The 57,007-nt window shown below is 74.1% G+C and carries 44 protein-coding genes and 2 pseudogenes (1 of these 46 cut by a window edge); 23 read left to right on the forward strand and 23 right to left on the reverse strand.

Features of this window, described 5'->3' with window-relative positions; all coding sequences use genetic code 11:
* Positions 1 to 140, forward strand: a pseudogene (locus tag ACFV18_RS12930) (IS4 family transposase); the annotation flags it as partial.
* 359 nt (positions 141 to 499) lie between these two features.
* On the opposite strand, the gene ACFV18_RS12935 reads toward ACFV18_RS12930, so the two are convergent.
* Positions 500 to 1,216, reverse strand: a complete 717-nt coding sequence (locus ACFV18_RS12935) for a carbon-nitrogen hydrolase family protein (protein ID WP_380482358.1) — start codon at positions 1,214 to 1,216, stop codon at positions 500 to 502.
* Positions 1,217 to 1,749: 533 nt separating this feature from the next.
* Between ACFV18_RS12935 and ACFV18_RS12940 the strand changes: the two are divergent.
* Positions 1,750 to 1,872 (forward strand): annotated as a pseudogene (locus ACFV18_RS12940) (alcohol dehydrogenase); the annotation flags it as partial.
* Between the two features lie 310 nt (positions 1,873 to 2,182).
* Here ACFV18_RS12940 and ACFV18_RS12945 read toward each other — a convergent pair.
* The 10 genes from ACFV18_RS12945 to ACFV18_RS12990 all read right to left on the reverse strand — a co-directional run bounded on the left by ACFV18_RS12945 (position 2,183) and on the right by ACFV18_RS12990 (position 13,017).
* Positions 2,183 to 3,364 (reverse strand): GyrI-like domain-containing protein, encoded by a 1,182-nt coding sequence (locus ACFV18_RS12945; protein WP_380482360.1) that lies wholly within the window; start codon positions 3,362 to 3,364, stop codon positions 2,183 to 2,185.
* A gap of 48 nt (positions 3,365 to 3,412) precedes the next feature.
* Positions 3,413 to 4,444 (reverse strand): SDR family oxidoreductase, encoded by a 1,032-nt coding sequence (locus ACFV18_RS12950; protein WP_380482362.1) that lies wholly within the window; start codon positions 4,442 to 4,444, stop codon positions 3,413 to 3,415.
* Positions 4,445 to 4,476: 32 nt separating this feature from the next.
* Positions 4,477 to 5,724 (reverse strand): beta-ketoacyl-[acyl-carrier-protein] synthase family protein, encoded by a 1,248-nt coding sequence (locus ACFV18_RS12955; protein ID WP_380482364.1) that lies wholly within the window; start codon positions 5,722 to 5,724, stop codon positions 4,477 to 4,479.
* Positions 5,721 to 5,975, reverse strand: coding sequence for an acyl carrier protein (locus tag ACFV18_RS12960; RefSeq protein WP_380482366.1), 255 nt, complete (start codon positions 5,973 to 5,975; stop codon positions 5,721 to 5,723). The genes ACFV18_RS12955 and ACFV18_RS12960 overlap by 4 nt, the downstream gene beginning before the upstream one ends.
* 49 nt (positions 5,976 to 6,024) lie before the next feature.
* The gene (locus ACFV18_RS12965; protein WP_380482368.1) at positions 6,025 to 7,284 is read right to left on the reverse strand and encodes an aspartate aminotransferase family protein; all 1,260 of its coding nucleotides are present in this window, start codon (positions 7,282 to 7,284) and stop codon (positions 6,025 to 6,027) included.
* Positions 7,281 to 7,733, reverse strand: coding sequence for a type II toxin-antitoxin system RatA family toxin (locus tag ACFV18_RS12970; RefSeq protein ID WP_380482370.1), 453 nt, complete (start codon positions 7,731 to 7,733; stop codon positions 7,281 to 7,283). The genes ACFV18_RS12965 and ACFV18_RS12970 overlap by 4 nt, the downstream gene beginning before the upstream one ends.
* Positions 7,720 to 8,907, reverse strand: coding sequence for a GNAT family N-acetyltransferase (locus ACFV18_RS12975; RefSeq protein WP_380482372.1), 1,188 nt, complete (start codon positions 8,905 to 8,907; stop codon positions 7,720 to 7,722). The genes ACFV18_RS12970 and ACFV18_RS12975 overlap by 14 nt, the downstream gene beginning before the upstream one ends.
* 4 nt (positions 8,908 to 8,911) lie before the next feature.
* The gene (locus ACFV18_RS12980) at positions 8,912 to 10,042 is read right to left on the reverse strand and encodes an acyl-CoA dehydrogenase (protein ID WP_380482373.1); all 1,131 of its coding nucleotides are present in this window, start codon (positions 10,040 to 10,042) and stop codon (positions 8,912 to 8,914) included.
* 49 nt (positions 10,043 to 10,091) lie between these two features.
* Complete coding sequence (locus tag ACFV18_RS12985; protein WP_380482375.1) at positions 10,092 to 11,354, reverse strand: cytochrome P450; 1,263 nt, start codon at positions 11,352 to 11,354, stop codon at positions 10,092 to 10,094.
* A gap of 247 nt (positions 11,355 to 11,601) precedes the next feature.
* Positions 11,602 to 13,017 carry an MBL fold metallo-hydrolase RNA specificity domain-containing protein gene (locus ACFV18_RS12990; protein ID WP_380482377.1) on the reverse strand — a complete coding sequence of 472 codons (1,416 nt, stop codon included), beginning with the start codon at positions 13,015 to 13,017 and terminating at the stop codon, positions 11,602 to 11,604.
* 218 nt (positions 13,018 to 13,235) lie between these two features.
* On the opposite strand from ACFV18_RS12990, the gene ACFV18_RS12995 reads away from it, so the two are divergent.
* The 8 genes from ACFV18_RS12995 (at position 13,236) to ACFV18_RS13030 (ending at position 23,877) form a co-directional block, all read left to right on the forward strand.
* On the forward strand, positions 13,236 to 13,895 hold the full coding sequence (locus ACFV18_RS12995; RefSeq protein WP_380482379.1) for a hypothetical protein: 660 nt from the start codon (positions 13,236 to 13,238) through the stop codon (positions 13,893 to 13,895).
* A gap of 605 nt (positions 13,896 to 14,500) precedes the next feature.
* Entirely contained in the window at positions 14,501 to 15,532 is a 1,032-nt protein-coding gene (locus ACFV18_RS13000; protein WP_380482381.1) for a zinc-dependent alcohol dehydrogenase family protein, read from the forward strand.
* A gap of 133 nt (positions 15,533 to 15,665) precedes the next feature.
* On the forward strand, positions 15,666 to 16,718 hold the full coding sequence (locus ACFV18_RS13005) for an NAD(P)-dependent oxidoreductase (RefSeq protein WP_380482382.1): 1,053 nt from the start codon (positions 15,666 to 15,668) through the stop codon (positions 16,716 to 16,718).
* Positions 16,719 to 16,964: 246 nt separating this feature from the next.
* Positions 16,965 to 17,918: a hypothetical protein gene (locus ACFV18_RS13010; protein ID WP_380482384.1), complete on the forward strand. Its 954-nt coding sequence runs from the start codon at positions 16,965 to 16,967 to the stop codon at positions 17,916 to 17,918.
* The gene (locus ACFV18_RS13015) at positions 17,899 to 19,059 is read left to right on the forward strand and encodes a hypothetical protein (RefSeq protein ID WP_380482386.1); all 1,161 of its coding nucleotides are present in this window, start codon (positions 17,899 to 17,901) and stop codon (positions 19,057 to 19,059) included. Before ACFV18_RS13010 ends, ACFV18_RS13015 begins: the two co-directional genes overlap by 20 nt.
* Positions 19,047 to 21,467, forward strand: coding sequence for a lanthionine synthetase LanC family protein (locus ACFV18_RS13020; protein ID WP_380482388.1), 2,421 nt, complete (start codon positions 19,047 to 19,049; stop codon positions 21,465 to 21,467). The genes ACFV18_RS13015 and ACFV18_RS13020 overlap by 13 nt, the downstream gene beginning before the upstream one ends.
* Positions 21,464 to 22,423, forward strand: a complete 960-nt coding sequence (locus ACFV18_RS13025; protein WP_380482390.1) for an MsnO8 family LLM class oxidoreductase — start codon at positions 21,464 to 21,466, stop codon at positions 22,421 to 22,423. The genes ACFV18_RS13020 and ACFV18_RS13025 overlap by 4 nt, the downstream gene beginning before the upstream one ends.
* 299 nt (positions 22,424 to 22,722) lie before the next feature.
* Complete coding sequence (locus ACFV18_RS13030; protein ID WP_380482392.1) at positions 22,723 to 23,877, forward strand: Tim44-like domain-containing protein; 1,155 nt, start codon at positions 22,723 to 22,725, stop codon at positions 23,875 to 23,877.
* 69 nt (positions 23,878 to 23,946) lie between these two features.
* On the opposite strand, the gene ACFV18_RS13035 is transcribed toward ACFV18_RS13030, so the two are convergent.
* Entirely contained in the window at positions 23,947 to 25,140 is a 1,194-nt protein-coding gene (locus ACFV18_RS13035; protein ID WP_380482394.1) for an FAD-dependent oxidoreductase, read from the reverse strand.
* Positions 25,141 to 25,370: 230 nt separating this feature from the next.
* On the opposite strand from ACFV18_RS13035, the gene ACFV18_RS13040 reads away from it, so the two are divergent.
* Entirely contained in the window at positions 25,371 to 25,991 is a 621-nt protein-coding gene (locus ACFV18_RS13040) for a PadR family transcriptional regulator (protein WP_380482395.1), read from the forward strand.
* Positions 25,992 to 26,153: 162 nt separating this feature from the next.
* Here ACFV18_RS13040 and ACFV18_RS13045 read toward each other — a convergent pair whose 3' ends face one another.
* From ACFV18_RS13045 to ACFV18_RS13055, 3 genes are all read right to left on the reverse strand, one after another.
* The gene (locus tag ACFV18_RS13045) at positions 26,154 to 26,666 is read right to left on the reverse strand and encodes a SigE family RNA polymerase sigma factor (RefSeq protein ID WP_380482397.1); all 513 of its coding nucleotides are present in this window, start codon (positions 26,664 to 26,666) and stop codon (positions 26,154 to 26,156) included.
* A gap of 83 nt (positions 26,667 to 26,749) precedes the next feature.
* On the reverse strand, positions 26,750 to 27,556 hold the full coding sequence (locus tag ACFV18_RS13050; RefSeq protein WP_380482399.1) for a hypothetical protein: 807 nt from the start codon (positions 27,554 to 27,556) through the stop codon (positions 26,750 to 26,752).
* Positions 27,557 to 27,738: 182 nt separating this feature from the next.
* Positions 27,739 to 29,238 (reverse strand): MFS transporter, encoded by a 1,500-nt coding sequence (locus tag ACFV18_RS13055; RefSeq protein ID WP_380482401.1) that lies wholly within the window; start codon positions 29,236 to 29,238, stop codon positions 27,739 to 27,741.
* A gap of 202 nt (positions 29,239 to 29,440) precedes the next feature.
* Here ACFV18_RS13055 and ACFV18_RS13060 point away from each other — a divergent pair, with 202 nt between their 5' ends.
* The 5 genes from ACFV18_RS13060 (at position 29,441) to ACFV18_RS13080 (ending at position 33,005) form a co-directional block, all read left to right on the forward strand.
* Positions 29,441 to 29,812 (forward strand): YciI family protein, encoded by a 372-nt coding sequence (locus tag ACFV18_RS13060; protein WP_380482403.1) that lies wholly within the window; start codon positions 29,441 to 29,443, stop codon positions 29,810 to 29,812.
* Between the two features lie 404 nt (positions 29,813 to 30,216).
* Positions 30,217 to 30,399, forward strand: coding sequence for a hypothetical protein (locus ACFV18_RS13065; RefSeq protein WP_380482404.1), 183 nt, complete (start codon positions 30,217 to 30,219; stop codon positions 30,397 to 30,399).
* Positions 30,400 to 30,457: 58 nt separating this feature from the next.
* Positions 30,458 to 31,132 carry a hypothetical protein gene (locus ACFV18_RS13070; protein ID WP_380482405.1) on the forward strand — a complete coding sequence of 225 codons (675 nt, stop codon included), beginning with the start codon at positions 30,458 to 30,460 and terminating at the stop codon, positions 31,130 to 31,132.
* Complete coding sequence (locus ACFV18_RS13075; protein ID WP_380482407.1) at positions 31,129 to 32,040, forward strand: DUF6895 family protein; 912 nt, start codon at positions 31,129 to 31,131, stop codon at positions 32,038 to 32,040. The genes ACFV18_RS13070 and ACFV18_RS13075 overlap by 4 nt, the downstream gene beginning before the upstream one ends.
* Positions 32,037 to 33,005, forward strand: a complete 969-nt coding sequence (locus ACFV18_RS13080) for a serine hydrolase domain-containing protein (RefSeq protein WP_380482408.1) — start codon at positions 32,037 to 32,039, stop codon at positions 33,003 to 33,005. Before ACFV18_RS13075 ends, ACFV18_RS13080 begins: the two co-directional genes overlap by 4 nt.
* A 203-nt stretch (positions 33,006 to 33,208) precedes the next feature.
* Here the strand turns inward: ACFV18_RS13080 and ACFV18_RS13085 are convergent, their stop codons facing one another.
* Complete coding sequence (locus ACFV18_RS13085; protein ID WP_380482410.1) at positions 33,209 to 33,643, reverse strand: RidA family protein; 435 nt, start codon at positions 33,641 to 33,643, stop codon at positions 33,209 to 33,211.
* Between the two features lie 158 nt (positions 33,644 to 33,801).
* Here ACFV18_RS13085 and ACFV18_RS13090 point away from each other — a divergent pair, with 158 nt between their 5' ends.
* The 6 genes from ACFV18_RS13090 (at position 33,802) to ACFV18_RS13115 (ending at position 41,102) form a co-directional block, all read left to right on the forward strand.
* Positions 33,802 to 34,608: a fumarylacetoacetate hydrolase family protein gene (locus tag ACFV18_RS13090; RefSeq protein WP_380482412.1), complete on the forward strand. Its 807-nt coding sequence runs from the start codon at positions 33,802 to 33,804 to the stop codon at positions 34,606 to 34,608.
* Between the two features lie 103 nt (positions 34,609 to 34,711).
* Positions 34,712 to 35,215, forward strand: coding sequence for a cupin (locus ACFV18_RS13095; RefSeq protein WP_380482414.1), 504 nt, complete (start codon positions 34,712 to 34,714; stop codon positions 35,213 to 35,215).
* Positions 35,215 to 36,141 carry an acyl-CoA thioesterase gene (locus ACFV18_RS13100; protein WP_380482416.1) on the forward strand — a complete coding sequence of 309 codons (927 nt, stop codon included), beginning with the start codon at positions 35,215 to 35,217 and terminating at the stop codon, positions 36,139 to 36,141. Before ACFV18_RS13095 ends, ACFV18_RS13100 begins: the two co-directional genes overlap by 1 nt.
* Complete coding sequence (locus ACFV18_RS13105; RefSeq protein ID WP_380482418.1) at positions 36,138 to 37,778, forward strand: AMP-binding protein; 1,641 nt, start codon at positions 36,138 to 36,140, stop codon at positions 37,776 to 37,778. Before ACFV18_RS13100 ends, ACFV18_RS13105 begins: the two co-directional genes overlap by 4 nt.
* On the forward strand, positions 37,775 to 40,147 hold the full coding sequence (locus tag ACFV18_RS13110) for a bifunctional salicylyl-CoA 5-hydroxylase/oxidoreductase (RefSeq protein WP_380482420.1): 2,373 nt from the start codon (positions 37,775 to 37,777) through the stop codon (positions 40,145 to 40,147). Before ACFV18_RS13105 ends, ACFV18_RS13110 begins: the two co-directional genes overlap by 4 nt.
* Before the next feature lie 112 nt (positions 40,148 to 40,259).
* Positions 40,260 to 41,102 carry a PaaX family transcriptional regulator C-terminal domain-containing protein gene (locus tag ACFV18_RS13115; protein ID WP_380482422.1) on the forward strand — a complete coding sequence of 281 codons (843 nt, stop codon included), beginning with the start codon at positions 40,260 to 40,262 and terminating at the stop codon, positions 41,100 to 41,102.
* Here ACFV18_RS13115 and ACFV18_RS13120 read toward each other — a convergent pair.
* From ACFV18_RS13120 to ACFV18_RS13140, 5 genes are all read right to left on the reverse strand, one after another.
* Complete coding sequence (locus ACFV18_RS13120) at positions 41,087 to 42,970, reverse strand: hypothetical protein (protein ID WP_380482425.1); 1,884 nt, start codon at positions 42,968 to 42,970, stop codon at positions 41,087 to 41,089. The genes ACFV18_RS13115 and ACFV18_RS13120 overlap by 16 nt on opposite strands.
* A complete protein-coding gene (locus ACFV18_RS13125; protein ID WP_380482427.1) occupies positions 42,967 to 47,544 on the reverse strand; it encodes a DUF5682 family protein in 4,578 nt (1,525 codons plus the stop codon). The genes ACFV18_RS13120 and ACFV18_RS13125 overlap by 4 nt, the downstream gene beginning before the upstream one ends.
* A gap of 338 nt (positions 47,545 to 47,882) precedes the next feature.
* Positions 47,883 to 49,046, reverse strand: a complete 1,164-nt coding sequence (locus ACFV18_RS13130) for an AAA family ATPase (RefSeq protein ID WP_380482430.1) — start codon at positions 49,044 to 49,046, stop codon at positions 47,883 to 47,885.
* A 26-nt stretch (positions 49,047 to 49,072) separates the two neighbouring features.
* On the reverse strand, positions 49,073 to 54,091 hold the full coding sequence (locus tag ACFV18_RS13135; protein ID WP_380482432.1) for a hypothetical protein: 5,019 nt from the start codon (positions 54,089 to 54,091) through the stop codon (positions 49,073 to 49,075).
* Positions 54,088 to 54,942, reverse strand: coding sequence for a DUF4132 domain-containing protein (locus ACFV18_RS13140; protein WP_380482435.1), 855 nt, complete (start codon positions 54,940 to 54,942; stop codon positions 54,088 to 54,090). Before ACFV18_RS13140 ends, ACFV18_RS13135 begins: the two co-directional genes overlap by 4 nt.
* 180 nt (positions 54,943 to 55,122) lie before the next feature.
* Between ACFV18_RS13140 and ACFV18_RS13145 the strand changes: the two genes are divergently transcribed.
* Positions 55,123 to 55,497, forward strand: coding sequence for a nuclear transport factor 2 family protein (locus ACFV18_RS13145; protein ID WP_380482438.1), 375 nt, complete (start codon positions 55,123 to 55,125; stop codon positions 55,495 to 55,497).
* A gap of 56 nt (positions 55,498 to 55,553) precedes the next feature.
* On the opposite strand, the gene ACFV18_RS13150 is transcribed toward ACFV18_RS13145, so the two are convergent.
* Positions 55,554 to 56,216 carry a response regulator gene (locus ACFV18_RS13150; RefSeq protein WP_380482440.1) on the reverse strand — a complete coding sequence of 221 codons (663 nt, stop codon included), beginning with the start codon at positions 56,214 to 56,216 and terminating at the stop codon, positions 55,554 to 55,556.
* A protein-coding gene (locus tag ACFV18_RS13155; protein WP_380482442.1) for a sensor histidine kinase crosses the window boundary here: on the reverse strand, positions 56,213 to 57,007 show its 3' portion. 414 nt of this gene lie beyond the right edge of the window; only the last 795 of its 1,209 coding nucleotides appear in the window; the start codon falls outside the window, past its right edge; the stop codon is at positions 56,213 to 56,215. The genes ACFV18_RS13150 and ACFV18_RS13155 overlap by 4 nt, the downstream gene beginning before the upstream one ends.

Here is a 57,007-nt window from a genome sequence, read left to right on the forward strand (position 1 = left end):
ACCGCACCGGCTGCGATCCCGACCGGCTCTCCTTCGTCCGCACCCTGCGCATCGCCCGCCGCCATGTCACCGGACAGGCGGCACTTTCCCCCCTCACGACTCGCCCGGGCACTCACCCGGAGCCTGCGCGAGATCGGTGAACGGCTGCTGCCCGCACGGAGATTGCGCACCAACCCCCGCGTCATCAAACGCAAGATGTCCAACTGGGCACTCAAACGCCTGATGCACTTCGACCCGCCACGACCGGGCCGGCCCGGCGTCGTCCTGGTCGGACCGACCAAGACCACCCCGACTCGCCAAAAATCAACCTAAATCACCGGTATTGCTGCTAGGCCGCCGGTTCGCGCATGCCCCCGCTGGTCCCGGCCGCACGTGGCCCGGTCCGTCGGCGTGGCCGCGCTGCCCTCACCCGTCCTTCGACGAAACGGAAGAGTTCCGGGACCTGTAGCGGGATCCGGGCACGAACGGAACAACCCACCGCGCCCGGCGGCAGGGATGTTCAGGCCGGGGTGGGCAGCGTGAACGCCACGGCTTGGTCCGGGTCGGGGCCGGCCTGTGCGGCGATCTCTCCGGTCGGGGTCCAGACGCCCGAGCCGCCGGACGTTCGACCGAATGAACCGCTGAGGCCTGCCGCCGTGGCGAGGACGACCCAGACGCCGTGGGCGGTGGCACGTTCACGCATGTGGGAGTCGCGGCGGGCCTGGGAGTCCGGGCCGGGGCCGTAGAGGGTGCTGGCGACGTACGCGTCGATTCCGAGCGCTGCCGTGTCCGCCGCGTGCTGGGGCACCGCCGCGTCGTAGCAGATGGCCAGTCCCAGCCTCCAGCCGTCGATCGTGAGCACCGTCGGCTTCTCGCCGGGGGTGAAGCGGTCGAACTCGGCTCCGTGGAGCCACATCTTCCGGTAGGCCAAGGTCACGCTGTCGCCGGTCACTGCCAGCGTGGCGATGTACTCGCGGCCGTCCACGTCACGCACCGGGGCACCGACCAGGGCCATGGCGTCGGCCTCGCGACAGGCTTCCGCGATCGGCCGGAGGCGGCTGTCGTCCGGGGAGAGCGACGGTGCGTCGAGGTCGTATCCCGTGAGGGAGAGTTCGGGGAAGACAACCAGCCGGGCGTCGGCCCGCACGATCGCCTGCGCGTGCAGTTCCGCGTTGGCCAGGACGTCTGCTCCCACCCAACCGGGCTGCACTGCGGCCACTGCCAGTGAGGTTTCCACTCCCGGACTCCTGTCGTTCGACCATCCCCATGATCACCTACTGGCCGCAGCAGCCGTCAAGCCCTGACCCGATGACATGCGTCACTGCCCTGCCAGGACCTCGCGGCGAACACCGGGAGCAGGAACGGCCGGAGTTCACGCACCGGGGATCACCTCGCGCGGGCCGTCCGAGTCGGTGAGCATCGGCAGGTGGGGCGGAACCCGGAGGGAGAGCACCTCGGCTTTTTAGGGGAATCATGCGGACGGCCAGTCCTTCGTCGCCGGGCCGCAATTCGCTTCGGTCTCCGTCCCCGCCGGCGTGCAGGACGCGGGTGAGCGGGAGGCCGAGGTCGTGGTGCGGGTCGGGGAGCGTGCGCAGCCGGGTGTCCGCGTTGCGGGCGGGCTGCGGGCGGGGTGTCGTACTGGTGTACCGGACGCCGTGCAGAAGGGATCCGCCGGAAATGACCACCGTCGCCGCCTACCCCGCCCCCGCCGCCCGTGCCCCGCTGGCGCGCACCACCGTCGAGCGCCGGCCGGTCGGCGAACGCGACGTCGCCGAACACGGCGTGGCGGCCGAGATCGAGACGATCCGCGCTGACCAGGTCAACGAGGCGTACGACCGGGTGCTGGCCAGTGACGTCCGCTACCGGTTCGTCATTGACGCCTCGACGGTCTGACGGCGCGCCGGGCCGGCGAAGGGGGTCGGGTGTGCGACCGATTCTGGTGACCGGCGCCGCCGGCCGGGTGGGCACCGTCGGGCGGTCCGCGGTGGCGGAGCTGCGCGGGCGCGGCCTTGCGGTCGGTGCGCTGCTGCGGCGCGAGGACGAGCGGGCCGAGGTGCTGCGGGCGCCGGGCGCCGGGCGCCGGGCGCCAAGGTGGCGGTGGCGGACGGCGTCCGGCAGGTCACCGGGCGCCCCGCCATCGGGGTCGGCGAGTGGGTCCGCCGGCCCGCCGACCGGATCGCGGGGCGCTGAACACGCGTACCGGTCAGGCGGGCTCGACCGGCTGGCGCACCACGGTCCGGAGCTTCTCGGGGGCGCTTCGGCGGGGGTCGCCGAGGTAGATCTCGTGGTGCTTGGCGCCGGGCCGCAGGCCGTTGGCGGGGAGGTACTCGTGGTGCAGCTGGTGCAGGGCGGGTGCTTCGTCGTCGTAGGAGCCGATGTGGAGCAGTTGGGCGCTGGGGCCCTCGTGCAGGGTGAGCCGGCGGACCTGGGCGATGGCGGGACGTTTCTTCTTGGCGAGTGCGGTCTGCCGGGCCTCGTCGATCATCTGCTCGGTGATCCACCCGGGCAGGCTGATCATCATGGTCCAGTTCCAGCTGTCCTTGTCCCGGCTGGTGAAGGCCTCGAACTCGTCGGCCCACCACAGTCCTTCCAGCGGGCCGACCACGAAGTCCCGTCCCCCGGGGGCCTGCTTGGCGGCGAACTTCAGGGTGTAGGCGACGGCGTAGAGCGCCTCGACCGCGGCGGCGTGGGCGGGCGCGGTGTTGGGGTTGCCGCTGCCGTCAACCGCGAGGAACTGCTGTTCGGGGACGTCCACGACGGCCCAGGTGGTGTTCCTGGGGGCGTAGAACTCCTTCAGGTCCTTCTTGATGTCGTACGGTGCCATGCTCGGTTCCCCTCCTTGCGGGTGCGCACCGCCCAGCGATGCCCGGTAGCGGTCCAACCAGGCCTGTTCGGCGCGTAGTTGACCGAGGCTGTAGTCGAAGATCGCGTGCACGAACCCGGGCGCGGGCGGCCCGGCGGCCTCGGCGCGGGCCACCTGTTCGATCCGTTCGGCGAGCGCCCGGGACCGTCGCTCCAGGGCGTCGAGGAGCTGTTCGTGGCCGACGGCAGGCTGGTTGGCCAGGCCGACCAGGACGCGCGGGTAGAGCGGGTGGAGTTCGGCGATCGCCGCCTCGGCCGCCGCCGCGCAGGACCGCCGCCCCTCGGCGGTCGCGCCGAACACCTTGCGCCGCTTGTCGTCGGCGGCGGCCGATCCCTCGACCTGTTCGATCAGTCCGCGTTCCCGGAGCTTCGTCAGCAGGTAGTAGATCGAGCTGAATCCGACCTCGGTCCACTCCCGCATCCCGCGTTCGGCGATCACTCCTTCCAGCTCGTATCCGTGACGGGGTTTCTCCACCAGCAGCCCGAGCAGCGTCAGCTCGGCGGCGGTCAGGCCTGAGTCCATGGAAAGTATCCTAGCGCTAGAATAGTTGCCCGGACTGCCGGGGCGGCGTCAGGGGGTCAGCAGCGTCCAGGGTTCGGGGCGGGCCAGGGCGAGGCGGGGGCGGCGTTCGGCCCAGTGGTGGACGGAGGCGGCCATGGCGGCGGCGGGGTCGGTGATCTTCCAGGTGGGGTCGAAGGGGCGGCGCATGCTGGTGTAGCTCTGGAACATCGCGAGCAGTTTCACGGCCTGGCTCTGGATCGGCGAGAGCCACTGGTCGGCGAGCGGCAGGAAGAAGCGGTTCCAGCTGTCGACGGACACCAGCGGGGGGCGTGCGATCGGGGCGACGCCGTGCGCGGCGCGGAAGCGGTTGAGGGTGACGCAGATGACGTCGAGGAGTTCGTCGAGGTCGAGGCTGTCGGGGCCGGCGGCGATCACCTCGGTGCGGGGCTGCTCGGGCGGTGCGGCGAGGACGGCGGCGACCATCGCCGCCGCGACCTCGTCGACGGGGCTGATCTCGGCGTGGCCGGCCGGGTCGCCGACCACCACGGCGGCGGTGCCGGAGACCAGCGCCTGGAGGAGGGAGTAGGGGCCGCAGAAGCGGGCGATCTCGCCGGTGCCCCGGCGGCCCACCACCAGGGGCGGGCGGATCAGGGTGAGCGGGCCGGGGTGGGCCTGGCGGGCGATCGCCTCGCAGGTGGCCTTGGACCACTCGTAGCCGTTGCGGTAGCCCTCGAACTCGGTGCCGCGCAGGTCCTCGGGGTTGCGGACGCCGCCGACGTACGCGGTGGACACCTGGACGAGGTGGGTGTCGCGGTCGGCGAGGGCGAGGACGGCGCGCAGCGGCTCCAGGTTGGCGGCGACGGCCTCGTCGCGGGTCAGTGTCCAGCGGGTGCTGGCCGCGGCGTGCACGATGACGTCCCAGTGCCCGGCCAGTTCGGCGGGCGGCGGCTCGGCGCCGATGCGCCAGCGCACCACCGTCTCGTCCCGCCGGGCCACGGGGACGAGGGTGAGGGGCCGGCCGTGCGCCGCGGCGGCGGCCCGTAGCTGGTGCGCGAATTCGGTGCCGACCACTCCGGTGGCCCCGGTGAGAAGGACTCGCATGTTTGGCTCCGCTGGTAGAGCTGGTGGAGGGGTCAGCGCGGGGGCGCGAGCACCAGGCAGGCGTTCTGGCCGCCGAACCCGAAGGAGTTGGACAGCACGGGGGCGGGCGCGACGGCGCGTGGCGCGCCGCTCACCAGGTCCACCCAGTGGGCTTCGGGGCTGCTGCGCAGGTTGGCGACCGGCGGGACGGTGCCGCGGGCCGCGCAGAGCAGGGCGAGTGCGGCCTCCAGCGCGCCGGCGGCGCCGATCAGGTGGCCGGTGACGCCCTTGACGGCGGTGACCGGCGGTGACTGGCCGTCGAAGCAGCGGTCGACGGCCCGGGCCTCGGCGCGGTCGCCGGGCACCGTGGACGTCCCGTGGGCGCTGATGTGGCCGATGTCGGCGACGGACAGTCCGGCGTCGGCGACGGCCTGCCGCATGCACCGGCCGGCCACTTCGCCGGATTCGTGCGGGGCGGCGATGTGGAAGGCGTCGCAGGTCTCGGCCCAGCCGGCGATCTCGCCGTGGATGCGGGCGCCGCGGGCGCGGGCCGCCGCCCAGCGTTCGAGCACCAGGACGGCCGCGCCCTCCCCCATCACGAAGCCGTCGCGGTCGGCGTCGAACGGGCGGCTGGCCGCCGCCGGGTCCTCGTTGCGGGTGGACAGGGCCCGCATCCGGGCGAACGAGCCCATCACCACGGTGCTCACCGCCGCGTCCACGCCGCCGGCCACGGCCACGTCCAGTTCGCCGTGCCGGATCCGGCGGGCGGCCTCGGCGAGCGCGGTGCTGCCGCTGGCGCAGGCGCTGGAGTAGGTGGTGCAGACGCCCTGGAAGCCGTGGCGCAGCGCGATCCGGCAGGCGGGCGAGTTGTTCATGGTCCTGGGGACGGTGTGCACGGGCAGGTCGCGGGGCCGGTGGGCGAAGCCGGTGGTGGCGTTCTCCATGCTGGTCAGTCCGCCGATGCCGGTGCCGATCTGGACGCCGACGCGCTCGGGTGGCTGGCCGGCGGGCAGCTGGGCGTCGGCCAGCGCGTCGGCGGCCGCGCAGAGCAGCAGTTGGGCGGGGCGGTCGATCTGGCGTGCCTCGCGGGGGCTGAGGTAGGCGGTGACGTCGAACGGCGGTGTCAGGCAGGCGATGTGGACGGGCAGGCCGGATTCGATCAGGTGATCGACCCGGGTGGCGGCGGACCGGCCGGCCAGCACCGCGGCGTACACCTCCTCGATGCCGTTGCCCGCCGGGGATTTGACGCCGATTCCGGTGACGGCGACCCGGTGTCCGCCCGAGGGGTGGCGGCCGTTCATACGGCGGTGTCCAGCCGGGTGCGCAGCAGGTCGATGGCGTGGCCGACGTCCCGGGCGGAGATCAGGTCGCCGGGGTCGATGCGCAGCTGGAGGGCGCGTTCCAGCCGGGCGCCGATCTCCATGAGTTCCAGGCTGTCGATTCCGTAGTCCTCCAGCAGGCTGGTGCGGTCCTCCAGTTCGGCCGGGTCGGTGCCGAGGACGTCGGAGATGACCGTTCTGACGGTGACGGCCAGTTCTTCGCGGGTGGGCAAGTGCCTTCGCTCCTTCCGCCGCGGCGTGCGGCCTCGGTGCCGGCCGTGGTCAGCCGGCGGGTGTGCTGCGCAGGGTTCGTCCGGTCGCGGTGAGCGCGGCGTCGAGGAGGGTGGCCGCTTCGGCGATCTCGGCGGCGGTGCTGATCAGTGGGGGGAGCAGCCGGACGGTGGTGGGGCGGCTCAGGCAGGGGGAGACCAGCAGTCCGGTGCCGGCGAGTTCGACCAGGGTGGTGCCGGCGGCGTGCGGGGAGGCGCAGTCGATGCCGCGCAGCAGGCCGCGGCCGCGCACGGCCCGCACCACCTCGGGGTGCCGGTGGTGGAGTTCGCCGAGCACGTCGTCCAGTTGGGCGGCCAGCCGGTGTCCGTGGTCGGCGAGTTCCTCGATGGCGGTGAGGGCGGCGGGGACGGCGGCGCAGCTCAGTGGGTGGCCGCCGAAGGTGGCGGAGTGCAGGAAGGGGTCGGTGGCGAGGGGCGCGTACATCCGTTCGGTGCACAGCAGGGCGGAGAGCGGGACGACGCCGCCGCCGAGGGGTTTGCCCAGCAGGACGGCGTCGACGGGCAGACCGTCGGCGAGGGCGACGGAGCGTTCGCCGCAGCGGCGCAGGCCGCACTGGATCTCGTCGGCGATGACGAGGGTGCCGTGCCGGGCGGCGTCCTCGCACCACTGGCGCAGGACGTCGGTGGGCAGGGGCAGTGCGCCGTTCTCGCCCTGGACGGGTTCGAGGACGAGGGCGGCCACGTCGCCGCCGGCCACTTCGCGGGCGAGGGCGTGCGGGTCGGCGGCGTCGAGGTGGGCGACGTCGACGGCGCAGCCGAGCAGGCCGGTGCGGTAGAGCGGGCTGTGGGTGAGGGCGAGGGCGCCGAGTGATTTGCCGTGGAAGCCGCCGTGCACGGCGAGGATCCGGGTGCGGCCGGTGGCGAGGCGGGCGAGTTTGACGGCGACTTCGACGACGTCGGCGCCGTTCAGGCCGAAGTAGACCTTGGGGAGTGTGTCGCCGAGGTAGCCGCTGAGGTGGGCGGCGGCTTCGGCGGCGACGGGGTTGGCGAGGCTGCGGGTGGCGGTGGGCATGGCGTCGAGCTGGGCGCGGACGGCGGCGGTGACGGCGGGGTGGCGGTGGCCGAGCAGGGTGACGGCGTAGGAGCCGAAGTCGAGTGCGGTGCGGCCGTCGGAGAGGGTCACCCGGCAGCCTTCGGCGGCCACTTCGACGGCGCCGCGGCCGGCGAAGCCGCCGGACAGGGCGAGTTTCGGGGAGAAGTGGCGGCGCAGCCGGTCGAAGACGTCGGTGGGGGTGGCGGTCTGGGTGTTCATTGGCCTGCTCCTTGGAGCAGCCGCTGTTCGAGGGCGGCGAGCATCTGTGTGGCGCTCTCGCGCAGTGCGTCCGCCGCGACGGGGTTGAGCATGTCGGCGAGCAGTGGGATGCCGATGTCGAAGTCGACGTGCAGGGCGACGGTGCTGCCGCCGCCGGGTGCGGCTGTCACGGCCCAGTGTCCGGTGAACGCGCCGAGGTCGCCGCTGAGTTGTTCGAAGTCGAAGCGGCGCGCGGTGTGGTCGATCCGTTCGGTCTCGGTCCAGCGCAGGACGGAGCCTTTGAGGCGGACGGACCAGGCGGTGGTGCGGTGGCTCTCGTCGGGTTGTTCGAGGATCTCGACGGAGTCGACGCTGTCCATGCAGGCGGGGTAGCCGAGGACGTCGACCACGGTCGGCCAGGCGTCCTCGGGGGCCACGGCGATGGGCAGTTGCACGTCAACGCGCGGCATGGGACGGCCTCTTTTCGGTGCGGGTCGGTTCGGTGCGGTGCGGCCCGAGTGCCTGGGCGCGGGCGGTGGCCAGGGCGGGTGGGAGGAGGCGGCGGAGTACGGCGCGGGGCAGGGCGCGGAGGTGGGTCATGGCGTGCCACTGCTCGATGAGCGCGCAGCCCATCTCGACCTTGGGTTCGTAGGCGGTCTGGGCGAAGCGGATGTGCCGGCAGCCGTTGCCGATGGCCAGGCGGACGGCGGCGTAGTGCAGGTTGTGGTAGATCGCGGCGTCGTGGGCGAGGCGGTAGTCGAGGCCGATCCGGGCGCCGGTGGCGCCGTCTCCGGTGAACAGGCAGAGCAGGAAGCCGACGGCCTGTTCGCCCTCGAAGCAGACCACCAGGCGGCTGCGCGGGTCGTCCTGGCCGGTGAGGGCGGCCAGGAAGGCGTGGTCGAGGACGTCGAGGGTCTGGTCGGCGCGGTCCATCACCTGCCGGTAGAGGGCGAGCAGTTGGGGCAGCAGGTGCCGGTATTCGGCGAGGATCTCGATCCTGAGGCCGGGGTGGGCCTGGAAGCGGCGGATCTTGGCCCGGGCGTTGCGCCGCGGCTTGGCGGGGAGCCCGGTCAGGTACTCCTCGAAGGTGGCGGCGGTCAGGGCGAGTTCGGTGTCGGGCAGGCCGGGGGCGAGGAAGAAGCCGGCGGCGGTGAGCGGTGCGCGCAGCGGGGCGAGGTCGGGGGCGGCGAAGTCCTTGAAGACGACGGTGCCCAGGCGCTCGCGGCGCGCGAGGCCGAGCACCGCTTGCACCAGCAGCCGCCCGGCGTGGGCGTCGAGCGGGCGGGCCGTCAGCAGGTGGCCCTGGCCGAGCAGGTGGCCGCAGAACAGCATCGGCACGCGCAGCAGGCGGGGCGCGAGGCGGCGCAGCGGGGTGAGCAGGCGGCGTTCGTGGGGGCCGAGGATGCGGTCGAGCATCAGCTCGCGGAACAGGCACAGCGGCAGGACGGCGACCGGCTCTCCGGCCTGACGGAGTGTCAGGTAGCGGTAGCCGGTGGGTCCGACGCGGCTGCGTTCGAGTGCGGTGAACACGCCCCGGGACCACATGGGGTCATCGGGCGGGGCGAGCCGCTCCCAGGTGCCGGGTGGCAGTTCTTCGACGCTGCGCAGCACTTCGATCTGCCAGTCGCCGTCGGTCGGCCGCACCGGCTCAGCCGATCCGCAGGGCGCGGCCGTCGAGGAACTCCCGCAGTGGGCGGGCCATCCGTTGGCGGGCCGGTGGGTGGAAGGTCAGGCCGACGGCGGCGGAGGCGAGGTAGGAGCCGTCGGGCGAGCCGATGAACGCCATGCCGCCGAGGGCGGCGAGGCAGGCCCTGCTGGTGCGGGCGATGGCGTCCTGCGCGGCGTAGCGGGCGGTCAGCGCCTGGACGAGCAGGGTCTCGTTCCAGTCCTCCTCGGCCATGGCGCGGGCGACGGCCTCCACGGCGAGCATGGCGGCCTCGACGGGGACGAGGTAGGGCGTGGGGTCGTCCTCGCCGCCGCCCTGGCGGTGCAGGACGCGTTCGACCAGGGCGCTGGCCATGCCGAGGTAGCCGGCGGTCAGCAGGACTTCGAACCAGAGGAAGCCGGCGATGTTGAGCGTGTCGGGCACGGCGTCGGCGGTGACGTCGGTGGCCACCACCATGCCCGGGTCCAGCTCGACGTCGGTGAGCCGGACTTCGTCGCTCTCGGCGCCGGCCAGGATGGGGGTGCCCCAGAACGGGCGGACGGTGACGCCGGGGGTGGCGGCGGGGATCAGGGCGACGGCCAGCCGCTGGACGCCGTCCTCGCCGGTGAGGGCGACGGAGGCGGTCAGCAGGTCCATCGAGCGGGAGAGGCTGCAGGGCATCTTGCTGCCGTTGAGCACGATCCGGTCGCCGCGGCGTTCGGCGGTGATGTGCGGGGTGAGGATGTTCTGTCCGGGCCGGCCCTCGGCGAATCCGGACGCCACCAGCATCCGTTCCTTGGCGATCGTCTCCAGCAGCAGCCCTTCCAGGCCGTTGCCGTACTTGGCGGCCTCGACCAGGCCGGCGATGGAGAAGTGGTGCATGGTGGTGGCGACCGCGAGCGAGGGGCAGCGGGCGCCGACGGCGCGCTGCACCCGGACGGCCTGCAGGGCGCTGGCGCCGGCTCCGCAGTGGGCGCCGGGCACCAGCAGGCCGGGGCCGCCGGCGTTCTTGAACTCCTCGATGGCCGGGCTCGGTGCCTGCTCCAGTGCGGCGAGCGGGTGGCGGGCGAGTGCCTGGTCCAGCCCGGGCATGAGCGCTTCGAGTTCGGCGCGTTCGCGGTGCAGGAAGTTCACTGGCACGTCCTTCGGGAGGTGGGTACGACGACGCGTGCGGCGGTGGCGGTCAGCCGGTGGCGGCCAGTGGCAGCGCGTCGAAGGAGCGCAGGCAGGCGGACGCGCGCCGCACCGGTGGCCCGGCGAGGGCGAGCCGGGGGAAGCGGGCGAGCAGCCGGCCCAGCAGCGCCGCCCCTTCGAGGCGGGCCAGCGCCGCGCCGAAGCAGTAGTGCGGCCCGGCGCCGAAGCTCAGCACGTGCCGCTCGGGGCGGCGGACCAGGAACGCGTCGGGCTCGGGGTAGCGCCGGGGATCCCGGTTGGCGGCGCCGAGCACGGCGGTGACGCTGCCTCCGGCGGGGACGGGCAGGCCGCCGACCTCGATGGGCCGGGTGGCGAGCCGTTCGGTCATCAGGACCGGCCCGTCCCAGCGCAGGGACTCCTCGACCGCGCCGGGCAGCAGGGCCGCGTCGGCGCGCAGCAGGGCCGCCTGCTCGGGGTGGGTGAGCAGGGCGTGCACCGAGAGTCCGAGCAGCCCGGCGGTGGTCTCGAACCCGGCGACGAAGACCAGCACCAGGACGTCCACCAGCTCCCGTTCGGCGAGCCGGCCGTGGGCTTCGCAGGCCTGGGCGAGCAGCCCCGAGGTGAGGTCCTCCGCGGGCCGGGCCCGCCGCTCGCGCAGCAGCTCGGTGAAGTACTCGCGCAGCGCCGTCACCGCTTCGTCCGCGAGCCGCCAGTCCTCGGGCGAGCGCACCGGCTCCAGCAGGCGCGCGGCGTCGCGTCCGAGCCGGTGGAAGCGCTCCTGGTCGGCCGGGGGCACCCCGATCAGTTCGCCGACCACCGCGACCGGCAGGGGGTAGCCGACCAGTTCCTGGAAGTCGGCCGTGCCGCCGTCGGAGGTGGCGTCGGCGAAGTGGTCGAGCAGTTCGTCGACGGTCTTCTCGATCGCCGCCGACAGTGCGGCCGTCCGCCGTGGCCCGAAGGCCCGCACCAGGGGGCCGCGCAGGCGCTCGTGGGCGGCGCCGTTGGTGCCGAGCAGCGAGGCGTAGAACATGTCGGCGGCGGAGTGGGCGCGCCACTCGGGCCGTTCCTGCTCCATCCAGGCCCGGTCCGGCACCGCGAAGGCCGGGCCGGCCAGGGCGGCCTGGCATTCGGCGAACCCGGTGAGAAATCGGGTGTCCAATTCCTCGTGGTGCAGCACCGGGGCGATTTTGCGCAGCTCCGCGAGCGGGGCGTACGGATTCTCCCGGGCCTCCGGGGCGAAGACCGACCACAGGATCGCGCCAGCGTTCGCCGGGCCGCCCGTGTTCATCAGGTCAGCTGCCGAACTGTTCATGCGCTCACCCACTTTCGCCCGCCGCCACGCGCGCGGGCTCGTCGAATCGACCCGGAATTCCATTCCGGTTCGGACAGAGAGTACCCGAAGTCGAATCGCGCACAAACCAAGATTTTATCGAAATTCCTATCCTGCGATAGGAATTAATGGCCGTCGGAAGTAATGTCCTTCGGACAATGCCAGGCCGCGCCGAAGGTGCTCCTCACCAGCAGGAGGTGGGCGAGCCGGCACGGGCCGGTGACTCTCCTCAGCGGACCAGCACCCGCTCCCCCGACCGCGGCACCACGGCCGTCCAGCCGAGCTCACGGTCGATCCGGTCGCGCAGCACCTGCGAGCTCTCCGGCTCGCCGTGCACCAGGTACGTCGCGGACGGCGCGGGAGCCGGGCGCAGCCACTCGACGATCTCGGCGGCGTCCGCGTGCGCCGAGAACGCCGGAACGTTGACGACCTCCGCCCGGACCGGCACGTAGCCGCCGTACATCTTCAGCACCCGCGCACCGTCGACCAGATCCCGCGCGCGGGTACCGGCGGCTGCGTACCCGACCACGATCACGGTGTTGCGGGGGTCGGGCAGCAGCCGGTGCAGGTGGTGCACGACGCGTCCGCCGGTGGCCATGCCGGAGGCGGACACCAGGATCGCGGGCAGCGCGGAGTGCTCCAGCTCCAGCGATTCGGGCAGCGAGCGGACCGGCCGGAACGGCTCCGGACTGATCGCCGCCTCGCCCCGGGCCAGCACCTCCGCACGCAGTTCCGGGGCCCGCTCGGCGAACGCGTCCCGGTAGATCCGCAGCGCGGCGAGCGCCATCGGGCTGTCCACGTACACCGGGACGCCGCTCGGCAGCCGCCCGGCGCGGCGGAGTTCGGCGAGCTCGTGCAGCACCACCTCGGTGCGGTCCACGGCGAAGGACGGGATGACGACGCTGCCGCCACGGGCCAGCGTCCGGTCGATGGCGTTCGCGAACCATTCGCGGGCCGCGGCCTCCTCGTGCCGCCGGCTGCCGTAGGTGGACTCCATCAGCAGCACGTCGGCCCCCGTGAAGGGGTCGGGCGGGTTCAGCAGCGGGTGGACGGGCCGCCCGAGGTCGCCGCTGACGGCGAGGGTGTGGCCGTCCTCCAGCACGAGGTGCACCCAGGACGACCCGAGGATGTGCCCGGCGGGGTGCAGGCGCAGGGTGGTTCGGTCGGTGATCCCGATCTCGGCGTGGTGCGGGACGGGGTCGAACTGCTGGAGGGTGCGCTCCACGTCCTGCTCGGTGTACAGCGGCAGCGCGGGCCGGTGCTTGGACCAGCCGTTCCGGTTGGCGTGGTCGGCGTCCTCCTGGAGCAGATGCGCGCTGTCGCGCAGGATCAGCTCGGCGATCCGCGCCGTGTACGGGGTGGTGAAGACCGGCCCGCGAAAGCCGTCCGCGACCAGCCGGGGCAGGTAGCCGCAGTGGTCCAGGTGGGCGTGGGTGAGCACCACGCAGTGCACGTCGGCCGGGTCCAGCGGCAGCGGGCGGCGGTTGCGCCGGCGCAGCTCGGCCAGGCCCTGGAACAGCCCGCAGTCGATCATGACGCGGGCGTGGTCCGTCTCGACCAGGAACTTGCTGCCGGTGACGGTGCCGACCCCGCCCAGGAACGTGAGCAGGCCCGGCCGGGGCGTCGGGGCGGGCTGGTTCTCCATGGCGGCCTCCCGGGGGTCCGCTTCCCAGCATCCGCCGGTGCCGGGCGCTCCGCACCGGCCGCACCCGCACGGAAGGACGTGTACATCCCAGGTTTACCCGCCGCTACCGCACAGGGTTGACGACGCGACGCGACGCCGAAGCGAGGATGGGCCCACCCCGGCAGCAATCCGACAGAGCCAGACAGCGCCCGACAGAGCTCGGCAGAAGGAGAAGGAACGTGAAGAAGATCGCCGCGATCCTGGCAGGCACCGCCCTGCTGACCCTGGGAACCGCCATGCCGGCCCATGCCTCCGACGACTGGACCAAGATCTCCGGCTGGTCCGGCCTGACCAACAGCCGGGCCACCGGCTACCTGTACTACCAGAACCGGATCGAAGGCTGGGGCCGGGTCGACTGGAGCGGCACCACCGTCGAGGTCCACGCCGGCGCCGAGGACGTCCTCGAGGGTGACGGATTCTGCTCCGCCACCCAGATCCGCTACCACGTCAAGACCGGTTCCGCCTGGAACCCGGACTGGCAGTACCGCACTCCCGCCCTCGACTGCAGCGTGAACGGCAGCCAGGTCATCTCGCCCTACTACCGCTCCAACTACCCCATCAAGGACGTCGCCTTCCGCACCTGCCTGGCCCGCGCGGACGGGACGATCGGAGTGCGGCATCTGGTTCTGACCACCCCGAGGACGCCGCAACCGCAGGTCGCCACGCGCCCGTCCCGGCGCCCGCCCAGGCCGGCCGCAGGCGCGGTCAGCTCGGCTGGCGCCGGGTCCACTGCGGCTCGATCTGCTGCCACGCGGTGTCCCAGTCGGCGTAGCGGCGGCGGTCCAGGACGCGCAGCGTTCCCTTCCACACCAGGGTGCAGAGCAGCGGCAGGGCGGTGACGGCGAGCAGTGCGGCGGTCAGCGCCACCGCGACGGCCTCGCCGGCGCCGGCCGGTTGCGGGACGACCTCGTCGCGGTCGTTCAGCCAGATCCGGACCGGGGTGCCGGCCGGCTGGCCGGAGGACACCACGGCGCTCGCCCGGTGGTCGGTGCCGTCGGTGTTCCAGGTGACGGCGGCCCGGGTGGTGGTGACGCCGATCGCGGCCGGGACGTCGGCGACCAGGCGTGCCGTCACCGGGTGCCGGGTGGCGGCCGCGGCCCTGGCCGCCCGGGCCTGGTCCTGGTGGACCAGCAGGCCGACGGCGAGCGCCACCGGGATCGCGCCGATCGCCAGCACCAGCAGAACTCGCGCCACCCACCACTGCACGCGGTCACTGCTCCGCCTCAGTGGGTTCTTCCGTTGCTGCGGATGCGCGTGCATGCCGCCCGCCTTCCTGACCGCTCGACCGGGCCCCGTACCCCTCCAGCTTTTCGGCGACAGCCGCCTCGCGACATGGTCCGGACGGCCCTATTCGGCCCGACAACCGGCCCGGGTCGCCGGGCCGACTCGTCCCTGCGGCGCCACCGGGAGCACGCTGAAGGGACAGGCCGGAAAGGTGGAGACCATGGGTGCGACGGGAACCGCACGAAACGGCGCCTGGGTGGTGGCCCGCCCCGGGCCGATGGGTGCCGGGGACGGGCCGCTCGTCTGGGAGCGGCGGCCACCGCCCGTCCCGGGCGAGCGGGAGATCCTGGTCGAGGTGGAGGCGTGCGGGGTGTGCCGCACGGACCTGCACCTCGCCGAGGGTGATCTCCCGCCCCGGATGCCGCGGTGCACGCCCGGCCACGAGGTGGTGGGGCGGGTGACCTCGACCGGCCCGGGCGTGACGGAGTTCACGGCCGGCGACCGCGCGGGGGTGGCCTGGCTGGCGGGAGTGTGCGGGCGCTGCCGGTACTGCCGCAGCGGGCGGGAGAACCTGTGCCCGGCCTCGACGTACACCGGCTGGGACCGGCACGGCGGCTACGCCAGGTTCGTCACCGCCGACGCCGGCTTCGCCTACCCGCTGCCCGAGGGCCCGCCCGCCGAGGAACTCGCGCCGCTGCTGTGCGCCGGCATCATCGGCCACCGCGCCCTGACCCGCGCGAACCTCCCGCCCGGCGGCCTCCTCGGCATCTACGGCTTCGGCGCCTCCGCCCACCTGACCGCCCAGATCGCGCTCGCCCGGGGCGCCCGCCTGGCGGTCTTCACCCGTGCCCCGGCCGCCCGCGAACTGGCCCTCGACCTCGGCGCGGGCTTCGCCGGCGACTCCTACGACGCCCCGCCGGAGCCCCTGGACGCCGCCATCCTGTTCGCACCCGTCGGCGAACTCGTCCCCGTCGCCCTGGCCGCCCTCGACCGCGGCGGCACCCTGGCGGTCGCGGGCATCCACCTCACCGACATCCCCGCTCTCAACTACCAGCGCCACCTCTTCCAGGAACGCACCCTGCGCTCCGTCACCGCCAACACCCGCACCGACGGCCACGCGTTCCTCGCCGAGGCAGCCCGCGTCCGCCCCACCATCCACCTCACCCGCTACCCCCTGCACCGGGCGGGCACCGCCCTCGCCGACCTCGCCGCCGACCGCGTCACCGGCGTCGCCGTCCTCCTCCCGGACTGACCTGCGCCACCACCCGTCCGACGGCCACGAGTTCCCGGCGAACGCCGCACGCGCGACCGGGGCTGGACGCAGGTCTCCCGGTGACCGTCCCTCGCCCGCAGTAGGGTCCGCGCAAGGGAAAGAGGGGTGCCACATGGAGCGGGCCCGAGTCCTGTTGCTGGATGCGGCTCCTGGCGAGCTGCTGGGTCGGGAACTGGAGCGTCTGCTCGGCCACGGGCTGGCCGTCACGCTGAACCTCCGGCGGGTGGCCGACCGCGCCGGGGCGCGGGCTGCCTGGGCGGGCCGGGTGGACTTCACGGATTTCGACGCCTTCGACGAGTCCGCGCTGCTCGCCGAGACCGTCCGGGGCGGACGCGGCTACCACGCGGTCAAGTCCCGTGCCGGTGTGCCACTGCGCGCGGCGTTCCTCGCGGCGGCGACGGACCCGAGGCTGGCGAACAGGCTTCGGGTGGTCGGCCGGGCCGGGGCGGGCACCGATCACGTCGAGTTGGCGGCCGCCGCCCGTCACGGGGTCGCTGTCACCCACACCCCGGGGTCCAACGCGCATGCGGTCGCCGAGTTCGCACTCGCCCAGCTCCTCGCCCTGACCCGGGATCTCCCGGCACTCAACGAGGCGGCACACCACGGCAGTTGGCGCGCACCTTCCGCACCGGCGGTGGAGCTGTCGGAACTGACGCTGGGCATCGTCGGACTCGGCCGGACCGGCCTGGCCCTGGCCGCGCGGGCGACCGCCCTGGGCATGGAGGTCCAGGGCCTCTCGCGGCGACCGGCCGAGGCATCGGTACCCCGGGCCCGTTCCCTCACCGCGCTGCTGGCAACCAGTGATGTGGTCTCCCTGCACCTGCCGCTCACTCCCCGGACCCGAGGGCTGGTCGGCCGGGCGGAGCTTGCGCTGATGCGTCCGGGGTCGATCCTGCTGAACACCGCCCGGGGCGGGATCGTTGACGAACAGGCGCTGGCCGATGCGCTCCGCGACCCCGCGCACCCCCTCGCGGCAGCCGCCGTCGACACCTTCGAGCACGAGCACGCGGCCTTCGCCTCACCGCTCTTCGGCCTGCCGAACGCCCTGCTCACCCCGCATGTCGCCGGAATGACCAGGAACGCGATGGCCACGGCGGCCCTGCGCTGCGCGGATCACATCGCGGCCCTGCTCACCAACCGCCCCGACGGCGTACCTGTGGTGTGACCAGGTGACGCCTTCCGGCGAACGCCGCGACCGGGTACCCAAAGGGGCCCGGCGAGCCGACCGCGACACAGAGCGCGACGCGGGACCCTTCCGTACCGGTGTCCTCACTCGCACGGGCGACCTGGTGCACCCGTCCGGGCGGCGTGCCGCACTGGTCGTTTGCTGACCAACTACCAAGTGTTCAGGCTGTGCTGTGCCACTTGATGTGCCACTCCCCACTCCGGCTGTTCGCAGGAGGCGTTCGCCATGGCGTTCTTCGTCAAAGACTTGATGATCACTGTGCTCCCGCAGCACTTCCTTCCCCTCGACATCTGCGACGCGACCACCGGCGACGGTGGTGGCGACGGCTGCGGCGACACGGGGGTCTGTGGTGACACCGGCGTCTGCGGGGAGACGGGGGTCTGTGGTGACACCGGCGTCTGCGGCGACACCGGCGTCTGCGGGGAGACGGGGGTGTGCGGTGCCACCGGCGTGTGCGGGCCCACCGGCTGTGGTGACACGGTCTGCGGCGACACCGGCGTCTGCGGGGAGACGGGGGTGTGCGGTGCCACCGGCGTGTGCGGCGAGACCGGCGTCTGCGGGGAGACCGGCGTGTGCGGCGCCACCGGTATCTGCGGCCCGACCGGCTGCGGCATGACCGACTCCTGCGGCATGACCGACAGTTGCGGGATGACCGACTCCTGCGGCATGACCGACGGCTGCGGCATGACGGACAGTTGCGGGATGACCGACTCCTGCGGCATGACCGACAGCTGCGGCCCCACCGGATGCGGCATGACCGACAGCTGTGGCATGACGGACGGCTGCGGCATGACCGACTCCTGTGGCATGACCGACAGTTGCGGGATCACCGATTCCTGCGGCATGACGGACAGCTGCGGGATGACCGACTCCTGCGGCAGCACGGGCGGCATCAACCAGGCCTGGCAGCTGACGGTCGAGCAGAACCCGGCCGCCCTCGGGCCGCTGATCTCGGTCCGCGCCGAACTGGCGGTGCTGCGCGCCCAGATCGCCCAGCACGAAACGGGCGTGGCTCAGCGCCTGGTCGCCATGCCGCAGGCGGCCCTCTCACCGGCGGACATCCAGGTCCCGCAGACCGCGCAGGAGATGGAGTTCCTGGAGGCCCGCCTGTTGGAAGCCGCCCGGCACCTGCGCACGCAGCGTGAGGAGTTGGTGCGGAATGAGCGTCGGCAAGGCTGAGGCACCGCAAGCTCCGTCCGCCGGCCGGGCCTGGGAGGAGCTGCGGGTCCACCCGGACTACCGCCTCGTCCCAGCAGGCGAACTGTCCGCGTCCCAACGTGCCGCGCTCGACCTCGGTGACCCTGGTCAGGTCGCCGGCCTGCTGGTCCCGCAGCGCCCGGGCCGGACGGTGCGGGCTGTCTCCGCCGAGGCGTTCGCCCTGCTCTCCCGGCTGCCCGGCCCCCGGATCGACGAGGTGCCCGATGCCCAACTGGCCTGCCTGGTGCTGGACGGCGTGCTGGAGCTCACCGGCGGCGGCACCCGGCTCTCCGGCCCCCGCGCGATGGCCGTGCTGGGTGTGCCGGAGCCGGTCGGCACACCGGTCACCCGACTCGACCGGATCAGCCGGGCAGCGGTCCGGCACACGGCCGGGCTCGGCCTCGACGGCCCCGGCGACCTGGCCCGTCGGCTCTACGGCTACCACCGCCACCCCGCCTCGCCGGGCTGGACCGCCCGGTTGGCCACCTCGCGCGCGGTGCGCCAGTGGCTGGCCCGTGGCCGGCCCCCGCACCCGCGCGACTGGCGCGAGGTCGCGCCGCGCCCGGACAACGACCGGTGGCGCATCTACCGTCACCGGCGGGCGGCACCCGGCAGCCTGCGCCACAAGCTGTACATCAGCCCCGAACCGTCGGCGCTGCCCGAGGTGCTGCCGCGGGTGGTCCGGATCCTCGGCGAGCTGGCGGCGCCCTGCTTCAAGGTGGCCGACGACGTCTACGGCGTCCTGCGGCCGGACAAGCTGATCGCCTACCTCCCCTCCAGGGCCCGGCTGGACGAGCTGGCCGGCGTCCTCGCCGCGGAGCTGGCGGGCGTCCCCGTCCAGGGCGTCCCGTTCACCGCGACGCTGACCGCCGACGGCCTGCTCTCCTGGGCAGTGGATCCGCCGCCTCGCGGCGCGCCGGCGGGCGCCGAGAGCTGGCGGGGCTGGGTGGCCGGGCGGCTCGGTCATGCCCTGGCCGCCGCCGGGCGGGCCGCCGCGGACACCGCCGAACCCACCGAACCCGCCTGGAGCTACGCGCTGCGCCGGGTCCGCCTGGAGGACGTCGACACCGACACCTGGACCCCACTCGCGGGCCGTCTGGAAGGGGACTCATGGGCCTGGTGACCGACACCTCGCTGACCGGCGAACTCTGCCTCCCTCCGGACGTCGTGATCGCCCCGGTCACCCAGCTGCACGCCCAGGTCCGGCGACAACTGCGCTGCGCCGACTCGGACTACGTGGTGAGCCGGCCGACCGGCCGGACGCGCTCGCTGCTGATCGACCGTCAGGCCGCCGAGTTCCTCCTGGCCTTCCGCCGGCCGAGCACGCTGCCCCAGGCGGTGGTGGCCTACGCCGCCCCGCACGGCCTGGCGGCGCAGCAGCTGTTGGACGAGGTGTACCCGGTCGCGGCGCGACTGCGCGCACTGGGCCTGCTGGTCCGCCCGGGCGAGCCGGCCGCGGCCGCCCTGGCCCACCGGCTGAGCCCGGGCGACCGGGTGGCAGGCTGGACGGTGGTGGGCGGGGTCCAGGCGCTGGAGGACAGCGAGGTCTACCGGGCCCTCGGCCCCGGCGGGTGCAGCGCCGCCCTGAAGATCGCCCGCCGGCCGGCCGATGCCCGGCTCGCGGCCACCCTGCACCACGAGCAGGCCGTGCTCGCCCGCCTCGCCGGAGCACCGGTGCCGGCCGTCCTGGCAGCCGGGACCGAGGCCGACCGGCCGTACCTGGTGCTGGAGTGGATCGAGGGCGTCGACGCCCTCGCCGCCGCCCGGGCGGCGCGCGCCACCGCTGCCGCACCGTCCGCCCTGCGCGAGCTCTGCGCCCGGCTCTTCGAGGCATACGCGGCGGTCCACGACCGCCAGGTGGTCCACGCCGACGTGCATCCCAAGAACGTGCTGGTCGCTCCGGACGGCACCGCGCGCCTGGTCGACTTCGGCCTCGCCCGGTTCCTCGGCGCCGGTGCCGGACCGGCTCGCCAGGGTGTCGGCTACTTCTTCGAGCCCGAGTACGCGCTGGCGGAGCTGGCGGGACGCCCGCTGCCCCCGGCCTCGGTGCCCGGCGAGCTCTACGCCGTCGGCGCCCTGGCCCACCTGATGCTGACGGGCCGCCACTACACCGACTTCCCGCTGGAGCGCTCCGCGTTCCTCGACGCGATCGCCCACACCCCGCCGGCCTCGTTCGCCGACTCCGGTGCGCCCGCCTGGCCCGAGGTCGAGCAGGCGCTGTCGGCGGCGCTGAGCAAGGACCCGGCGCACCGCCCGGCGTCCGCGCGGGCCCTGGCGGAGCGCTTGCGCGCTGCGCCGCTGCCCCGCGCGCGGCCCCGTCCGGCCCGCACCGCGGTCCCCGAGCGCCCGCCCACGGAGCTCGCCGCTTTCCTGCCTGGCGGTGCCTGGTATCCGCGCCAGGCACTCCGGCCGCCGACGGCCTCGGTCCACTACGGCGCGGCCGGGGTGGCCTACGCGCTGCTGCGCCTGGCCCAGCTGACGGATGACCGGACGGCGCTGGCAGCCGCCGATCTCTGGGCCTGCCGGGCCGGCTCCGCGCTCGGTGGGACGGAGCGGTACTGGTCCCCCGCCATCGGCATCACCCCCGAAGCGACCGGGCCGACCGCGCTCCACCACACCCGTTTCGGCATCGCGCTGGTGTGCGCCCTGGTCGCGCACGCCCGCTGGGACCCGCCGGCCGTCAACGCGGCGGTGGACGAGGTGGTCGCCGGGGCGCACCGGCCGCTCGACCGGATCGACCTGGTGAGCGGCGAGGCGGGGGTTCTGCTGGCCTGCGCGCAGTTGCTGGAGGCGCTGCCGGACGATCCGCTGCTGCACTGCGCGCGGCTGCGCGCGGCCGGCCGGCAGGCCGCCGAGCGCCTGGCGGAGCGCCTGCGCGCCGCGGGTGTCCCCGGCGGCAGTGGCTTGGTGTCGCTGGGCATCGCGCACGGTTGGGCCGGGGCGCTGTACGCGCAGTTGCGGTGGGCGAAGGCCGCGCGCGTTCTGCCGTCCGCCACGCTGCCCGATCATCTCGACCGGCTGGCCGCCCTGGCGGAGCGCGACGGCGCCCGGCTGCGCTGGCCCGACCGGGCGGGCCGTCCGGCGGCCGCCGCGCCCTTCGGTGCCGGTTGGTGCGGCGGCGCCGCCGGCCAGGTGCACCTGTTCGGGCTCGCGGACACCGTGTTCCCCAGCTGCGGCTACCGGGAGGTGGCCCTCGGGGCGGGCGCGGAAGCCTGGCACGCCCCGGACGCGGGCAGCAGCTTGTGCTGCGGTCTCACCGGGCGCAGCTACGCCCTGCTCTCGCTGGCCCGGCTGACCGGCGACCGGGCCTGGCTCGACGGCGCGGCCGAGCTCGCGCACCGCGCCGAGCCGTCCGCCGACCGCCCCGGGACTCCCGCGCACAGCCTCTACAAGGGCGCCCTGGGCCGCGCCCTGCTGGAACTGGACCTCCAGCACCCGGACCGGTCGGCGCACCCGCTCTTCGCCCCCGAGGGCTGGCCGCCGCGTGCCCGCTCGAAGGCTCCGACCCAGCAGACCGAAGGACTCCGATGAGCGCCCCCGCCGACTCGATCCCGCTCGGCTTCCTCGACCTGGCCAAGCGCGCCAAGGGCCCGGCCCGCAGGGCGCTCCAGGACTCGCTCCGGCTGGCCGAGCTGGCGGACGCCGCCGGGTACGCGCGGTACTGGGTCGCCGAGCACCACGTCGAGGACGCCGCGCACTCGTGTCCCGAGGTGCTGCTCCCGCTGATCGCCGCCCGTACCGAGCGGATCCGGGTGGGTTCGGGGGCGGTGCTGCTGAAGTACTACAGCCCGTTGAAGGTCGCCGAGACCTTCCTCGCCCTGGAGGCACTCTTCCCCGGCCGGATCGACCTTGGCGTCGCCAAGGGGCCCGGTGTGGTGGACCGGAGCATCGCCGAGGCCCTGGTGAGCGAGAACGTGTGGGAGCTCGGCGAGGACGGCTTCGCCCACAAGGCCTTCCAGCTCGCCGAGCTTCTCGCCGCCGCCCCGGAGGCCCGCCCGGGCGCCGGCGTGCGTGCCCGCCCCTGGGGAGTGGCGCCGCCGCCGCTGTGGATCCTGGGCTCCGGCCCCGGCAGCCCGCAGCTGGCCGCCCGCCTGGGCTGCCCGCTGGCGGTGGCCCTGTTCTTCGGCGGCAGCTCGGCCGACGGCGCCGAGCTTCTCGCCGCCTACCGCGCCTCGGCCCGGCCCGGCACCGCACCGGGTCCGACGATCGTCGCCGTCAGTGTGACCGTCGGCGATTCCCCTGCGGAGGCCCGCCGCCGCGACGACGCGCTGGTCGCGGACGGCCGGCTGGCCGCGAACGTCGTGGGCACCCCGGCGGAGGTGGCGGCCCGCCTGCGGACCATCCAGCAGGCCTCGGGCGCCGACGAGTTGCTCATCACCAGCTTCTCGCCGGACCACGAGGAGCGGGCCCACCTTCTGGCGGCGCTCGCCACCGCCTGGCGCGGCGCGGCCGAGCGGACCCCGCTCGCGCAGCCGGCCGCCAGCTGAGCCCGGGGAGCCGCTTTCCCTCCCCCGGAACCCGCGGACGAGTCCGGCCCGGGCGCGCAGGGGCTGTGCGCCTCCCGGGCGCCTCTCGCTTGTAGGCTCGTGTGGAGCAGCTCTGATTCTTGAAGGGGGATCCTGTGCGCGCCCGTCGGTGGATAACTGTGGTCGCTGGAGTCGTCGCGCTGAGCAGCCCGGCGGTCGCGTACGCCCGTGGCGGGGGCGGCAGCCACGGGTTCGGTGGCGGCGGCGGAGGTGGGGGCGGTGGCTCCCACGGGTTCGGTGGCGGCTTCGGCTACGGTTTCGTGGCCGGTGGCGGCGGCGGTGGGATCTTCCCCCTGCTGGTGATCGTGGCTGTCGTTCTCCTGATCCTGTGGCTCAGGTACCGGCGCCGGAAGGCACGGCAGGCAGCCGGCCTGAACACGGTGTCGGACCGTACGGCGCACCGCGCGGACGAGCAGGCGCGCGAGCGCGCCGACCAGGTCGGGGCCCGGGTCGATGCCATCGCCGACACGGATGCGACCTTCGACCGCGCCGCGCTCGAGCGCCGGGCCGTCTGGCTGTACGTGACCGCCCAGCAGGCCTGGACCCAGAACGATCACGCCACGCTGCAGCAGATCCTGTCCCCGGTGCTCTACGGCAAGTGGGCCGACGAGCTGCACGACTACGCGTCGCGCGGCGAGGTCAACGTCGTGGAGATCGTCTCCGGCCCGGTGGTCGAGCTGGTCGACGTCGCGAACCGCGCAGGCGAGGTGAACGACACCGTCACCTTCCGGGTCACCGCGACGCTCAGGGACTACGTACGCCGCGGCTACGGCCCGGACGCCGTGCGCAAGGACGGCTCGACGCGCCCGGTCGAGTACTGGACGCTGCGCAAGAACCAGGCCGGGGAGTGGATCGTGTCGTCGGTCGAGCAGGCGGCCGAGGGCGCGCACCACCTGACCAGCGCCATCGAGACGGACGGCTGGGACCAGAAGGAGGTCGCTCGCGAGGCGGTGCTCGAGGTGGCCGGGAAGACCGCGGTCAAGGGTGTGAGTGACATCCTCTCGCTCACCAACATTTCGTGGAGCACGGATGCCGACACCGCCGCCGGCGATCTGAGCGTGCTCGACGGCCGCTTCGACAGGGCGGTTCTCGAGGTCGCGGTCGAGCGGTTCCTCGAGGAGTGGGTCATGAACGACGGCAGCCTGGACTTCACGTCCCTGCGCACGGTCGATCGAACCGTCATGCGTGACGCTGTCATCAGGTCGGTCACGGTGCGCTCGCTGGTCTCGCGCGACCCGATCGTCTTCCGTGTCTCGGTCGACGCGGAGGGCGTCTACTACGAGGTCGACCGGCGCAGCGAGCAGGTGCTCCGTGGCGACGCACGCGAGCGCCGGCCGATCACCTTCGTGTTCGACCTCCGGCTGGACGACGCGTCGGCCAAGGCGTGGACCGTGGTCGCCGCCGACGCGAAGTAAGGGCTGCCTCGTCACGCGTGGCGTGTTGGGGCCGGGTCGCACTCTCCGGGCCGGGGTTGTCCAGGCCGGTCAGGCGGCCGGCTCGGCCGAGTCGATGCGGTGCCGCAGCGGCCAGGAGAGCTTCTCCTGGTTCATCAGCTTCATGGCGACCGGCATCAGCGCGTCGCGCAGCACCCGCCCGACCGGGCCGGCCGCCTTGTTGCTGTTGGTGCGCTCGGTCTGCTTGATGATGCGCTCGACCCGCGGGCGGCGCAGTTCCTCGTACCGGTCGAGTGCCCGGGTGAGGGGCAGGTCCCGCAGGCAGCGGGCGAGTTCCACCGAGCTCTCGATCGCCAGTGAGGCGCCCTGGCCGGAGCTGGAGGACGGCGCGTGGGCCGCGTCCCCGGTCAGCACCATCCGGCCGCGGCTCCAGTGCGGCACCCGGGGCATGTTTTCCATCGGCCCGGTCATCAGCAGCGCGGCCGGATCGGTGCGCCGGATCAGGTCCGGCGCCGGGGTGCGGTCGTCGGCGCAGGCCTCGGCCAGCACCTGGAGCCACCGCTCGGCTCCGCGGGAGGCCGCCTCGGCCGGTGTCAGCGGCTCCGGGTGTGGCAGGTTGACGAACCAGACGGCGTTGCCGCCGATCACCTGCAGCCCGAAGAAGGCTCGCTTGCCGAAGGTCATGAACATCTTTCCGCCGGTGTCCGGCACCAGGCCGGCTTCGGCGCTGACGGCGCCGAAGCCCTGCAGCCCGGTGTAGCGCGGCTGCGGGGCGGCCGGGTCGATCAGCGTGCGCACGGTGGAGCGGATCCCGTCGGCGCCGACCAGCAGTTCGCCGGTGGCGGTGGTGCCGTCGGCGAACCTCGCGGTGACAGTGCCCTCGCCCTCCTCGACTCCGGTCAGCCGCTTGCCGTGCTCGATCCGGATGCCCCGGCGCCGGGCCTCGCCGTACAGCGCCTGGTAGAGGTCGCTGCGCATGACCAGCCGGGTGGGTTCCAGCGTGTCGGGGCTGCCGATCTCGGCGAGCCGCTTGCCGTTCCAGCTCTGCAGCACGATCGCCTTCATCGGGTCGCCGAGCCGCCGGATCCGGTCGCCGACGCCGATCGCGTCCAGCGCGGCGAGGCCGTTGGGTGCCAGGCCGAGTGCGGCGCCGACGCTCTCGGCGGTGCCCTCGTAGGCCTCGTACACGGTGGCCTCGATGCCCGCCTGCTGCAGGGCCATCGCGGTGACCGGGCCGGCCACGCCGCCGCCGATGACCAGGGCAGTGGTGATCTTCGTTGTCATGTCCTCGTGCTCCTTCGGGGTCAGACCCGGGCCGGGTCGTCGGCGACGCGTGCGGCGCCGGTGCGGTGGGCCGGTCGGGGGGAGCGCAGGTCCGGGACGTGGATGCGCTCGGTGGTGGTGCTCATGGCGGAAGTGCCCCCTCGTCGGGGCCGACTCTCTGCCGGCCCGCCAATAGTTGCACTGCGACTAGTTCCGCTGCAACTAGTTTCGCTGGGAGTAGTATCCGGCGCATGAGTACTGCCCCCAAGAGCTCGCCGATCCAGCTCACCGTGCTGTCGCTGCTGCACCTCAAGCCGCTGCACCCGTACGGGATGCAGCGGCTGCTCAAGGAGTGGGGCAAGGACCAGGTGGTGAACGTCGGACAGCGCACCAGCCTCTACCGCGCGATCGACCGGCTGCTGGGGGCCGGGCTGATCGCCGTCCGTGAGACCGGGCGCGACCAGCAGTACCCGGAGCGCACCGTCTACGAGGTCACCGACGCCGGCCGCGCGACCACCCGCACCTGGCTGCTGGAGATGCTGCGCGAACCCAAGCTCGAGTTCCCCGAGTTCCCGGTCGCCCTCGCCAACCTGATGCTGCTCGCACCGGACGAGATCGAGCAGGCCCTCACCGCCCGCCTCACCGCGGTGCGCGCCGGCCAGGCCGCCCAGGAGCGCTCGCTCGCCGACACGGCGGCGCTCGGCGTACCCCGGGTCGCGATGCTGGAGAACGAGTACGCCCGCGCCCTCGCCGCAGCCGAGGGCGACTGGCTGGAGTCCGTCCTCGCCGACCTCCGCTCGGGCCACCTCACCTGGAGCGGCGAGGAGCTGATCGCGATCGCCCAGGCCGGCGACGCCCAGGCACCGCAGTAGCCCACCCGGAGGGGCGGGCCACCCGCGTCGGCATCAACACTGGTACGCAGGGCGTAAGTTGACGCGGGGCCGGGCGCGACGTCCCCGTGTTCGCCAACGCGGGCGGCGCGCACGAACCCGAGCCGCTGGGACGGGTCGGGTGGCCACGGCGGCCGGGCGGCGTCAGGAGGCGAAGAGATCGGTGCGGTCCTCGCCGAGGTGGGCCCGCAGGACGGCCAGGGCGCGCATGCTCTGGGTCTTCACCACGGAGTTGCTGACCCCCACCATCTCGGCGGTGGCCTCGACGGTGTGGTCCTCCCAGTAGCGCAGCAGCACGATCGCCCGGTCCCTGGCGGTGAGCAGCGCGAGAGCGTCGATCAGGGTGAGCCGGATGTCCGCCGAGCCGCCCTCGTGGCCGCTGTCCGGGATTCGGTCGGGGACCTGGTCGATCGCCACCTCGCCGGTGCTGCGCAGGCGCTTGTGGTCGAGCAGGCTGTTGAGCAGCACCTTGCGTGCGTAGCCGAACGGGTCGAGGTCCCGGCGGGTGATCCGGGGCCAGGCGAGGTACATCTTGGTGAGCGTCGTCTGGGTGAGGTCCTGCGCCAAGTGCCAGTCGCGGCACATCAGGTAGGCGATCTGGCGCAGCCTGACCGCCCCGGCCTCCGCGAACGCGGTGAACTCTGCTTCTTTCCGCACCGGTGGTGCCCCCTGATCGTGTGTGCGGTGGATCCCGGGTGGGGAGCGCGGCCCCGGAGGCCCCGGAGCCGCGCTGGAGCAGGTCAGTCGATCTGCGGGAGTGCCGGGAAGCGGGCGGCCGCGGCCGCGCCCTGGGCAGGGGTCATCATGGTGCGGAAGGCGGGGTTTCCGGCCAGTTCGGCGGCGGCCTCCTCGGTGAGCGGGAGGATCCCGGGCAGGTTCGCCTTGCCGTCCCGGGCCAGGCAGCTGGCCATCTGCACGGTGACAGCGGTGCTGTCGGCGTGGCGGACCGTGACCACGGTGTTCTGGATGCAGTTGTCATCCGCGTGGGTGACTCGGACCTGCTGGCCGTACTTGTCCCGGTGGCAGCCGTCGCCGGTCGAGCACTTGGCGTCGGGGGACGCGGTGCCGACGAAGATCCGCATCATGCCCAGGCCCTCGTGGGTCCTGACGTTGACCTGGGCGACCGGGACGTCGGCGGCGTACTTGCCGTGCGCCTCGGCCGCGTTGTTCGCGGCGTATCCGCTCGTCTCCAGGCCGGCGGGCAGCGCGTCCAGCACCGTCGCGAGTACGGCCGCGCCGCTCACCCGGACCAGGGTGCCGGACGCCGCCGGCGACGGGGCCGAGGCCGGGCCCGCGGAGGCGGCCAGGGCGGGCGTGCCGCCTGCCGCCGGGCCGACCAGCCCGTTCCCGCCACCGGCGCCGTGCAGCTGACCACCGGCCAGCACGGCGACGGCCGTCATCGCCAGCGCCGCCCCGGTCACCTGCCCGACCGTCCGTACCCGGCGGGCGCGGCGGCCCTTCCTGGTCGCCTCCGCCACCATGCCACCCAAGGGGGGCGGCGTCAGCGCGGACAGCTCGTCACTCAGGTCCAAGCGGAAATCCTTCATCGCTGACTCACCTTCTGTCGTCATCTGCGCACGCCGGCCATGCGGACCCGCTCGAACGCGGCTCTGACCTCTACACGGGTGCACGGATGCGCGAGGTCACAGGAATCAGCCGCCGTTACCCGACCGTGACCCCGCCCTGCCCGTGACGGCCGGCCCCGCCCTCCGGCCGGATACCCCCGCCGCTACGCCCGGCTCACCTCCGCCTCCGGAGCCGCCACCGGAGCCGCAGGCCGGCGCATCGTCAGGACGAGGACGGTCAGCGCGGCGAAGATGACCGCCGCGGCGAGGCCGGTGACGTGGAGGGCGGTGGTGAACGCCTCGCGGGCGTGGTGCAGCAGGGTGGCGCCCTGGTCGGCGGGAAGGTGCCGCGCGGCCGCGACCGCGCCGGCCAGGGAGTCCGAGGTGCCGTCCATGCCGTGCCGGTAGACGAGGGCGGCCAGGACGCCGAGCAGGGCGAAGCCGAGCGAGCCGCCGAGGTAGTTGCCGGTCTCCGACATCGAGGCGGCAGAACCGGCCCGTTCCGGGGGGACGGAGCCGAGGACGATGCCGGTGCCGAGGGCGAACAGCGGGCCGGTGCCGAGGGCGAGGACGGTGATGCCGGTCATCGCCAGCGGCAGGGCGCGGTCTCCGTCTACGGCCGCCAGCAGCAGACCGCCGAGCGCGGAGCAGGCCAGGCCGCCGGCGATCGCGGTGGTCTGCTCCATGCGCCGGGCCAGGGCGGGTGCGGTCATCGTGCCGACGGCCACGCCGATGCCCATGGGGGCGAACAGCACCGCCGAGACGGCCGGGGAGTGGTCGAGCACGTTCTGCAAGTACTGGGTGACGAGCAGCCCGGTGCCCGCCATCGCCACGCCCGCCAGGACCAGCCCGACGAGGACCGCCGTGAACGGGCGGCTGCGCAGCAGGCGCAGGTCCAACAGCGGGGATTCGACCCGCAGTTGGCGGCGGACGAAGAGGAGTCCGAGCACCGCGCCGGCGACCAGCGCGAGGGCCGGCCAGGCGGACGCCCCGCCCGTGATGCCGTCCACGGCCAGCTGCTTGATGCCGTACACCAGCAGCATCATCGCCGTCAGCGACAGCCCGACGCCGGCCGGGTCCAGCCGGCCGGCCCGGTCGCTGCGGAACTCGGGGAGCAGGACCGGCCCGGCGATCAGCAGGAGCAGCATCGGCGGAACGGCGAGCAGGAACACCGATCCCCACCAGAAGTGCTGGAGCAGCACGCCCGCGAGCACCGGCCCGAGCGCGCCGCCGGCGAACTGGCCGGTCGCCCAGATCGCGACGGCCCGGCCGCGTTGCTGTGCGTCGGGGAACATGGTGGTGATCAGCGACAGGGTGGACGGGGCCAGAGTCGCGCCGGCGACGCCCAGCAGGGCCCGCGTGATGATCAGCATCAGCGGATCGACGGCGAAGGCGGCCACCACCGAGAGCACCGCGAACGCGGCCGCGCCGGTCAGCAGCAGGCGCCGGCGGCCGATCCGGTCGCCGAGGGTGCCCATGGTGATGACCAGTCCGGCCACCATGAGTCCGTAGCTGTCGCTGATCCACAGCTGCTGGACGTTGTCCGCCCCGAGGTCGGCGCTGAGCCGCGGCAGCGCCAGCAGCAGCGCGGTCACGTCCATCGCGACGATCAGGGTGGGCAGCATGAGCAGGGCCAGTCCCCACCGTGGCCGGTCGACTCGCATCTTTGAAAACTCCGGTTTCTCCGACTGTTCGAGACTGTTCTCGAGCTTGCGCCGGGTGGTCGGAGCGGACGGGCGGTTCTTGACATCCCCGCACCTCCCCGCGCGCAGAGAATTTCCCGCCCGAAAAATGTCAAGACCGCGGCGCCGGCTCCGACCACACCCCGAGGGCCCGGCCGGGCCCGCCAACGACGAGGAGTGCGAGATGAAGTTCCTGATCGGCCTGCACATCAACCCGGCGGTGCTGGACGCGCTGACCGACGAGGAGAAGGCGGGGCTGGGGGCCGGCCACGGCAGGTTCGTCCAGACGCTGAAGGACTCCGGCGAGCTGATCCTCACGCAGGCGCTGGTGGATCCGTCGCAGTCGGCCGTGGTGTCGGTGCGGGGCGGGCGGACGGTGGTGACGGAGGGTCCGTTCCTGGAGGCGAAGGAGTTCCTGGGCGGCTTCTACCTGGTGGACTGCGAGAACAAGGAGCGGGCGGTCGAGTTGGCGGCGCAGATCCCGGACGCCGCGATCGCGGGTCTGGGGGTGGAGGTGCGTCAGGTGATGTTCTCCGACGGAAACCTGGAGGCATGACGGCAACTGACGTCGAGGGCCTGCTGCGTGAGCTCGCGCCGCAGGCCCTCGGCACCTCGGTGCGCCGGTGGTCACGCTCAACCGTGCGATCGCCCTGGCCGGGGCCGAGGGCCCGTCGGCGGGCCGGCGCCGCCGGCGTCCCTGGACGGTGACGGGCGGCTGGCCGGCCATCACCGGCTGCTGCCGGTTCGGGCGCATCTTCACCTGGAGTCCCGGGCGGCCCGGGTGCGGGAGCGGCGGGGCGCTGACGGGCCGGGCCCGTGACATGAAGTCATGACCCTGACAACACGGCGGGCGGGCCGTCCCGGACTCCACATGCGTCGATCCCAGGGCCCACCTAGCGTGGGGGGAGGACATCGTCGATCCGACGATGACGTCCGTCCTTCCCCAAGGAGGCGTATCCGATGCTTGCCCAGACCGTGCTTGCTCCGCACCGGGCGACGACGCCCGAACTCGGCGCCGTGAAGGCCCTGATGACCGAGGACGAGTCGGCGGTCAGCGACGCGCCGCTGTACCGCCCGGAGGCCGTCGGCCTGCTCCTGCTCGCCCTGTTGCTCTCCCCGAAGGGTCCGAAGGAGAAGAAGTAGCACCGACCCGGCATCAGATCGGAAAACCCCGAAGAATCGGAAGAAAGCAGTAGATCCCATGCCGTTCGCCGAATCGCCCCAGCGGGAGTTCGCTGCCGCGACCGAGTGGGCGGCAGGCCGCACCCTCGACGCCCTCACCGGCGCCGGGGGCGCGGCTCTTCCCGCCCCCGCCGCGCCCGAGCCGCAGGCCCTGCTGGCGGGCGTCCGGGTGCTTGGCCCGGACGTCTTCGCCCCGTCCCTGCTCACCGGCGTCCCGACCCCGCCGGAGACCGCCGAGATCGCCGCCGAGGCTCTTCGGCTGTTCCCCTCCGACGAGTCGGGGATCCACGTCTGGCGCGACCGGGCCACCGCCGAACTCCTCTCCCTCGCCGGGTATCCCGTCCCGGCCCCGGCCCCGCCCCCGCCGCCCGACCCCGGCAAGGACGGCTGGCAGCGCTGGTCGGTGCGGATGGCGCAGGTGTCCTGCCTGGCGCTGCCGACCCTGGACGGCCCGATGCACGAGCGCGCCCGTGAGCACCCGCTCGCACTCGCCCGGGGCGCCGCCCGGGCCGTGCTGCGGCGCGACCACCGCACCGCCGCCCGCCTGGTCCGCTGGCTGGCCTGGCTGCACCGCACCGGCATCCCGTCCGCACTGGAACTCCCGCCACTGCTGCGGCAGTTGGCGCTGACCGGTGACGGCAGCGCGCGCAGTGCCCTCGACCTGGCCGTCGCCGAACACCTGGCCGCCGCATGAACCCGGCCGTGCTCGGCAACGCCCACCGGTTGGCCACCCGGTCCCTGGAGTGGCTGCACACCGCGCACGAGCAGGGCCTCGGCGTCCTGCCGCCCGACGAAGGGGCCGACCTCTCCGACCCCGACAACGCGTACAAGCCGATCGGCGAATGCGCCCTCGCCGCCTCCCTGGTCCTGCGCGAAACCGTCTCCGGGCCCACCGAACGGGAGCGCGCCCGGGTGCTGCTCGACTTCGGCTGGCAGCAGCTGCGCCAGGGCGACCTGCTGTACGAACGGCAGTTCCGGCACATGCTGCTCAGCGACCCGCTGGAGACGTACCTGCACTTCCACCGCGCCGGCTACCGGCACGCCGCGCTGGACGAACTACTGCACGGCCTCGACGGGCTGCGCGCGACCCACGCCGTGGAGACCATGCCGAACCGGCGCCTGGCCGTCGCCAACGCCCGCCACGTGATCGGACTGGAGAGCCGCCCCGACTGGAACGCGATCGCCGCCACGACCTGGCTGGGCGCCCGCCCCGAACCGTGGGCGATCGACTGGATGACCGGCTACAGCGTCACCCACACCGTCTTCCACCTCACCGACTGGGGCGCGCTGCCCGGCCGGCTGCCCGCGCCGCTGCGCGAGTACCTCGCGGCCTGGCTGCCGGTGTGGGCCGACATCTGGCAGGAGACCGGGCAGTGGGACCTGCTCGGCGAACTGCTGATCGTCGACGCCTGCCTGCCCGAGTCGGTCTGCGACCCGCAGAACTGGGAGCAACTCGCCGCCGCCCAGCGCGCGGACGGCCTGCTGCCGCGCGACCTGGACCCGGTGGACGAGGATCCGGCGCGCGCCTTCAAGGACCACGAACACACCGCGGTGGTCGGCGTGCTGGCCGGCACCCTCACCCTCGCCCGCGCGCTGCGGTGAACCCGCACCTCGCGGCACTCACCCGCACGGTGCCGCGCCACGCGGCCGTCGCCCTCGCCCTCGTCTCCCCCGACGAGGGCGAGCAACTGCTCTGCCACGGCCGGACGGACGGCCGCTCCGGCGGGCCGGTCACGCCGGACACCGGCTTCGAACTCGGCTCGGTCAGCAAGACGTTCACCGCCCTGCTGCTCGCCGAACTGGCCGCCCGCGGCGAGGTCGCTCCCGGGGACACCGTCACCGTCTCGGACACTCCCCTCACCCTCCTCCACCTCGCCACCCACACCTCCGGGCTCCCCCGCCTGCCGCCCGGCCTGCGGCGCTCGGCGCTGCCCGCCTGGTTCACCAACCCGTACGCGTCCTACTCGGTCGCGGAACTGGACCGGGCGATGACCCGAACTCGCCTGCGGCACAAGCCCGGTAGCCGGGTGCGCTACTCCAACTACGGCGTGGGGCTGCTCGGCCGCGTGCTTGCCGAACGGACCGGCCAGGAGTACCCGGCGCTGCTCGCCTCCCGGATCAGCGGGCCGCTCGGCCTCACCGGCACCGGCTGCGAGCCCGGCTCCGCCGTCGGACACCGCCACGGCCGCCCGCTGCCGCCCTGGCAGATCCCCGCTCTCCCGGGCGCGGGCGCTGTCCGCTCCACCGCCCGTGACCTGCTGCGCTACCTCACCGCCCACCTCGACCCGGCCACCGCCCCCGCCCCCGCTCTTGCCGCCGCGCTGCGCGACGTCCAGCGCCCCCGCCTGGTCAAACCCCGCTCCACGGACCGGATCTGCCTGGTCTGGAACCTGCACCCGACCCCCGACGGCGACGTCCTCTTCCACTCGGGCGGCACTCGCGGCTGCACCTCCTTCGTCGCCTTCTGCCCCGGTCGCGGCACGGCCCTGGCCGCGCTGACCAACGCCGGCCCCCGCCTCGACGGCCGCTTCATCCAGACCGGCTACCAGATCTTCCGGGCGCTCTGACCGCAGCCCGCAGCGCCGGCCTCTGCCTCGAAGCGGGAGCCGGCGACGGCAACGGGTGTCCGAGGGCGGCTGCTCCTGGATGAGAAACACCGGCGTCCTTTACCTCCGCCGTTCTGTGTATGGAGGAACCGTCACCTGCGGCGCCCCGCCGGTAAAGGGCCAGTCCCGTTCCGGGGTGCGGCCGTCAGTGATCGGGGCAGTGTTCAGGACGACGCGGGGCGGATCAGCCGCTCGTCGGGGATGACGGCGACGCCGAGGATCTCGATCACCGCCTCGGGCTGCCACAGCGCGGTGGTGCCGATGCCGGCCATCGCCGGGTAGACCGGCCCGGCGAGCTCGCGCCAGACCTCGCCGATCTGCTTGCCGTGCGCCTGGTAGTCGGGGATGTCGGTGAGGTAGAGCGTGATGCTCACCAAATCCTGCGGCTGCCCGCCGGCCTCGGCGAGCGTGGCGAGCAGGTTGCCGAAGGCCTGCCGGAACTGTTCGACGATCCCGCCGGGGACGATCCGCATGTCCCGGTCGAGGGCGGTCTGGCCGCCGAGGTGGAGGGTGTTGCCGCAGAGCGTGCCGTGTGAGTAGCCGCGGGGTTCGGGCAGCGACGCGGGGTTGACCGGGACGGGGGCCGAGTGGCTCGCCATGGAGGACTCCTGCGGGTCTGGTAACCGTCTGGTGCCGTCGGGTGTCGTCGGTGCGTCACCGTAGCAGCTATTGACAGCCTTGTGACGGTCGCAGAACCATTGAAACAACGCCCCCGTCCCAGGGCGGCGTGCGGCGGTGCCGAAGTGGAGGCAGCTCCATGCGTCTGGCAACGGTCACCCACCCCGGCGGAGGCACCAGCGCGGCCGTGGCCCGGGGAGAGGTCTGGCACGCGCTCCCGGCCCCCGATCTGTCGGTCTGGCTCCGCACCGGCGCGCCGCGGCAGCCCGGTGAGCCGATCCCCGGCGCCGTTCCCGTGCTGCCGCTGCCCGCGCCCGGCAAGGTGATCTGCTGCGGGCTGAACTACGCCGAGCACATCCGCGAGACGGGCCGGGAACTCCCGTCCCACCCCACGCTGTTCGCGAAGTTCGCCGACACCCTGACCGGTCCGCGAAGCGACCTGGTGCTGCCGCGCGGCCTCCAGGTGGACTGGGAGGCGGAGCTGGCGGTGGTGGTCGGCGCGACGCTGCGGCGCGCCGACCGGGCGGCGGCGCTGGCCGGCATCGCGGGGTACACGGTGGCGAACGACGTCTCGGTGCGGGACTGGCAGTACCGGACGCTCCAGTGGTTCCAGGGCAAGGCCTGGGACGCCTCCTGCCCGGTCGGCCCGGTCCTGGTCACCCCGGACGAGCTGGACCCGGCGGCCGGGCTGGAGGTGCTCTGCCGGGTCAACGGCGAGCGGGTGCAGCGCGACAGCACCAAAACGCTGGTCTTCGACGCCGCCGACCTGCTGGCCTACATCTCCGCCTTCACCGTGCTGCGCCCGGGCGACCTGGTCCTCACCGGAACGCCCGGCGGCGTCGGCGCGGCCCGCGACCCGCAGCGTTTCCTGGCCGACGGCGACGTACTGGAGACCTCGATCTCCGGCATCGGCACCCTGCGCAACACGGTGCGCTTCACCGATTGACCAGCGCGACCGGCGAGCCGCACCACCACCGCGCGCGGCAGAGCCGACGATCCATCAGAGCGAACTCTCTCGAACCGACCACCGCACCGACGAGGAGCTTCCCATGGACCCCACGCCCGGCAACTCCCCCGACTACAGCTCCTACCTGCTCGAAGGCGACAACTCGGGGTACGCCACCGAAAGCGGCCTGGTGGTCCCGGTGGTGACCAGGGCGGGCGACGAGCCCGCCGACACCGGGCAGTCGGCCGGCGCCACCCGGATCTCCGGCATCAGCATCCAGCACACCCCGGCCACCCGGCTGTGGTTCGGCAAGGTCGGCAACGAACCCGGCTACCGGTCGGTGCCGCACCACCACGGCGAGGCGGAGACCGGCGGCTGCGTGCTGTCCGGGCGGGGCCGGATCTACTTCGGCGCGAAGTTCGCCGACTACGTCGATCTCACCGAGGGCGACTGGGTGTTCGTCCCGCCGTTCATGCCGCACGTGGAGTGCAACCTCGATCGCAACCGCCCGCTGACCTGGATGACCACCCGCACCCCGGAGAACATCGTGGTCAACCTGCCCGAGGTGCCGGACGCGGAGCTGCCCGACTGGCTGGAGCGGCCCTGATGGCCGACACCACCTCGGAGTTCTTCGCCGCGGCCGTCACCCTGGAGCCCGCCCCGCCCGAGCACTTCGACCTCGCCTTCACCGCGGTGACCCAGCCCTGCCCGTGGCCGAAGGCGTACGGCGGCGACCTGGTCGCCCAGGCGGCGGCCGCGGCGATGCGCTCGGTCGGGGACGGCAAGGTGCTGCACTCGGTGCACTCGTACTTCATGCGCCCGGCCGAGATCGGCGAACCGGTGCGCCACGAGGTGGAGTTGCTGCGCGACGGCCGCGGCTACGCGACCCGGCAGGTGCGCGCCTACCAGCGGGGCAAGGCACTGTACGTGTGCCTGGCCAACTTCGCGGCGGGCGAGAGCGGCGGCAGCTTCGCCGCCGCGCTGCCCGAATGGGCCGCCGACGGCCTGCCCGGGCCGGAGGAACTGCCCAGCTCCGCCGAGTACTTGGCGCCGCACTCGGGCGGGACGATGACGGCGGCGTCCAAGGAGTACTGGTCGGCGGGGCGCAGCTTCGACCTGCGGCACGTGCCGGGCCCGGTGTACCTGGAGGTCGAGGGCGGGCGGGCGCCGCACCAGGCGGTGTGGGTGCGGCCGTTCGACGCGCTGCGGCCGGTGCAGGGGCTGAGCGACGCGCAGCGCGACGCGGCGGCGCTGGCGTACGTGTGCGACTACACGATCCTGGAGCCGGTGCTGCGGGTGCTGGGCCTGGGCTGGGCGTGGCCGGGGCTGGTGACGGCGAGCCTGGACCATGCGATGTGGTTCCACCGGGCGCCGCGCCCGGGGGTGCTGGACGGCTGGCTGCTGTACGCGCAGCAGGCGGTGGCGGCGGAGTCGGGCCGGGGTCTCGGGGAGGGACGGTTCTTCACGCCGGACGGGGTGCATCTGGCGACGGTGCTCCAGGAGGGCATGATCCGTGCGGGGGCCGGGAGATGACGGAGTCCGGGTTCCGTGACACCTTCGCGCGCGACCACCTGCCGCCGGTCGGGCAGTGGCCGGTGCTGGAGTTCACCACCGAGCTGCTGCACCACCCCGAACGCCTCAACGCGGCGGTGGAGTTGCTGGACCGTCAGGTGGCTGCGCTGGGCCCGGACCGGCCGGCGCTGCGCACGCCCGGCGGGGAGGTGTGGACGTACGGCGAGTTGCAGTTGCGTTCGGCGCAGGTGGCTCAGGTGCTGGCCGAGGACCTGGGGCTGGTGCCGGGCAACCGGGTGCTGCTGCGTTCGCCGAACAATCCGTGGGCAGTGGCGGCCTGGCTGGGTGTGCTGCGGGCGGGCGGGATCGCGGTGGCCACCATGGCGGCGTTGCGGGCGCGGGAGTTGGGGCCGATCGTCGCGAAGACCCGGCCGGTGGTGGCGCTGGTGGACCACCGCTTCCTGGACGAGGTGGGCGGCTTCCCGGGGCTCACGGTGGTGCCGGTCGGCGGCGACGGTCCCGAGGACCTGGTGCGGCGGGCCGCGGGCCGGGCGGGGCGGTTCGCGGCGGTGGACACGGCGGCGGACGATGTGGCGCTGTTCGGGCCGACCTCGGGGACCACGGGCGTCCCGAAGATCACCGTGCATTTCCACCGCGATCTGCTGTCGATCGACGACACCTTCGGGAAGTGCACGCTGCGGCTGCGCCCGGACGACCTGGTGGCCTGCACGGCGCCGCTGGCGTTCACCTTCGGGCTGGGCATGCTGGTGGTGTTCCCGCTGCGGGCGGGTGCGTGCGCGTTCCTGACCGAGTCGGCGACGCCGGCGGAGCTGGCCGCGCTGGTGGCCGAGCACGGGGTGACGGTGCTGGCGACGGCGCCGACCGCGTACCGGCAGATCGTCAAGTCGGGTATGGCGGGGCGGCTTTCGGGTCTGCGGTGCGCGGTGAGCGCGGGCGAGCACATCCCGTTGGAGGTGTGGGAGCGGCTGCGGGCGGAGACCGGTCTGCGGGTGGTGGACGGCATCGGGGCGACCGAGCTGCTGCACATCTTCATCTCGGCGGCCGGCGAGGAGATCCGTCCGGGTGCGACGGGCCGGCCGGTGCCGGGGTTCCGCGCCGCGGTGCTCGGGCCGGACGGTGAGGAGCTCGGCCCCGGCGAGGAGGGGCGGTTGGCGGTGATCGGCCCGGTCGGCTGCCGCTACCTGGACGACGAGCGGCAGGCCGACTACGTACTCAACGGCTGGAACGTCACCGGCGACACCTTCGTCCGCGACGAGGACGGGTACTTCTGGTACCGGGCACGCAACGACAACGTGATCATCTCGTCCGGTTACAACATCGCCGGGCCCGAGGTGGAGGCCGCGGTGGACACCCATCCGGACGTGGTGGAGTCGGCGGTGGTGGCCGCGCCGGATGCCGAACGCGGCTCGGTGGTCTGCGCGTTCGTGGTGCTGCGGCCGGGCGCGGCGGCGGACGCGGCAACGGCCCGGAGCATCCAGGAGCACGTGAAGCGGCAGCTCGCGCCGTACAAGTACCCGCGCGAGGTGCGGTTCGTCGAGGCGCTGCCGCGCAATCCGAGCGGCAAGCTCCAGCATTTCAGGCTCCGCCGGCTCGTTGAGGACTCGGCGGAGGGTGCGGCAGTGGAGGGCACGGCATGAGGATCGCGGTGGTCGGCGGCGGCCCGGGCGGGCTGTACTTCGCCTCGCTGATGAAGCAGTTGGACCCCTCGCACCGGGTGACGGTGTGGGAGCGCAACGCCCCCGAGGACACCTTCGGCTTCGGCGTGGTGTTCTCCGACGAGACGCTGACCGGCATCGAGGGCGCGGACGAGGTGGTGCACGCCGCGATGGAGCGCGGCTTCGCCCGCTGGACGGACATCGACGTCGACTTCCACGGCCACCGCTTCACCGTCGGCGGGCAGGGTTTCGCCGCGATGGGCCGCAAGGAGCTGCTGGAGATCCTCCAGCGGCGCGCCGCCGAACTCGGCGTGCGCGTCCACTACCGCACCCCCGCGCCGGGCGTCGAGGAGCTGCGGGCCGGGCACGACCTGGTGCTGGCGGCGGACGGGGTGCACTCCGCCGTCCGGGCCTCGCTCGCGGAGGCGTTCCGCCCGTCGCTGGACCGCCGGCACAACAAGTACATCTGGCTCGGCACCGACCTGGTCTTCGAGGCGTTCCAGTTCTTCGTCAAGCAGACGCCGTGGGGCACCATGCAGATCCACGGCTACCCGTACTCGGCGACGGGTTCGACGTTCATCGTGGAGATGCACGAGGAGGTGTGGCGGCGGGCCGGTTTCGACCGCACCGCCGGGCGGGAGTTCGGGCCGGGCGAGTCCGACGAGTACGCGGTCTCCCGGATCGCCGAGATCTTCGCCGAGGAGCTGAAGGGCCACCGGGTCCGCACCAACAACTCGCGCTGGCTGAACTTCACCACGGTGCGCAACGAGCGCTGGTACGAGGGCAACGTGGTGCTGCTCGGCGACGCGGCGCACACCGCGCACTTCTCGATCGGCTCCGGCACCAAGCTCGCCATGGAGGACGCGCTGGCACTGGCGGCGTGCCTGCACGAGCGGCCGACGATCCCCGAAGCGCTGGCCGCGTACCAGGAGGAGCGCCGGCCGGTGGTCGAGTCGACGCAGCGGGCCGCGCAGGCCTCGCTGGAGTGGTTCGAGAACATCGGCATGTACGCCGGGCAGGCGCCGACCCAGTTCGTCTTCAACCTGCTGACCCGCTCGCGCCGGATCACCTTCGAGAACCTGAAGGAGCGCGACGCGGAGTTCGCCGCCCTGGTGGAGGGCGACTTCGCCCGGCAGCAGGGGCTGGCGCAGGCACCGGCCATGTTCCAGCCCGTGCGGATCGGCCAGTTGGAGCTGAGCAACCGCGTCATCGTCTCGCCGATGGACATGTACTCCGCGGTGGACGGCGTGCCCGGGGACTTCCACCTGGTGCACCTGGGCTCGAAGGCGCTGGGCGGCGCGGGCCTGGTGATGAGCGAAATGGTCTGCGTCTCCCCCGAGGGCCGGATCACCCCCGGCTGCGCGGGCCTGTGGAACGACGGGCAGCGCGACGCCTGGCAACACGTCACCGCCTTCGTGCACGAGCACAGTTCGGCGCGGATCGGCCTCCAGCTGGGCCACTCCGGCCGCAAGGGCTCGACCCGGCTGATGTGGGAGGGCATCGACGAGCCGCTCCCGGACGGCAACTGGGAGGTGATCGGTCCGTCCGCGCTGCCGTACGGGCCCGGCTGCCAGGTGCCGCGCGAGGCGACCCGGGCCGATCTGGACCGGGTGGTCGCCGACTTCGAGTCCGCCGCCCGGCGCGGGGTGGCCGCCGGCTTCGACCTGATCGAGGTGCACGCCGCGCACGGCTACCTGCTGTCCTCCTTCCTCTCCCCCGTCGCCAACCGCCGCACCGACGCGTACGGCGGCAGCCTGGCGAAGCGGCTGCGTTTCCCGCTGGAGGTGTTCGACGCCGTCCGGCGGGCGGTGCCGGAACGGATCCCGGTGACGGTGCGCATCTCGGCGAGCGACTGGCTGCCGGACGGCACCACCGAGGAGGACGCGGTGGAGATCGCCCGGGCCTTCGTCGAACACGGCGCGGCCGCGATCGACGTCTCCTCCGGGCAGGTCGCCAAGCACGAGAAACCGGCCTACGGACGCTCCTACCAGACGCCGTTCGCCGACCGGATCCGCCACCGGGTGGCCGCCCCGGCGGGGGTGCGGGTGATCGCGGTGGGCGCGATCTCCTCCTGGGACGACGTCAACTCGATCCTGCTGGCCGGGCGCGCCGACCTGTGCGCGCTGGGCCGCACCCACCTGTACGACCCGCAGTGGATGCTGCACGCGGCGGCCGAACAGGACTACCGGGGCACGGGCGCCGAGTGGCCGGTGCAGTGGCGGGCCGGGCGCCGCCGACCGCCCACCGCCCGCACCGACCGCGTCCCGCCCCGGCTGTCCCTGCTGCGCGACGGCGCCCCCGCGACGGTGCACCTGCGGTGGACGCCGGACCGGGTCGGGGCGCCCGCGTGAACGCCCGGGCCGGGGCGGGCGCCCGCGTGAACGCCCGGGCCGGGGCAGGTGCTGGCGTGAGGGCACGGGCTGCGGTCCGATCATCGGTGCGGCGTCCGCCATACTCACTGGGATGAGCGAGACGCAGGACGCCCGGCCCACCGCGGCGCGCCGTTCCCGGACCGTGCTGGTGACCTTCCTCGGCGCCGTCGTCCGCAAGCTGGGCAACTGGATGCCGATCGCCGGCACCGTCGAACTGCTCACCCAGGCCGGCCTGGACGCCTCCAGCGTCCGCACCGCCGTCTTCCGGCTCAAGCAGCGCGGTTGGCTGGAGGCGCAGACCCGCTCGGGCGTGCGCGGGTACGCGCTGACGCCCGCCGCGCTGGAGGCGCTGGCCGCCGGCGACGAGGTGATCTGGCACGCCCGGCAGCCCGCCGACCTGGCGGACGGCTGGTGCCTGGTCAACTTCTCGGTGCCGGAGTCCGCCCGGGCCAGGCGTCACCAGCTGACCGCGCACCTGGCGGCGCTCGGCTTCGGCAACATCGGCGCGGCGGTGTGGATCGCCCCCGCCCGGATGCTGCCCGCCGCCGGGCGGGCGATCGAGGAACTCGGCCTGACCGACCAGTGCGCCCTGTTCACCGGCGACCACGTCGGCGGGCAGGACCTGGCCGCGATGGTCCGCAAGGGCTGGGACCTGGACGAGATCGACCGCCGCTACCGGGAGTTCCTCACCGCCCGCACCACCGAGGCCGACCGGCTGTCCGCCGCCGCCTTCGTGGACGGCCGGGACGCCTTCGTCGGCTACCTGTCGGTGGTCGACGACTGGCGCAAACTCCCGTTCCGCGACCCGGGCCTGCCCCCGCAGGTGCTGCCCGCCGACTGGTCCGGCCCCGCCGCCGTCCACCTCTTCGAACGCCTGGTCACCGCACTGGAGGGCCGCGCCCTGGCCCACGCCGCGCCCTACTGGAGACCGTAGGGCGCCCAGGCGGCGGCACACAGGGCGGTGACGAGTTCCTCCTGGTAGCGGGCGGCGGCGAGCCAGGCCGTGGCGAAGCCGAGGTGGTCGGTGATGTGCAGGCGGCCGAAGACGTCGCGATCCCGGTCCGCCGCGGCCGCGTGGAGCGCGGCGAGCAACTGTTCGCCCGTGCCGAGACCCGCCGACCGCAGCCCGCGCCCTTCGGCGGCGGCCCGGTCGGAGCGTCCGGCCAGCGCCCGGCGGCCGCCGGTGACGGCCTGTTCGAGCGGGCGGGTCAGCAGGTGGAACGGCGGCTGCGGAGGAAAGACCGCCGCAGGCGGCATTTCGGTGCCACCCGGCGGCAGGTCGGCGTACTGGAGGCGTTCCAGGCCCAGGCTGACGCGGTTGCGGTACGCGGGCGGCAGGGTGAGCGCCGGATCGGGCCGCCCCGGGGCCGGTGCGGCGGCCAGCAGACGCAGGCGCGGGTGGGTGGCACGCTCCAGCCGGCCGACCACGCGCAGCGGCAGGCCCGGTGCGGACGCGAGCGCCACGAGGTTGGCGGCGAACGCGAGCCGCGGGTGGTCCTGGGCGGGGAGCAACGCCACCGTCAACTCCCCGCATCGGGCGAGCAGTTGAGGGGCGGCCGACCCGGAAACGGCTCCGGGAACGGCTCCGGGCCCGAGCACGGTGACGTCGAGGAACAGCAGGTCCGATCCGGCGGGTCGCCGGTCGTGCGGGATGCGCCCGGCCGTCAGGGCGCGTTCGATCTGGGCGGGCACCGGTTCCGCCCAGAGCCGGGCGACGGGCTCCTCGTCCCAGTCGGCCCCGGCGGCGCGCACGGCCCGGACCTGCGCGCCCGCGCCGAGCCGCCCGGAGTCGGTCCGGGTGGCGCCCTGGACGGTCAGCCCGGCTCGGGCGAGGTCGCGGTGCGACAAGGTCGCGTCACCGAGCCGGACCGGCCGTCCGGCCGCCGCCCCGGCGAGCCGCGCGGCCTCGGCCGGATCGGCGTGCGGGGTGATGTCGGAGACCGTGGAGAGCCTCCCGGCCGCGTCCACCACCCAGACCGTGACACCGGCGTGGGTGGCCGACACCACCGGTTCGGCGAACAGCCCGTACAGGCGGAGCGCGCCGACCTCCCGGTAGGCCTGCCGGGGTGTTCCCCGCAACTCCCGGGGCGTGAACACCGTGGTGGCGCCGAGCAGTTCGCGATGGGCGGCCACCAGGTCGGCGAGCCGGTGGTCGGGCTCAGCGGCGCGAGCGGCCCGCAGCCGGGTGACCACGGTGGTGGCCAGCGCGGCCGGCCGGTGCAGGCCGAGCAGCCGGGCCCGGTGGGCGGCACGCAGCAGTTCCGCCTGCAGGATGCCGCCGGCGCCGCTGACGCCGGCGGCCAGGGCCTCGGACGCGATCCGGCGCAGACGGTCGACGGCCTCGGCCTCGGCGGGGGTGAGCGGCTCCTCCGTCGGCCGGACGTCAACTCCGGTGCCCGGGGCGGGTTCCGGGCGCGTCGGCTCGTCGGCGGACGGCTCGTCGGCGGTGGGCTCATGGACGGACGGCTCATTTGCGGACGGCTCGTCGGCGGGCGGCTCGTCGTCGGTGGGCGCGGCCAGCGGGGCGACCGTGACGGCGGCGGCGCGGTGCAGACACCCGGGGGCGAGCAGGCACCCGCACCGGACGTCCTCGGCCGTGCGGACGGTACCGTCGGGGGCGTGCAGGACCAGCACGGTCTCCTCGTCGATCCGCAGGGTCCAGTCCTCGCCCGCCCGCTCGATCGGGCGGTCGGCGAGCTTGGCGGCCGCGCCGTCGAGCCGCTTCTGGAGCCGCGCCGACAGCGCCGACACCACCTGAGCGACCACCTCGGCGGCCACCGCGGGCCACGGGGTGCCTGTCATCGGATCCTCTCCCCCACCCAGCGGGCCAGTTCCAGCGGACTGAGCGCCGCCACCGGCATGCCCGCGGCGACGAGTTGTTCGGCGACGGCTTTGGAATACCGGGGTTTCCCGGTGTCGTCGAGTGCGGCGCAGCCCAGCAGGTGGCAGCCCGCGCCGACCAGCGCCCGGGTCTCGGTCAGCAGCCCGCCGAGCGGATGGCCCTCCTCGAAGTCGCTCACCACCGCGATCAGCGTGCGGGACGGCACGGTGACCAGCTCGCGGGCGTACCGCAGGCCCGCCGCGATGTGCGTCCCGCCGCCGACCCGGACCTCCAGGAGCAGTCCCAGCGGGTCGTCCACCCGTCCGCTCAGATCGACGACGTGGGTCGAGAAGGCCACGAAGTGCGCGGTCAGCGACGGAACGCCGGCCAGGATCGACGCGGTCAGCGCGGCCCAGACGGTGGAGGCCTCCATCGACCCGGACACGTCCACGACCAGGATCAGGCGCCAGTCGTTGGCCTGGGTCGCCCTGGTCCGGAAGACGGGCCGTTCGGGCACGATCAGGGTGCGGCCGTCCTCGCCGGGCCGGGCGGTGGCGAGGTTGGCCCGGATCGTCCGGTCGAGGTCGAGCGGGCCGCCACGACGGCGGCTGGACCGGGGCAGGGTGAGACCGGTCAGCGCCGGGCGCAGCGTGCTCGCGAGCTCCCGCGACAGTTCGTCCACCAGGCGCCGCACCAGCGGGCGCAGGGCGGCGAGGCGCGCTTCGGGCAGGCCGCCCGCGTGCTGAAGTACCGTGCGCAGCAGCTCGACCGAGGGGCGGACGGCCTCCGGGGCGAGCGCCTCCAGCACATCGGTACGGCCCTGCCCGGCCGCGGCGGCGAGGACCTCCTCACGGATGCCCGGCCCGAACAGGGCCACCAGTTCCTCGGACCACTCCCGCACCCCCGGGTACGGCGCTTCCCGGCCGCCGCGCCGACCACCGGTCGGGCCGGGGACGGAACCCTCGCCCCGGCCGGAGCCGTAGAGCTCGTCGAGCGCGGCGGCGAGGCGCGCGGTCCGCCCGCCCGGGCCCGAGCCGCTGCCCGGGCGTCCGAGCACCAGCCGCCAGCGGTCGGCGGGCGGGAGAGTCGTTCCGGGGGCGGAGCCGGGGGCGGAGCCCGGGGCGGACGGCGCGATCTCGGCCGGTTGGGCTGCGGGCTGGTCGGGCTGGTCGAGCCGGCCCTGCGCGTCCATCAACAGGCCGCTGGCTCGCAGGAGTTGACGCACCGCCCGATCAGCCCGGGCCCACGTCGCGAGGGTGGCCGGGTCGAGCTCGGTCGGCAGGGTGTCGACCCGTACGCCGAGGCGTTCCTCGACGACCGCGAGCAGCCGGTCCCGGGCGGCCGGGCTGAGCGTGTCGAACCCGCCGCGCAGGGCGGGCAGCCGGTCCAGGAAGGCCTCGTCGGACAGTTCGGTGACGCGTGCCAGCAGGGGTTCGAGCGCGGCCGGGGCAGCGGTGAGCAGCCCCTCGGCCGCGGTGAGCAGGCCACTGAGGGAACGGCTGAGCGCGGCCCGGCCGGCCGGCGCGGTGGCGGCGTCCACCCACGAGGCGACCCGGCCACCGAACTCGGCGGCCTCCTGGTGGCCGAGCAGCACCCGGGTCGCACCGGCCGCGCCACGGATCAGCGGCGAACCGTCGTCGGCGAGGCGGCGGAGCGTGTGGCCGAGCCTGCTGCCACCGTCGGGGTCGGCCCGGCGGGCGAACTCCACCAGGGCGCGGGCGTCGGCGAAGTCGTCGGAGCCCACCAGCCCTTCGAGCCCTCGGACGGCGGCGGCGGTGAGCAACTCGGCGGCCTCGGCGGCCGGGCTGAGCAACGGCGCGACGGCCTCGCGGCCGGCCAGGTGCCCGGCGGCGAACCGGTCGAGCAGCGCGAGCCCGTCGAGCAGTTCGGCCAGGGACGCCACCGCCGGTACCTCCTCGGCGAGTTGGCCGAGCCGGGCGGCAGTCAGCGCGGGCAGGGCGCACCCGGCGGCGGCAGCGAGGCCGTCGATGGTCTGCCGGGCGGTCGAACCGCCCGCCTCCCGTTCGCGTCGCAGCCGTTCGCGCAAGGTCCCGTCGGCGGCCTGAGCCGGCGTCACCCCGCGCCTGCCCGCGACAGTGAGCATGGCGGCGACGGCCGGCGTCCACTGCACCCGCCAGCGCGACCCGAGCGCGTCGGCGCCACCGGCACCGGTCACGGCGACGGGTTCGCCGTAGGGCACGCCGCACACCTCCAGGCGACGCAGCAACAGTTCGCGGCGGGCGTCAAGCGGCGAGCGGTGCGGGTCGAGCCGGAGGTCGCGCGCGGACGGCTCCGCCACGTCGGGCAGACCCAACTCGGCGAGCAGCCCCTCGACAGCCGGACCGAGACCGCTGCGGGGCGCGGCCGGGGTCGGACGACCGGTCCGCGTCCCGACCAGCACCTCTTCGAGCGCCCGCGCCACGGCCCGCCCCCGCCCGAGCGGCTCCCCCTGCGCCAACACACTCTGCACCGCCTCGATCAACTCCCCCCGCCCCGCCGCCGGCAACCCCCGCAACCGCGCCAGATCCCCGGCCACCCGCACAATCTCCCGCCCATCCGCAGGCCCTGCGGGATGCCCCAGCCCACGCAGCGCGTCACAAATCCGCACCACGGTACGGGTGAGCTCCGCAGCAAGCCTGTCCGGGTCTCCGGCGGCAGTCAGCACGGTGTGCTGCCACTCCGGGTCACGGATACCGGCGGGATAGCCGGACCGGGCGTCGAGCAGGGCGTAGGTGTAGGGGACGAGGGAAACGACATACGACTCCGGCCCGCCGGGTGACACGGGTACAACCCCCGACGGCGGGACGGTCTCCGGCCCCGACACGGCCGCGACGCCCTTCGCCGGGACGGTCACCGCGAGCGCTGCCGTCAAAGACCCCGCGCCCCCCGACGCCGGTACAGCTGCCGAAGGCGAGGCGGTCACCGAAGGCCTGGCAGCCCCCACCGGCGGGGCAGTCAACGACGGCAAGGCGGTCATCGACGCCGGAACGGCTGGCGTCGGTGGGGCAGTCACCAACCCCGGCGTGGTCGCTGACGCCGGAACAGCCTCCAACGGCGAGACGGCCGTCGAGGCCGAAACGGCAGACGCCAACGAATCGGTCGCCAACCCCGGCGTGGTCGTTGCCTCCGGGCCGGCCGCCATCGGCGGGACACCTTCCGCCAGCGGGGCAACCGCCACCGGCGCGACGCTCACCGAAAGGGCCGGGGCAGCCGCCGAAGGCGGGACAATCTCCGGCCCCGACACGGCCGCGACGTCCTGCGGCGGGGCAGTCACCACAGGCGCTGCCGTCGGCGACACCGAGGAAACCGTCGAAGACCCCGCGCCCACTGCCCCCGGAACAGCTACCGAAGGCAAGGCGGTCACCGAAGGCCTGGCAGCCTCCACCGGCGGAGCAGTCAATGACGGCAAGGCGGTCATCGACGCCGGAACGGCCGGCGCCGGTAGGCCAGTCGCCAACCCCAGCACGGTCGCTGACGCCGGGCCAGCCACCATCGGCGGGACACCTTCCGCCAGCGGGGCAACCGCCACCGGCGCAACGCTCACCGAAAGAGCCGGGGCAGCCCCCGAAGGCGGGACGATCTCCGACTCCGACACGACCGGCAACTGGCCGGCCGCAGGCAGCAGATCAACATCCGCCGGTGGCGGGACACTTGCCACCCGGTCGTCGTGAAGCAGCGCCGGTGCATGGAAGGCACCGATGACTGCGGCGACCCGGCGGCCTCCCTCCCCGGCTGCGTGGATGCGTGCGCGCATCCAGGCTTCGCGGTGGAGGTCGAGCGGGTCGACGGTGCGGGCGTCCTCGCGCAGGGCCCAGCCGACCAGGAGGGCGGCGCGGCGGACTTCTTCCGGGGTGCAGCCTGGGGCGGGGGCCTCGACGAGGCGGTCCCACAGGTCTTCGTCGGGGCGTCCGGTCAGTCGGCGGCGGAGGGCGTCGGTGAGGCCCGCGGCGCGGTCTGGGTCGCTGTCGCGGGTTTCGGCGGCGCGGTGGGCCAACGGCAGGTCGCAGGCGACGGCAGGCACACCGTTGCGGGCGGCCCAGCGGAGGGCGGTCAGCTCCGGGGAGAAGTCTGCGAACGGGTAGAACGCCGGGCCGGAACCTTCCTCGGCGGTTGCGGCGGCGAGGGCCACCGGCGCCTGGGTTCGCTCGTCCGCGAGGAGGCCGAGCCACGGCTGGAACTCCTCGGGCAGTTCGACGAACAGCACGTCGGGCCGCGCCGCGTCAAGCAGGGCGGGCAGCACGGCCGCGATCGACGGGGCGTGGTGGCGAACGCCGATCAGGTAGGGGCCGGGGCCGTCCGCACCCGAACCGGCAAGCTGGGCCAGGGCCTCGGCCGGGGACGCCCCGAACTCGCTGTCGGCAGCCACGGCAGCGGCCGACCGCCCGGAACGGTCCTCATCGGAACGGGCGAGCCTCGCCGCAGGCCCCTCGAACGCAACGTCAGCAACCGCAACAGCGGCCCACGGCCCGGAGCGGGCAAGCCCGGACGACGAGGCACTCGTGGCTGACAAGGCGCCATGGCAAACATCGATCAAGTTCAGCCCACCGCCGTCCATCTCCGCACGGACAAGCCCCGCCGGCGAGGCACTCGCGGGCGGGCGGAGTCCTACGGCCTGGGCCGACGAAGCTCCATGGCGAACATCAATCAGGTCCAGCCCAGCGCCGTCCATCTCCGCACGGGCAAGCCCCGCCGCAGGCCCCTCGAACGCAACGTCAGCAACCGCAACAGCGGCCCACGGCCCAGACCGGGCAAGCCCGGACGGCGAGGCACTCTCGGCCGACAAGGCGCCGTTGCGAACCTCCATCAAGTCCGGCCCGCCGCCGCCCGTCCCCGCGCGGGTAAGCCCGGGCGGCGAGGCGCTCGTCGGTGGGTGGGCGAAGGGGGTCATCGCCGTCAGCCCCCCAGGGTGGGGCGCAGGTCCCACAGGGTGCGCCAGGTTGTGGAGCCCTGTTCGGCGCGGCGGCGGACTGCGCCGTCCCAGTAGCCGAGCAGGCGGGCCGTGTCGGCGGGGTCGTCCTTGCGGACGACGCCGACGAGTTGGCCGGGGAGGCGGGTGAGGGTGTCGCCGCCGTCGAGGTAGGCGGCGGTGACGCCGAGCGCGGTGGCGACGGAGACGGCTTCGGCGGTGCTCATGACGGTGGAGGGGCGTTCGACGTCCCAGCCTTCGACGGAGCGGCCGGTGCGCAGGTCGCGGAAGGCGGTGACCAGGGCTTCCAGGACGGCGTCGTCGACCGCGTACGGCGCGCCGGCCCGGGCGACGGCGGCGGTGGACTGGCGCCGGACCAGATCGATCTCGGCGTCGAGGTCGCCGATCGGGCCGACGGTCTCGAAGTTGAAGCGCCGCTTGAGGGCGGCGGACATCTCGGAGACGCCCTTGTCGCGCAGGTTGGCGGTGGCGATCAGGGTGAATCCGGGGGCGGCGTGCAGTTGGGCGTCGGCGCTGCCGGCGAGTTCGGGGACGGCGATCCGGCGTTCGGAGAGCAGGGAGACCAGGGCGTCCTGGACTTCGGGCAGGCAGCGGGTGACTTCTTCGACGCGGGCGACGGCGCCGGTGGTCATCGCGGTGAGGACGGGCGAGGGCACCAGGGCTTCGCGGCTGGGGCCCTTGGCGAGCAGCAGGGCGTAGTTCCAGCCGTACTTGAGCTGGTCCTCGGTGGTGCCGGCGGTGCCCTGGACGGTGAGTGCGCTGGTGCCGCAGACGGCGGCGGCGAGCAGTTCGGAGAGCATCGACTTGGCGGTGCCGGGTTCGCCGACCAGCAGCAGGCCGCGTTCGCCGGCCAGCGTGACCACGCAGCGTTCGACCAAGGCGCGGTCGCCGACGAACTTCGGTTCGACGGTCGTGCTGCGGCGGCCGTGCTTGAGCTTTTCGCCACCGCTGCCGAGCACGAAGGTGACCACGGCGCGCGGGGTGAGCCGCCAGCCGGGCGGGCGGGGGCCGGTGTCGTACGCGGCGAGGAAGGAGAGTTCGGCGGCGTACTTGTCCTCGGGCAGGACGAGCTGCCGCTCGGGTGCGGAAGCGGTGCTCGTGGCGTGATCCTCGGTGCTCGCGGTGCTCATGGCGTGATCCTCGGTGCTCGGGGTGCTCATCGGCGGCCTCGCCGGCGGGTGTTGGTGGTGAGCTGTTCGTAGCCGGGCCGGTCGCCGTCGGTGATCCGCTGCCAGGCGCGGGCGAACAGGTCGGGTGCCGGGTGGTGCGGCAGGATCGCCAGGTCGGACGGGATGGCGTACAGGCCGGCCTTCCAGACTTCCACGGGCAGGCCGGGCGACTTGCCTTCCTGCCAGCCTCCGGGCAGGAACAGGCTGCGCCCGGCCCGGGACCGCTTCGCCTCCAGCACCAGGTCGGTGGCGGCGAGTTCGGCCCGGGCCCGCTTGAGCCGGGCGGGCTTCCAGCCGGTCCAGCGGGCGGTGTTGCGGTCGGTCGGGTCGGGGAGGGCGAGCAGTTGCAGGTAGAGGGCGGCGGCGTCCTCGCCGAGCCCGAGCTTCGCGGCCACCTCGGCGACCAGCGCGGGGGCGCTGCGCTGCGGGTCCTGCGGCAGGCCGGCCGGTTCGTCAGCTGCGGAGCCGTGGGCGGTCAGCCGGGCCAGGTCGTCGCCGAGCAGCGCCCGCAGGGCGGCCAGCCCGTCCTGGTGGCGCTGGGTGCCGAGCAGGTCGGCGAGCAGGCCGAGCAGCGGGTCGTCCGGGCCGGTGAGCGCGGCCGGCCGCAGGTGTGCGGTTTCGCCGTAGTGGCTGGGGGCCAGCACGATGGCCTCGCCGCAGGCCACCGGTTCCTCGCCGGCCTGGCCGTTCTGCTCCGGCAGGCCGAAGTGGCCGCGCAGCACGGCCGGGAGCGTCTTGTCGCGGACGGTGGAGTACCGGCCGAGGTCGAGCAGCAGGCCCGGGTCGGCGAGGCGGGCGCGGATCGCGGCCAGCGACCGGGGCAGTGCCGGGCGCAGGTCGGAGCCGTACGGCAGGCGGTGGGCCAGCCAGCGGAGTGCGTCGACCGCCCTGGCGAGGGTCCAGGCGTCGGGGAGCGCGTCGGGGTCGTCGGGGAGCAGCTCGACGCCGTGCTCGGTCGGGCGGACGCGCTGGGTGGTGGTGCGGGCGAGCCAAGCGGTGGTCTCCGGGTTGAGGACCTGTTCGATCGCGGAGATGGTCGTCCCGTTGACGGTGGTCTGGTCCTCCTCGGGGAGGGTCCGCAGGCGTCCGCGGCGCTCGATCCAGCGGGCCGCGGCGGCATCCGTCGCCAGGCCGTCGGACCAGAGCTGCGCGGGGTCGGCGGGGAGCAGGGCGGCCATGAGGGCGTCCAGGTCGGTGCGGCCGACGGCGCGCAGCCACTCCGCGGCGACGTTGGCCTGGGTGGCCTTCAGCTCGTACTGGGCGAGCTGTTCGGCCGTGGGGAAGTCGCTCCACCGGGAGTACAGCCCGTCGGGCATGGCGAGCAGCAGGGTGGCGCGGGCCCGGCCGATGCCGGTGGCGGCGTCGAACTCCTCGGCCTGCGCGGGCTGCCGGGCGATCGGGCCGTGCTGGGCGAGCTGTGCGGTGAAGCGGGCGATCCAGTCGGCCGTCAGGTCGTCGCGCACCCGCCGTTCCCCGGTGATGGTGAAGTCGGCGACGGGCCCGAACTCCCCGGACGGGTCGTGCTCGATCGCGTCCCAGTGCAGGAGCTCCCCGTAGTGGCTGCGGCATTCCAGCACGACCACGGTGCGCTCGCCCTGGCGCAGCACCTGGCCCTCCCGGGCCGGGCGGGTCCCGGACCCAGGGTTCGCGCTGTCGTTCTTCTCGCTGAGTGTCACCTGACGGAGGGTCGGCCCGCCGTCGGCGAGCGGGCCGCGGGTCAGCTCGGTCAGCAGCAGGGTCAGCGCGGACCGGGCGGGCTGCTCGGTGGCGGGGACGGCGGCGGCCAGGGCGAGTGGGGCGGTGCGGCCGAGCAGGTCGGCCCAGCCGTGGTAGCTGCCCCGCAGGGAGAGGCGGTGCGGGTCGGCCGTCCAGCGGGCGGGCCGCTCCTGCGGCGGCGCGGCCAGCAGGTCGGTGACGGTGCGCAGGTTGGCGAGCACGTGCCACTGCTCCGGCTCGCGCCGCCAGCGCTGCCCGAAGCCGTCCGCGGAGCCGAGGACTCCCTGGAGTGTCTCGTGCAGCGTCCCGTCGTCGCCGTGTTCCGGCTGGTACGCGGCGGGGGCGGCCGGGGTTTCGGTCTCGGGCTGCGGCAGCGGTGCGAACCGGGCGGCGCGGGTCGCGGTGTCGGTGGCGATCCGGGCGAGGCCGGCGACGCCGGCGATCAGCAGCGGGTCGGTGAGGCCCGGCAGCGTCTCCGCGACGGCCGCGACCGGGACGGTCTGGCCGGCCAGGGCGCCCGCGACCTGTCGGACGGTGCCCTGGATCAGCACCAGTTCGGGGCGGCGCGGCGGTTCGGCGTCCTCGGCGTCCACCGGCCAGGCGGCGTCGAGGAGTTCGGCGGCCTGGCGGTCGGTGACGGTGCGCAGCAGCTGCGAGCCGGCCTCGTCGCGGGGGCGCAGCGCGTGCCAGTGGTCGAGCGGCGGTACCAGGGCCGTTCCGGCGGCGTGCAGCTGGCCGGGGTGGGCGGTGGTGACCTCGGCGAGCTGGTCGGCGGTGCGGCCGGTGCCGTCGAGGGGTGCGAGCACGATGCTGCGGTCGGCGGCGGCGACCAGGGCGAGGGCGGCGCCGCCGGGCAGGCCGAGGCGGCCGACCGGCCAGTGGGCGGACGCCGGCACGGTGACCCGATGGCCGTCGGTGCCGGTGAAGGTGGCCCGGTCGGGGCCGGTGCGCAGCCAGCCGCCGAGCAGGGTGCCGTCGGTGCCGAGCGGGCTGCGTTCCAGGCCGGGCTGGAGCGGCAGCAGCCGGGACTGCAACGGCCGGAGGGTGCCGGTCGGGTCGCCGTCGGTGCTGAACAGTGGCGGTGCGGACGCCCGGCCGTGGCTGCCCGTCAGGGGGTCGTACTCGACCAGGGCGCCGCGGCGGTACGTCCAGTGGCCGACGCCGTCGCTCAGCACGGGGCGTTCGGCGGGCAGCGCGGTGTCGCCGGCGTGCAGGACCCGGCCGCCGGTGGCGCGGCCGCCGCCGGGCAGCGGCAGCGAGGTCCGGCTCATGTGGTGGGGGCCGTAGTAGCCGACGTCCACCGGTTCGCCGGTCGGGGTGAACACCTGGTCGGGCCGGCCGGACCAGTACGCGCGCACCTCGCCGTCCTCCCGCCAGGCGACCAGCAGTTCGCCGTCCACGTAGCGCAGGCGGGGGCTGTGCCAGCGGGGCAGGTCGGCGGGGCAGCGCAGGTCGTGTTCCAGCAGGATGCCGTCCGGGCCGACCACGACGGCCCTGTTGCGGCGGGCCAGGATCAGGGCCGGCCAGGCGTCCTCGATCTGCAGGTCGCTGCGGTCGGTCCGGCCGGGGACGCGGCCGGTCTCCTCGTCCTCGAAGAGGCGGCGCAGTCCCTCCTCCAGGGCGGGCCAGCCGAGTTCGTCGAGGATGCCGGCCCGCAGGGTGTGTCCGAGCAGGGCGGCGACGTCGAGTCCGGCGATCCGGGCGGCGGCGGCCGGGTTGGCCTCGATGAGGGCGGGGCGGACGGGGCCGAGTGCGGCCAGCAGGCTCAGGGCGCCGGCCAGGCCGGTCGCGGACCGCAGTTCGGCGGCCCGCTCGTCGGCCCATTCGACGAACAGGGCGCGCAGCACCGGGTACTGGATGCCGACCGGGCCGAGCCTGCTGCCGCCGTGCTTCTGCCAGACGGCCGGGACGGCGTTCTTCAGCGCGGCGCGGAAGCGCGGGTCGGCGGCGACGGCCGCCAGGTCGCGGCGGCCGGCGTCGCCGTCCTCCAGCCAGGGGCCGAGGTCGATCGACGGGGTGTCCGTCGGGTCGGCGACCGGGACCTGTGCGGCGAGCAGCAGGTCGAGGACGTTGAGCGCCGTCGGGTGCGCGGGCGGGAGTTCCACCGGGACGGCCTCGGTGCGCAGCCGTTCGGCCATCCGGGCGGCGAGTTCGACGGTGGCCCCGCAGGCGGGGCGGGAGCGCCAGCCCCGGTCGAGGTGGGCGGTCCAGCGCTGGAGCCAGCGGGCGGCGGGCTCCGCGCCGGTGGCCTTCGGGTCGGTCAGGAGCTGTTCGGCGCCGGACTCCTGGAGCAGCGTCAGCCAGTCGGCGTCGGTGGCGGCGTCGTCCTTGGAGCCGCTCGGGGTCGGCAGGATCTCCAGCAGCCGGGCCCGGACCGCCTCGTCCCGGCGGGCCAGGTCGGTCAGCGCGCCGCGCCAGGACGTCCACACCGCGGCGGGGGCCCGGCCGACCGCGGGCGAGGACAGCAGTTCGCCGAGCAGCAGCTGTTCCTGTTCCCGCTGGTCGAGCCCGGCGGCCCGGATCAGTTGCCGGGCGTCCTCGGCGATGCCCGCGTACGGGGCCATGCCTGCCGCGGAGCGTTCCGCGCAGAGCTGGCGGAAGCGCTGCCAGGCGGTCGGCGCGTCGAGTCGCCCGGCGAGGTCCTTCACGTACTGGCGCAGCGCCTTGACGGTCAGTGCGCCGCCGAGCGCGAACTCCAGGAAGACGGCGCGCAGCCGTTCCTCGTCGATGGCCAGGCTGTGGGTGCGCTCGGCTTCGCGGGCCTTGCCGAAGTACGTCGCGGCGTAGTTCTGGTTGCCCTGTTCGAGGAAGATCCGGCCGACCTGTTCGCAGTAGGTGGGCAGGAAGTGCGGGACGGCGCGGCCGAGGCGGACGGCCAGTTCGTCGAAGCCGTCCTTGGCGTTGCCGGGCTTGGACTTGATCTGGCGGGCGAGGCGTTCCATCTCCTTGACCACGGCCAGCGCGTGGTGCCCGTTGGCCGGGTCGTGGACCAGTGCCCAGGCGGGGAAGCCGAGTGCCTCCTGCCGGACCTGGCCGACCTCGGCCGGTTCGCCGTCGGGTATCAGGCCCAGGAACTCCACGGCGAGGTCCTCGGCCGGGCCGAGGGCGCCGGGCACCAGGCGGACGACGGTGCGGCCGTCCAGCCCGGGGTGCCGGTAGCTGCGGGCGGTGAGCGTGTCGACGGTGCTGTCGGGGCCGTCGGCGGTGGCGGTCCGGCCGGGCGTCAGGACGGCGCCGGCGTCGAGCAGGTCTTCCCGGTACTGCGCGTCGGTGCGGGTGCTGTCCGTCATGCCGACTCCTCCCCTTCGATGGTGCGGCCGGCGTACAGCGCGGCGGCCATCCGCGCGCCTTCGGACCAGGCCACCGGCCCGACTTCGGTGAGCGGCACCGGCCGCCCGTCGGCGCCGACCCAGCTGAGCGGGCCGGTCTCGCACTCGTCGTACTCGTAGTAGTCGCCGACCCACATCCGGGCCTCCAGCGTGCGGCCGCCCTCGACCAGCGGCACGATCGCGTACCCGCCGCGGATGCGGTGGCCGAGCCGGGTGCAGCGGCCGACCAGTTCGCGCAGCTCCTTGTAGCGGCCACCGGCCCAGGTGTCGATCCGGGTGGCGGCCGGATCGAGGTCGGCGGGCCGCTGCCAGACCTCGCGGTGCAGCTGCTGGAGCTGCTGGGCGACGTCCAGCTCGACGGCGAACTCCCGCAGCTCGTCGAGGTCTTCCAGCAGGACGGGATGCGGGATCCGGATCTCGGCGTCGGTCAGGCGGACGGTGTCGCCGTCCAGATCGACCACGCCGATGCCGCGTGCCGGGTCGGCGTCGCGCAGGAAGCCGGCCACCGAGCCGTCGGCGTCCGTCACCACCAGGTCGCGCAGCACCGACCGCCAGGCCTCGTCGGCCCACACCGCGCCGAGCACGGCGGCGGGGACGGGAAGCGAGCGAACCATCCACCGCTCGACGGTGGCCAGGCACTGCCGCTCGTGCCCGCCGAGCCACTCCGCGAGGCGGCGCAGCTGCACGACGGCCGGGTCGTCCTTGAGCTTCGCCGGCACCGTCTTCAACCGGCGGCCCGCCGCGTTCCGGCACGCGACCTTTCCGTCCGCCTCCAGGGTGACCTGATAGTCACCCGCTGTCAGCCATGCCACGTCAGAGCCCTCCCGGCCGCCGTTCCTGAGCTGGGAAGAAACCTAACCGCCCACACCGACACATGATCGTCGTGGGTGGTGCCGTCTTCCCGGCGGCGGGCCGCCGAGGTACCGTCACGAGACGCGAAACTCCCCTGCCACAAGGGCAGTTGCAACACCAACGACACCAGGAGGGCGTTCATGCCTCGTACCGACATCCGTGCCGCCCTCAACGACCTCGTCTTCTCCCCGGACCTCGACCTGAACGAGGCCGCCGAGCGTCACATCACCCCCGACTACGTCCAGCGCACCGACGGCAACACCCTGGACCGCCACGCCTTTCTCGCCCACATCGCCCACCTCCGCGCATCCGTGGCCTCCGGCGTGATCGAGGTGCACCAGGAACTCTTCGACGGCGACCACTACGCCGACCGCCACACCGCCACCATCTCCCTGAAGGACGGCTCCACCCTCCTCATGGAAATCCACCTCTTCGGCGAGTTCGCCCCGGACGGCCGCTTCCGCCGCGTCCACGAAACCACCCGCGTCCTCGAAGGCCCCGTCAACGCCCCCTGACCGGGCCCGGCCCCTCGCAACTCCCGCACCACAACCTTCAGCCGAAGCGCAGCGCTTCAGCCCCGACCCACCAGCCCCCACTCGTAAGCCGTGATCACCAGCTGAACCCGGTCCCTCGCGTCGAGCTTGGTGAGCAGCCGGGAGATGTACGTCTTCGCAGTCGCGGCCGTGAGGTGCAGCTCGGCGGCGATCTCCGCGTTGGAGCGGCCGAGGCCGACCAGCGTGAGGATCTCGCGTTCGCGGCCGGTGAGCGCGTCGAGCGTCGCGGTCGCGGCGGTCGCAGACGAGGTCGCCGGTTGCCGGGCGAAGTGGGCGATCAGGCGGCGGGTGACGGTCGGGGCGATCAGCGCGTTGCCCGCGGCCACCACCCGGATCGCGGCCAGGATCTCGTCCAATTCCATGTCCTTGACCAGGAATCCGGACGCGCCGGCCTGCAGCGCGCCGTAGACGTGCTCGTCCTGGTCGAAGGTGGTGAGCACGAGGACCTGCGGGGCGTCCGTGCCGCCGCCGGTGATGATCCGGGTGGCTTCGATGCCGTCCATGCCGGGCATCCGGATGTCCATCACCACGATGTCGGGCCGCAGTTCGGCGGCCAGCCGCACCGCGTCGGCGCCGTTGCCCGCCTCGCCGACGACGGTGAGGTCGGGGGCGTCGGTGATGATCATGTCGAGGGAGGCGCGGACCAGCGGCTGGTCGTCGACGAGCAGGACGCGGATCATCGGGCGGGCTCCAGGGGGACGAGGGGGTCGGTGCTTGCGGGGACGGGCAGCCGGGCGGCCACCCGGAAGCCGCCGTCCGGTTGCGGCCCGGCGGTGAACTCGCCGTGCAGCAGGGCGGTCCGCTCCCGCATGCCGACCAGACCGTACCCGCTGCCGTCCGAATGCCGGGGCCCGGGCCCGGAGTTGACCACACTGAGGGCCAGCTCGGCCGGATGGAACTCGATGAACACCTGGCAGGTGCGCGCCTTGGCGTGCCGCACCACGTTGGTCACCGCCTCCTGCACGATCCGGTAGGCGGACAGTTCGATCTCGGGCGGCAGCGGACGGCGCGGGCCGGACCAGTGCAGGTCCACCCGGACGCCGGCCGCGGTGGTGGTCGCGGCCAGCCGCGCCAGGTCGTCCAGCCCCGGTGCGGGCGCGGACTGTTCGGCGGCGTCCTCGGGTTCCGCGTCGCGCAGCGCGCCGAGCAGGCGGCGCAGCCCGGCCAGTGTTTCGCGTCCGGCGGTCTCCACCTCGCCGAGGGCGGCGCGGGCGCGTTCGGGCTGGGTGTCGAAGACCCGGCGGGCGGCGCCGGCCTGCATCGCCACGATGCCGATGTTGTGCGCCACCATGTCGTGCAGCTCGCGGGCGATGCGCAGCCGTTCGGAGGTGATGGCCTGTTCGGTGGCCTGTGTGCGCAGCGCCTCGGTGTGGGTGTGGCTCTGGTGGACGGCGTGTCCGATCAGCCAGGCGATCGCGGTGGCGAGTGCGCCGGTGAGCGTGGTGCTGCCGTGGTCGTCCATGTGGAACAG

This window comes from Kitasatospora sp. NPDC059673 (assembly GCF_042734215.1).
GTDB lineage: Bacteria > Actinomycetota > Actinomycetes > Streptomycetales > Streptomycetaceae > Kitasatospora.

Excerpts from the sequence above, each read along its gene's own strand:
- ACFV18_RS12945 (WP_380482360.1), bottom strand. The coding sequence starts at position 3,364 with ATGGACTCAGGCCTGACCGCCGCCGAGCTGACGCTGCTCGGGCTGCTG.
- ACFV18_RS12950 (WP_380482362.1), bottom strand. The coding sequence starts at position 4,444 with ATGCGAGTCCTTCTCACCGGGGCCACCGGAGTGGTCGGCACCGAATTC.
- ACFV18_RS12955 (WP_380482364.1), bottom strand. The coding sequence starts at position 5,724 with ATGAACGGCCGCCACCCCTCGGGCGGACACCGGGTCGCCGTCACCGGA.
- ACFV18_RS12965 (WP_380482368.1), bottom strand. The coding sequence starts at position 7,284 with ATGAACACCCAGACCGCCACCCCCACCGACGTCTTCGACCGGCTGCGC.
- ACFV18_RS12970 (WP_380482370.1), bottom strand. The coding sequence starts at position 7,733 with ATGCCGCGCGTTGACGTGCAACTGCCCATCGCCGTGGCCCCCGAGGAC.
- ACFV18_RS12985 (WP_380482375.1), bottom strand. The coding sequence starts at position 11,354 with ATGAACAGTTCGGCAGCTGACCTGATGAACACGGGCGGCCCGGCGAAC.
- ACFV18_RS12990 (WP_380482377.1), bottom strand. The coding sequence starts at position 13,017 with ATGGAGAACCAGCCCGCCCCGACGCCCCGGCCGGGCCTGCTCACGTTC.
- ACFV18_RS13000 (WP_380482381.1), top strand. The coding sequence starts at position 14,501 with ATGGGTGCGACGGGAACCGCACGAAACGGCGCCTGGGTGGTGGCCCGC.
- ACFV18_RS13005 (WP_380482382.1), top strand. The coding sequence starts at position 15,666 with ATGGAGCGGGCCCGAGTCCTGTTGCTGGATGCGGCTCCTGGCGAGCTG.
- ACFV18_RS13010 (WP_380482384.1), top strand. The coding sequence starts at position 16,965 with ATGGCGTTCTTCGTCAAAGACTTGATGATCACTGTGCTCCCGCAGCAC.
- ACFV18_RS13015 (WP_380482386.1), top strand. The coding sequence starts at position 17,899 with ATGAGCGTCGGCAAGGCTGAGGCACCGCAAGCTCCGTCCGCCGGCCGG.
- ACFV18_RS13020 (WP_380482388.1), top strand. The coding sequence starts at position 19,047 with ATGGGCCTGGTGACCGACACCTCGCTGACCGGCGAACTCTGCCTCCCT.
- ACFV18_RS13025 (WP_380482390.1), top strand. The coding sequence starts at position 21,464 with ATGAGCGCCCCCGCCGACTCGATCCCGCTCGGCTTCCTCGACCTGGCC.
- ACFV18_RS13035 (WP_380482394.1), bottom strand. The coding sequence starts at position 25,140 with ATGACAACGAAGATCACCACTGCCCTGGTCATCGGCGGCGGCGTGGCC.
- ACFV18_RS13040 (WP_380482395.1), top strand. The coding sequence starts at position 25,371 with ATGAGTACTGCCCCCAAGAGCTCGCCGATCCAGCTCACCGTGCTGTCG.
- ACFV18_RS13050 (WP_380482399.1), bottom strand. The coding sequence starts at position 27,556 with ATGAAGGATTTCCGCTTGGACCTGAGTGACGAGCTGTCCGCGCTGACG.
- ACFV18_RS13055 (WP_380482401.1), bottom strand. The coding sequence starts at position 29,238 with ATGCGAGTCGACCGGCCACGGTGGGGACTGGCCCTGCTCATGCTGCCC.
- ACFV18_RS13060 (WP_380482403.1), top strand. The coding sequence starts at position 29,441 with ATGAAGTTCCTGATCGGCCTGCACATCAACCCGGCGGTGCTGGACGCG.
- ACFV18_RS13065 (WP_380482404.1), top strand. The coding sequence starts at position 30,217 with ATGCTTGCCCAGACCGTGCTTGCTCCGCACCGGGCGACGACGCCCGAA.
- ACFV18_RS13070 (WP_380482405.1), top strand. The coding sequence starts at position 30,458 with ATGCCGTTCGCCGAATCGCCCCAGCGGGAGTTCGCTGCCGCGACCGAG.
- ACFV18_RS13075 (WP_380482407.1), top strand. The coding sequence starts at position 31,129 with ATGAACCCGGCCGTGCTCGGCAACGCCCACCGGTTGGCCACCCGGTCC.
- ACFV18_RS13085 (WP_380482410.1), bottom strand. The coding sequence starts at position 33,643 with ATGGCGAGCCACTCGGCCCCCGTCCCGGTCAACCCCGCGTCGCTGCCC.
- ACFV18_RS13090 (WP_380482412.1), top strand. The coding sequence starts at position 33,802 with ATGCGTCTGGCAACGGTCACCCACCCCGGCGGAGGCACCAGCGCGGCC.
- ACFV18_RS13095 (WP_380482414.1), top strand. The coding sequence starts at position 34,712 with ATGGACCCCACGCCCGGCAACTCCCCCGACTACAGCTCCTACCTGCTC.
- ACFV18_RS13100 (WP_380482416.1), top strand. The coding sequence starts at position 35,215 with ATGGCCGACACCACCTCGGAGTTCTTCGCCGCGGCCGTCACCCTGGAG.
- ACFV18_RS13105 (WP_380482418.1), top strand. The coding sequence starts at position 36,138 with ATGACGGAGTCCGGGTTCCGTGACACCTTCGCGCGCGACCACCTGCCG.
- ACFV18_RS13110 (WP_380482420.1), top strand. The coding sequence starts at position 37,775 with ATGAGGATCGCGGTGGTCGGCGGCGGCCCGGGCGGGCTGTACTTCGCC.
- ACFV18_RS13115 (WP_380482422.1), top strand. The coding sequence starts at position 40,260 with ATGAGCGAGACGCAGGACGCCCGGCCCACCGCGGCGCGCCGTTCCCGG.
- ACFV18_RS13120 (WP_380482425.1), bottom strand. The coding sequence starts at position 42,970 with ATGACAGGCACCCCGTGGCCCGCGGTGGCCGCCGAGGTGGTCGCTCAG.
- ACFV18_RS13125 (WP_380482427.1), bottom strand. The coding sequence starts at position 47,544 with ATGGACGGCGGTGGGCTGAACTTGATCGATGTTTGCCATGGCGCCTTG.
- ACFV18_RS13130 (WP_380482430.1), bottom strand. The coding sequence starts at position 49,046 with ATGAGCACCGCGAGCACCGAGGATCACGCCACGAGCACCGCTTCCGCA.
- ACFV18_RS13135 (WP_380482432.1), bottom strand. The coding sequence starts at position 54,091 with ATGACGGACAGCACCCGCACCGACGCGCAGTACCGGGAAGACCTGCTC.
- ACFV18_RS13145 (WP_380482438.1), top strand. The coding sequence starts at position 55,123 with ATGCCTCGTACCGACATCCGTGCCGCCCTCAACGACCTCGTCTTCTCC.
- ACFV18_RS13150 (WP_380482440.1), bottom strand. The coding sequence starts at position 56,216 with ATGATCCGCGTCCTGCTCGTCGACGACCAGCCGCTGGTCCGCGCCTCC.